The sequence below is a fragment of the Sinorhizobium sp. FG01 genome (genome assembly GCF_002531875.1).
GTDB lineage: Bacteria > Pseudomonadota > Alphaproteobacteria > Rhizobiales > Rhizobiaceae > Sinorhizobium > Sinorhizobium fredii_C.
This window is the reverse complement of sequence record NZ_NWTB01000018.1, coordinates 1-56419: the sequence shown is the minus strand read 5'-3', so window position 1 is coordinate 56419 and position 56419 is coordinate 1. Positions and strand designations below refer to the sequence as shown.

Annotated in this window: 54 protein-coding genes, 5 pseudogenes and 1 riboswitch (1 of these 60 cut by a window edge); of the genes and pseudogenes, 20 read left to right on the top strand and 39 right to left on the bottom strand. The window is 62.6% G+C overall.

The window, feature by feature from the left end:
* From CO656_RS24830 to CO656_RS24815, 4 genes are all read right to left on the bottom strand, one after another.
* A protein-coding gene (locus CO656_RS24830; protein WP_097527508.1) for a DHA2 family efflux MFS transporter permease subunit crosses the window boundary here: on the bottom strand, positions 1-122 show its beginning. 1486 nt of this gene lie to the left of the window's left edge; 122 of the gene's 1608 nt are visible here — the first part of the coding sequence; the start codon lies at positions 120-122; its stop codon lies off the left edge, out of view.
* Complete coding sequence (locus CO656_RS24825; RefSeq protein WP_097527507.1) at positions 119-1216, bottom strand: HlyD family secretion protein; 1098 nt, start codon at positions 1214-1216, stop codon at positions 119-121. Before CO656_RS24825 ends, CO656_RS24830 begins: the two co-directional genes overlap by 4 nt.
* An 88-nt stretch (positions 1217-1304) precedes the next feature.
* Positions 1305-1718 (bottom strand): cupin domain-containing protein, encoded by a 414-nt coding sequence (locus CO656_RS24820; protein WP_097527506.1) that lies wholly within the window; start codon positions 1716-1718, stop codon positions 1305-1307.
* Between the two features lie 73 nt (positions 1719-1791).
* On the bottom strand, positions 1792-2544 hold the full coding sequence (locus CO656_RS24815) for an SDR family oxidoreductase (protein WP_097527505.1): 753 nt from the start codon (positions 2542-2544) through the stop codon (positions 1792-1794).
* Between the two features lie 250 nt (positions 2545-2794).
* Between CO656_RS24815 and CO656_RS24810 the strand changes: the two genes are divergently transcribed.
* Positions 2795-4390, top strand: a complete 1596-nt coding sequence (locus CO656_RS24810) for a winged helix-turn-helix domain-containing tetratricopeptide repeat protein (RefSeq protein WP_037424701.1) — start codon at positions 2795-2797, stop codon at positions 4388-4390.
* Between the two features lie 43 nt (positions 4391-4433).
* On the opposite strand, the gene ribB is transcribed toward CO656_RS24810, so the two are convergent.
* From ribB to CO656_RS24785, 5 genes are all read right to left on the bottom strand, one after another.
* The gene (gene ribB, locus CO656_RS24805; protein WP_097527504.1) at positions 4434-5063 is read right to left on the bottom strand and encodes a 3,4-dihydroxy-2-butanone-4-phosphate synthase; all 630 of its coding nucleotides are present in this window, start codon (positions 5061-5063) and stop codon (positions 4434-4436) included.
* A gap of 111 nt (positions 5064-5174) precedes the next feature.
* A riboswitch (FMN riboswitch) is annotated at positions 5175-5321 on the bottom strand.
* A 60-nt stretch (positions 5322-5381) separates the two neighbouring features.
* A complete protein-coding gene (locus CO656_RS24800; RefSeq protein ID WP_097527503.1) occupies positions 5382-6170 on the bottom strand; it encodes an SDR family oxidoreductase in 789 nt (262 codons plus the stop codon).
* A 15-nt stretch (positions 6171-6185) separates the two neighbouring features.
* Positions 6186-7673, bottom strand: coding sequence for a sugar ABC transporter ATP-binding protein (locus CO656_RS24795; protein ID WP_097527502.1), 1488 nt, complete (start codon positions 7671-7673; stop codon positions 6186-6188).
* 28 nt (positions 7674-7701) lie between these two features.
* The gene (locus CO656_RS24790; protein WP_097527501.1) at positions 7702-8640 is read right to left on the bottom strand and encodes a substrate-binding domain-containing protein; all 939 of its coding nucleotides are present in this window, start codon (positions 8638-8640) and stop codon (positions 7702-7704) included.
* A gap of 130 nt (positions 8641-8770) precedes the next feature.
* The gene (locus CO656_RS24785; protein ID WP_097527500.1) at positions 8771-9745 is read right to left on the bottom strand and encodes an ABC transporter permease; all 975 of its coding nucleotides are present in this window, start codon (positions 9743-9745) and stop codon (positions 8771-8773) included.
* 199 nt (positions 9746-9944) lie between these two features.
* On the opposite strand from CO656_RS24785, the gene CO656_RS24780 reads away from it, so the two are divergent.
* The 5 genes from CO656_RS24780 (at position 9945) to CO656_RS24760 (ending at position 15082) form a co-directional block, all read left to right on the top strand.
* Positions 9945-10754 carry a transketolase gene (locus CO656_RS24780; RefSeq protein ID WP_097527499.1) on the top strand — a complete coding sequence of 270 codons (810 nt, stop codon included), beginning with the start codon at positions 9945-9947 and terminating at the stop codon, positions 10752-10754.
* Positions 10754-11722 (top strand): transketolase family protein, encoded by a 969-nt coding sequence (locus CO656_RS24775; protein WP_097527498.1) that lies wholly within the window; start codon positions 10754-10756, stop codon positions 11720-11722. Before CO656_RS24780 ends, CO656_RS24775 begins: the two co-directional genes overlap by 1 nt.
* 81 nt (positions 11723-11803) lie before the next feature.
* Entirely contained in the window at positions 11804-13273 is a 1470-nt protein-coding gene (locus tag CO656_RS24770) for an FGGY-family carbohydrate kinase (RefSeq protein WP_097527532.1), read from the top strand.
* A 22-nt stretch (positions 13274-13295) separates the two neighbouring features.
* Positions 13296-14246, top strand: a complete 951-nt coding sequence (locus CO656_RS24765; protein ID WP_018236870.1) for a sugar-binding transcriptional regulator — start codon at positions 13296-13298, stop codon at positions 14244-14246.
* A gap of 50 nt (positions 14247-14296) precedes the next feature.
* A complete protein-coding gene (locus CO656_RS24760; RefSeq protein ID WP_097527497.1) occupies positions 14297-15082 on the top strand; it encodes an SDR family oxidoreductase in 786 nt (261 codons plus the stop codon).
* Positions 15083-15202: 120 nt separating this feature from the next.
* Here CO656_RS24760 and CO656_RS24755 read toward each other — a convergent pair.
* From CO656_RS24755 to CO656_RS24705, 11 genes and pseudogenes are all read right to left on the bottom strand, one after another.
* Positions 15203-15959: pseudogene (locus tag CO656_RS24755) on the bottom strand (SDR family NAD(P)-dependent oxidoreductase).
* 17 nt (positions 15960-15976) lie between these two features.
* Positions 15977-16738: pseudogene (locus CO656_RS24750) on the bottom strand (SDR family oxidoreductase).
* A gap of 10 nt (positions 16739-16748) precedes the next feature.
* Positions 16749-17783: a proline racemase family protein gene (locus tag CO656_RS24745; RefSeq protein ID WP_097527531.1), complete on the bottom strand. Its 1035-nt coding sequence runs from the start codon at positions 17781-17783 to the stop codon at positions 16749-16751.
* On the bottom strand, positions 17783-19258 hold the full coding sequence (locus CO656_RS24740; RefSeq protein ID WP_179864838.1) for an aldehyde dehydrogenase family protein: 1476 nt from the start codon (positions 19256-19258) through the stop codon (positions 17783-17785). The genes CO656_RS24745 and CO656_RS24740 overlap by 1 nt, the downstream gene beginning before the upstream one ends.
* Before the next feature lie 30 nt (positions 19259-19288).
* Complete coding sequence (locus CO656_RS24735; RefSeq protein WP_097527495.1) at positions 19289-20536, bottom strand: FAD-binding oxidoreductase; 1248 nt, start codon at positions 20534-20536, stop codon at positions 19289-19291.
* A 30-nt stretch (positions 20537-20566) separates the two neighbouring features.
* Positions 20567-21601 (bottom strand): proline racemase family protein, encoded by a 1035-nt coding sequence (locus CO656_RS24730; protein ID WP_097527494.1) that lies wholly within the window; start codon positions 21599-21601, stop codon positions 20567-20569.
* 87 nt (positions 21602-21688) lie between these two features.
* Complete coding sequence (locus tag CO656_RS24725; RefSeq protein WP_097527493.1) at positions 21689-22567, bottom strand: dihydrodipicolinate synthase family protein; 879 nt, start codon at positions 22565-22567, stop codon at positions 21689-21691.
* A gap of 28 nt (positions 22568-22595) precedes the next feature.
* Positions 22596-23261, bottom strand: coding sequence for an amino acid ABC transporter permease (locus CO656_RS24720; protein WP_097527492.1), 666 nt, complete (start codon positions 23259-23261; stop codon positions 22596-22598).
* Positions 23262-23272: 11 nt separating this feature from the next.
* A complete protein-coding gene (locus CO656_RS24715) occupies positions 23273-23935 on the bottom strand; it encodes an amino acid ABC transporter permease (RefSeq protein ID WP_097527491.1) in 663 nt (220 codons plus the stop codon).
* A gap of 9 nt (positions 23936-23944) precedes the next feature.
* The gene (locus CO656_RS24710) at positions 23945-24724 is read right to left on the bottom strand and encodes an amino acid ABC transporter ATP-binding protein (RefSeq protein WP_097527490.1); all 780 of its coding nucleotides are present in this window, start codon (positions 24722-24724) and stop codon (positions 23945-23947) included.
* A gap of 78 nt (positions 24725-24802) precedes the next feature.
* On the bottom strand, positions 24803-25636 hold the full coding sequence (locus tag CO656_RS24705) for a transporter substrate-binding domain-containing protein (protein ID WP_097527530.1): 834 nt from the start codon (positions 25634-25636) through the stop codon (positions 24803-24805).
* Between the two features lie 197 nt (positions 25637-25833).
* Between CO656_RS24705 and CO656_RS24700 the strand changes: the two genes are divergently transcribed.
* The 5 genes from CO656_RS24700 to CO656_RS24680 all read left to right on the top strand — a co-directional run bounded on the left by CO656_RS24700 (position 25834) and on the right by CO656_RS24680 (position 30110).
* Positions 25834-26553 (top strand): GntR family transcriptional regulator, encoded by a 720-nt coding sequence (locus tag CO656_RS24700; RefSeq protein WP_097527489.1) that lies wholly within the window; start codon positions 25834-25836, stop codon positions 26551-26553.
* Complete coding sequence (locus CO656_RS24695; protein ID WP_097527488.1) at positions 26554-27321, top strand: pyrroline-5-carboxylate reductase; 768 nt, start codon at positions 26554-26556, stop codon at positions 27319-27321.
* A 153-nt stretch (positions 27322-27474) separates the two neighbouring features.
* Positions 27475-28023 (top strand): Spy/CpxP family protein refolding chaperone, encoded by a 549-nt coding sequence (locus tag CO656_RS24690; protein WP_097527487.1) that lies wholly within the window; start codon positions 27475-27477, stop codon positions 28021-28023.
* Between the two features lie 31 nt (positions 28024-28054).
* Positions 28055-28753 (top strand): response regulator transcription factor, encoded by a 699-nt coding sequence (locus CO656_RS24685; protein ID WP_097527486.1) that lies wholly within the window; start codon positions 28055-28057, stop codon positions 28751-28753.
* 67 nt (positions 28754-28820) lie between these two features.
* Entirely contained in the window at positions 28821-30110 is a 1290-nt protein-coding gene (locus tag CO656_RS24680) for a HAMP domain-containing sensor histidine kinase (RefSeq protein ID WP_097527485.1), read from the top strand.
* 6 nt (positions 30111-30116) lie between these two features.
* Here CO656_RS24680 and CO656_RS24675 read toward each other — a convergent pair whose 3' ends face one another.
* The 8 genes from CO656_RS24675 to CO656_RS24640 all read right to left on the bottom strand — a co-directional run bounded on the left by CO656_RS24675 (position 30117) and on the right by CO656_RS24640 (position 38343).
* The gene (locus CO656_RS24675) at positions 30117-31058 is read right to left on the bottom strand and encodes a sugar phosphate isomerase/epimerase (protein WP_037424579.1); all 942 of its coding nucleotides are present in this window, start codon (positions 31056-31058) and stop codon (positions 30117-30119) included.
* 54 nt (positions 31059-31112) lie between these two features.
* Positions 31113-32285 carry a Gfo/Idh/MocA family oxidoreductase gene (locus CO656_RS24670; protein ID WP_097527484.1) on the bottom strand — a complete coding sequence of 391 codons (1173 nt, stop codon included), beginning with the start codon at positions 32283-32285 and terminating at the stop codon, positions 31113-31115.
* A 57-nt stretch (positions 32286-32342) separates the two neighbouring features.
* Entirely contained in the window at positions 32343-33365 is a 1023-nt protein-coding gene (locus tag CO656_RS24665) for a Gfo/Idh/MocA family oxidoreductase (RefSeq protein WP_097527483.1), read from the bottom strand.
* Entirely contained in the window at positions 33362-34267 is a 906-nt protein-coding gene (locus CO656_RS24660; protein WP_097527482.1) for a sugar phosphate isomerase/epimerase, read from the bottom strand. Before CO656_RS24660 ends, CO656_RS24665 begins: the two co-directional genes overlap by 4 nt.
* 108 nt (positions 34268-34375) lie before the next feature.
* A complete protein-coding gene (locus tag CO656_RS24655) occupies positions 34376-35200 on the bottom strand; it encodes an ATP-binding cassette domain-containing protein (RefSeq protein WP_037424571.1) in 825 nt (274 codons plus the stop codon).
* Positions 35201-35210: 10 nt separating this feature from the next.
* Positions 35211-36209: an ABC transporter permease gene (locus CO656_RS24650; protein WP_037424569.1), complete on the bottom strand. Its 999-nt coding sequence runs from the start codon at positions 36207-36209 to the stop codon at positions 35211-35213.
* A gap of 10 nt (positions 36210-36219) precedes the next feature.
* On the bottom strand, positions 36220-37269 hold the full coding sequence (locus tag CO656_RS24645; protein WP_097527481.1) for an ABC transporter permease: 1050 nt from the start codon (positions 37267-37269) through the stop codon (positions 36220-36222).
* 99 nt (positions 37270-37368) lie between these two features.
* The gene (locus CO656_RS24640) at positions 37369-38343 is read right to left on the bottom strand and encodes a sugar ABC transporter substrate-binding protein (RefSeq protein ID WP_179864837.1); all 975 of its coding nucleotides are present in this window, start codon (positions 38341-38343) and stop codon (positions 37369-37371) included.
* Between the two features lie 166 nt (positions 38344-38509).
* On the opposite strand from CO656_RS24640, the gene CO656_RS24635 reads away from it, so the two are divergent.
* Positions 38510-39547 (top strand): LacI family DNA-binding transcriptional regulator, encoded by a 1038-nt coding sequence (locus CO656_RS24635; RefSeq protein WP_097527479.1) that lies wholly within the window; start codon positions 38510-38512, stop codon positions 39545-39547.
* A gap of 69 nt (positions 39548-39616) precedes the next feature.
* Here the strand turns inward: CO656_RS24635 and CO656_RS24630 are convergent, their stop codons facing one another.
* Positions 39617-40411, bottom strand: a complete 795-nt coding sequence (locus CO656_RS24630; protein ID WP_097527478.1) for a TIM barrel protein — start codon at positions 40409-40411, stop codon at positions 39617-39619.
* Positions 40412-40767: 356 nt separating this feature from the next.
* Here CO656_RS24630 and CO656_RS24620 point away from each other — a divergent pair, with 356 nt between their 5' ends.
* Positions 40768-41751: a L,D-transpeptidase gene (locus tag CO656_RS24620; protein ID WP_037424561.1), complete on the top strand. Its 984-nt coding sequence runs from the start codon at positions 40768-40770 to the stop codon at positions 41749-41751.
* Positions 41752-42223: 472 nt separating this feature from the next.
* Here the strand turns inward: CO656_RS24620 and CO656_RS24610 are convergent.
* The 3 genes and pseudogenes from CO656_RS24610 to CO656_RS24605 form a co-directional block, all read right to left on the bottom strand.
* A pseudogene (locus CO656_RS24610) lies at positions 42224-43132 on the bottom strand (nucleotidyltransferase and HEPN domain-containing protein).
* 425 nt (positions 43133-43557) lie between these two features.
* Positions 43558-43993: pseudogene (locus CO656_RS30370) on the bottom strand (NAD(P)/FAD-dependent oxidoreductase); the annotation flags it as partial.
* A 4-nt stretch (positions 43994-43997) separates the two neighbouring features.
* On the bottom strand, positions 43998-45095 hold the full coding sequence (locus tag CO656_RS24605; protein WP_104840911.1) for a putative zinc-binding metallopeptidase: 1098 nt from the start codon (positions 45093-45095) through the stop codon (positions 43998-44000).
* A 654-nt stretch (positions 45096-45749) separates the two neighbouring features.
* Between CO656_RS24605 and CO656_RS31460 the strand changes: the two genes are divergently transcribed.
* The 5 genes and pseudogenes from CO656_RS31460 (at position 45750) to CO656_RS24585 (ending at position 48177) form a co-directional block, all read left to right on the top strand.
* Positions 45750-45974 (top strand): hypothetical protein, encoded by a 225-nt coding sequence (locus tag CO656_RS31460; protein WP_348627682.1) that lies wholly within the window; start codon positions 45750-45752, stop codon positions 45972-45974.
* A 52-nt stretch (positions 45975-46026) separates the two neighbouring features.
* Positions 46027-46488, top strand: a pseudogene (locus tag CO656_RS31455) (ATP-binding protein).
* A 240-nt stretch (positions 46489-46728) separates the two neighbouring features.
* Positions 46729-46986 (top strand): hypothetical protein, encoded by a 258-nt coding sequence (locus tag CO656_RS30575; protein WP_202859980.1) that lies wholly within the window; start codon positions 46729-46731, stop codon positions 46984-46986.
* 133 nt (positions 46987-47119) lie between these two features.
* The gene (locus tag CO656_RS30570; RefSeq protein ID WP_202862274.1) at positions 47120-47557 is read left to right on the top strand and encodes a hypothetical protein; all 438 of its coding nucleotides are present in this window, start codon (positions 47120-47122) and stop codon (positions 47555-47557) included.
* A 302-nt stretch (positions 47558-47859) separates the two neighbouring features.
* A complete protein-coding gene (locus CO656_RS24585) occupies positions 47860-48177 on the top strand; it encodes a DUF1476 domain-containing protein (protein ID WP_037424553.1) in 318 nt (105 codons plus the stop codon).
* 737 nt (positions 48178-48914) lie between these two features.
* On the opposite strand, the gene CO656_RS24580 is transcribed toward CO656_RS24585, so the two are convergent.
* Positions 48915-49445 carry a cytochrome c gene (locus CO656_RS24580; protein ID WP_037424549.1) on the bottom strand — a complete coding sequence of 177 codons (531 nt, stop codon included), beginning with the start codon at positions 49443-49445 and terminating at the stop codon, positions 48915-48917.
* Between the two features lie 1120 nt (positions 49446-50565).
* The gene (locus CO656_RS24565; protein WP_097527529.1) at positions 50566-50769 is read right to left on the bottom strand and encodes a DUF3606 domain-containing protein; all 204 of its coding nucleotides are present in this window, start codon (positions 50767-50769) and stop codon (positions 50566-50568) included.
* Between the two features lie 472 nt (positions 50770-51241).
* Between CO656_RS24565 and CO656_RS24560 the strand changes: the two genes are divergently transcribed.
* Positions 51242-51616 carry a substrate-binding domain-containing protein gene (locus CO656_RS24560; RefSeq protein WP_234819596.1) on the top strand — a complete coding sequence of 125 codons (375 nt, stop codon included), beginning with the start codon at positions 51242-51244 and terminating at the stop codon, positions 51614-51616.
* Between the two features lie 83 nt (positions 51617-51699).
* Here the strand turns inward: CO656_RS24560 and CO656_RS24555 are convergent, their stop codons facing one another.
* From CO656_RS24555 to CO656_RS24540, 4 genes are all read right to left on the bottom strand, one after another.
* The gene (locus CO656_RS24555; protein WP_179864839.1) at positions 51700-52311 is read right to left on the bottom strand and encodes a hypothetical protein; all 612 of its coding nucleotides are present in this window, start codon (positions 52309-52311) and stop codon (positions 51700-51702) included.
* A gap of 250 nt (positions 52312-52561) precedes the next feature.
* Entirely contained in the window at positions 52562-53023 is a 462-nt protein-coding gene (locus tag CO656_RS24550; protein WP_097527473.1) for a transposase, read from the bottom strand.
* 353 nt (positions 53024-53376) lie between these two features.
* Positions 53377-53979 carry a hypothetical protein gene (locus CO656_RS24545; protein ID WP_097527472.1) on the bottom strand — a complete coding sequence of 201 codons (603 nt, stop codon included), beginning with the start codon at positions 53977-53979 and terminating at the stop codon, positions 53377-53379.
* A gap of 108 nt (positions 53980-54087) precedes the next feature.
* Positions 54088-55065, bottom strand: a complete 978-nt coding sequence (locus CO656_RS24540) for a 3'-5' exonuclease (protein ID WP_097527471.1) — start codon at positions 55063-55065, stop codon at positions 54088-54090.
* A gap of 235 nt (positions 55066-55300) precedes the next feature.
* On the opposite strand from CO656_RS24540, the gene CO656_RS24535 reads away from it, so the two are divergent.
* Positions 55301-55840 carry a MucR family transcriptional regulator gene (locus tag CO656_RS24535; RefSeq protein ID WP_097527527.1) on the top strand — a complete coding sequence of 180 codons (540 nt, stop codon included), beginning with the start codon at positions 55301-55303 and terminating at the stop codon, positions 55838-55840.
* 339 nt (positions 55841-56179) lie between these two features.
* Here the strand turns inward: CO656_RS24535 and CO656_RS30565 are convergent.
* The coding region (locus CO656_RS30565) for a hypothetical protein (RefSeq protein ID WP_210202575.1) at positions 56180-56419 on the bottom strand (240 nt) is incomplete at its 5' end.

Below are 56419 nucleotides of genomic sequence, written 5' to 3'. Positions count from 1 at the left end.
CCGAGCGACAGCACGGTGCTGGCGACCGCCTCGGTGAGGGTGGCAAGCACGATGCCGGCAATTAGAAGGGTTCCGGCCGCGGATCTGTCGCGGCTCTCTGTGGCCGTGAAAACTGTGGTCATGAGCCGCCTCCCTGCGCGATTTCGACGCGCGCGGAGAGGCCGGGCACGATGCGTCCGGGGGACGGATTTTTGGCAAGCCGGATCTTCACCGGAACGCGTTGGACGACGCGAACGAAGTTGCCTGTCGCATTGTCAGCGGGGAGCAGGCTGAAGGCGGACCCGCTGCCGGGCGCAAAGCTGTCAACCACGCCGTCAAGCACCCCGTTCGGGTAGCCGTCGATGGTGATGCGGGCGCGCTGGCCGGGCCGGATATGTTCGAGCTGGGTTTCCTTGAAATTGGCCACAACCCACACGTAATTGACCGGAACGATGTCGAGCAAGGAGGCGCCGGGCGCGACAAGCCGACCGACGCGGACCTGGCGGTTGCCGATGACGCCCGCGACCGGCGCGCGTACGATGGTGCTGTCGAGATCGATTTGGGCGAGGTCGCGCGCCGCCTCCGCCTGCGCCACGGCAGCAACGGCCGCTTCGCGCTGAGCGGCAAGGACGGCGATGCGGTGCTGCTGCGCCTCTACCGTTGCGGCGGCGGCTGACACGTTCGCCTCGGCTCTCGTGCGTGCCGCATCGCTTTCGTCGACATGGGCCTGGCTGATCGTGTTGCTGCGGATTAGTTCGCGGCGGCGATCATAGGCCTTGATCGCAAAATTGAGCTCCGCCACGGCCGACCGGCTCTGGGCTTCGGCCTGGCGGATGAGGGCATGCTGAAGCTCGGTCTCCGCATCGACGTTGATGAGCCGAGCCTGGGCGGCTTCGACATTGGCGACGGCCTGTTGAAGCCGTGCACGGTAGTCGCGATCGTCGATGCGGAACAGGACGTCACCCGCTCGGACCGTCTGGTTGTCCTGAACCGCAACGGCCGTGACATAGCCCGCAACCTTCGGCGCGAGCGAAGTCACGTCGCCGCGGACATAGGCATTGTCGGTCGACGCCCCGCCGCCCGAACGGGCCCAGGCCCAGCCGCCGGCCATGACGGCGACGGCGCCGACGCACAGAGCCAAGCCGGCGATCTTTTTCTTTTTGGACTTCGCCGCGACGACACCTTTCGCGGGGCTCCTGCCGGTGACGATGGCGATCTTGTCCTCGAGCGTATCCATTTTCTCAGTTCCTGTTGAAATGCCGATGGCCCGGTAAGCAGCCCTTGCGGCGGTTGCCTCCCAGGGCTGCGGGCATCGAACGACGTGGTTATTGTCCGATGGGCGTGGTCAGTTCCGTTTCGTCGGTGTCGACGACAAACACCGCCAGCAGTCGGGCAGGTTCCGTGTCGCTGGCATTCGCGCTCACCTGATGATGGGAGCCCGGCTCCTCGTAGAAGTTCTCGCCGGCCCTGTAGACCTTTTCCGGCGAACCGTTGACGCTGCTGCGGATCGCGCCCTCGAGCACCGTCGCATAGATAAAGGCGGACTTCGGATGAGTGTGGGCCGGCGACCCGCCGCCCGGCCCGTACTCGACGAGCACGCCCTTCATGCTCTTGCCAGGGACGTTGGGAAGCGCGTGGTCGAAGACGACGGTCACCTTGCCCGCCGGCCTGTCATCGGCGGAAGCTGCAGTGATCGAAAGCGCTGCCAGGGCAGCAGCCGAGAGAAATCGTGCAAGCATGGCATTTCTCCTTCGAGGGTAGCTGTCGTAAAGATGTGCGGGGCCGCGTTCATCTTGGCGGCTCGCCGGAGACTCAGTGGGCGGCTTGCCGGGCGAGCCAATCCTCGAACCGGATTGCACCGATGCGTGCATTGCTGCCTGGGGTCAGCGATTGATCGTCGAGGACGGAGCCGAAGTAGCGGGCGTGAACGTCCGGTACGACCTTGCGCGTGTCCTTGGTTGCCTTGAGGAAGCGCCTGACCAACTCGTCGAGCGGCATCGCCTCCGGACCGGCGACTTCGACCGTGCCGTTTGCAGGCGGCGCGAGCGCGACATCGGTGAGCGCCGCCGCAACGTCGTCGGAGGCCATGGGCTGGAAAAGCGCCGGCGACAGGCGAATTTCCTCGCCGACCGTCCCCGCCTGGGCAATGCCGTTGACGAACTCGAAGAACTGCGTGGCGCGCAGGATGGTATAGGGAATGCCGGACGCCTTGATAAGGTTTTCCTGCGCGACCTTCGCCCGGAAGTAGCCGTTGTCGGGAAGCCGTTCGCTGCCGACGATCGAGAGGGCCACGTGGTGGCGGACGCCGGCGGCAGCTTCCGCGGCCAACAGGTTGCGGCCCGACGTTTCGAAAAATTCGAGGACTGCCTTGTCTTCCCAAACCGGCGCGTTGGCGACGTCGACGACGATCTCCGCCCCGTCCAGCGCTTCGGCCAGGCCCTCGCGGGTGATGGTGTTGACGCCGGTGTTCGGGGCAGCGGCGAGGGCCTCATGGCCGCGCTCCCTGAGGTTCTTCACGACTTTCGATCCGATGAGGCCGGTGCCTCCAATGACGACGATCTTCATGGCTCTCTCCGTTTCTGCCGACCGCACCATTGCCGTCGATCCGGGTGGAGAGTGCCTGCAAGCTTGCCGGAAGTCCTTGCCGCGGGCTTGAATTGACCTTGAGGGAAGCTTGGTTATTCGTCCAAGGCGGCTGCCGATCATCCTTGCGGCCGAGGTGCGCGCGCGTTACGGCGAGCCGTGCTATCAATGGACAGAAGTGTCGCCGCTGCTCCGGCTGGCAAGCCGAGCCGCTCGGTCGAGGGATGCCGACGTGCAATTCGTGTTTGGAGACTATGTGCTCGACCCCGAGCGTCGAGAGCTGACCCTGCGCTCGGAAGTGGTGACCGTCGGACCGCAGGTCTTCGACCTGCTGCTGCATCTCGTCACGAACCGCGACCGCGTCGTCAGCAAGGACGATTTGTTGCAGGCGGTATGGAGCGGCCGGATCGTCTCGGAATCGACGATCACCAGCCACATCAACGCGGTTCGCAAGGCGATCGGCGACAACGGCGAGGAGCAGCGCCTGGTCCGGACGGTCGCCCGCAAGGGCTTCCGCTTCATAGGCGCGATCGAGACCGGCGAGGCCGCGAAGCCGAGCGAGCCCGACGGGCAAAGCATCGTCGGTCACTCCGCCGGCGAAGCGCGGGAGCCTCCTTCCAAGCTCGTCCTTCCGGACAAGCCCTCGATCACCGTCCTGCCCTTCCAGAATCTCAGCGGCGACCCGGAGCAGGACTATTTCGCCGACGGCGTGGTGGAGGACATCATAGCCGCACTGTCGCGCATCCGATGGCTGTTCGTCATCGCCCGCAATTCGAGTTTTGCCTACAAGGGCCGGACGGTGGATGTGAAGGACGTCGGCCAAGAGCTCGGCGTGCGCTACGTGCTGGAGGGCAGCGTGCGCAAGGCGGCAAACAAGGTGCGCATCACCGGGCAGCTCATCGATGCCACGAGCGGGACGCATCTCTGGGCGGAGCGCTTCGAAGGCACGCTCGACGACATCTTCGAGCTGCAAGACCAGATGGCCGAAACCGTCGTCGGCGCGATCTCACCTCAGCTCGAACGCGCCGAGATCGAGCGCGCCAAGCGCAAGCCGACGGAGAGCCTGGACGCCTACGACTACTATCTTCGCGGTATGGCGAAGCTGCACAACGGAACCCGCGAAGCAATCGAGGCGGCGCTGCGCTTGTTTTACAGGGCGATCGAGCTCGACCCCGAATTTGCCTCGGCCTATGCCGCGGCGGCCTGGTGCCATTTTTGGCGCAAGTTAAACGGCTGGATGACCGAGCGGGACCGCGAGATCGCCGAAGGCGTGCGGTTGGCGCGGCTGGCAGTGGAACACGGCCGGGACGACGCGGTCGCCCTGACGAGAGGCGGGCATGCGTTCGCCCATCTCGCCGGCGACCTCGACGGCGGCATCGCCTTGCTCGACAGGGCCGTGCTGCTCAACCCCAATCTCGCCACCGCCTGGTTCCTCGGCGGTGCGCTCCGCGCGCTTCGCGGTGAGACAGACGCCGCAATGGAGCACCTCGCCCATGCCGTTCGGCTGAGCCCGCTGGATCCGGAAATGTTCCGCATGCAGGTCGGGATGGCGCTGGCAAATTTCTTCGCCGGGCGCTTTGATCCCGCCTCGGCCTGGGCGGAAAAGGCATTGGGGAACCTGCCCAGCCTGCTGGTCGCGGTCGCTTTGCTGGCGGCAAGCCATGCGCTTGCCGGGCGCCTTGACGAGGCGGGCCACGCAATGCAGCGCCTGCGTGCGCTTGATCCGTCCTTACGCGTCTCCAATCTTAAGGCTTGGCTGCCGATCCACCGGCCGGAAGACCTGGCGCGGTTCGCCGATGGATTGCGGCTGGCGGGCTTGCCCGAGTGAGCCCGACGAGAGGCAGCGCGTGGCGGCGTGCCTCACTCGGCAGTTAGGCAGCCTGTGTCGCGTTGGCCGGCTGCTCGACGAATGCGATCAGATCTCTGATGGTGATCAGCGGAAGCCGGTGCGTTTCTGCGAACACCACGAGCTCCGGAAGCCGGGCCATCGTTCCGTCGTCGTTGGCAACTTCGCAGATGACGCCCGATGGGGACTTGCCGGCGAGGCGTGCCAGCTCAACTGCCGCCTCGGTGTGCCCCGGCCGGCCGCGTACGCCGTTCGTATGCGCCCGCAGCGGAAAAATATGCCCCGGCCGGGCGAAGTCCGCCGGACGCACGCCGGGATCCATCAGCGCCTGGATGGTCGCGGCCCGGTCGGCTGCGGAAATGCCGGTGGTGGTTGCGGGTAGGTAATCGACGGAGACCGTGAATGCGGTTTTGTGGAGCTCGGTGTTCTGCGGGACCATGAGCGGGATGTCGAGGGCATCGAGACGCTCTCCTTCCATCGCGACGCAGATCAGCCCGCGGGCGTGCTTCATCATGAACGCGATCGTTTCGGGCGTCACCGCGTCCGAGGCGACGATGATGTCGCCTTCATTCTCCCGGTCCTCGTCGTCGACGACCACGACCATGCCGCCCAGCGCCAGGGCCGCGATTGCGTCTTCAATTTTCGAGATTGCCATTCCATTGCCTTTCAAGGGTAGCCAGCATTGGCGTCAAACCGCGGCGTTTCGGCCGCTATTCATCCCTTGGGCGAACAAGTCCGCGCCGCCCGACAACGAGCGGTTTGCTGACATTGTCCTCTTCCATCCGGACTGTAACCGTCGGCCCCGGCCTCTCACCGGGTCTGCTGACCTTCCGCATCGGCGGGAGCGCTCGCGGGCTCCCGGATTGCTCCGAATACCGCCGGTGGGGATTTTCACCCCGCCCTGAGAACAAGCGTAGATAAGGAATTTCACCGGCAAAAAGCAAGAGGCCCGCTCAGGCTGGCCCCGTGATATTTACCAGCAGCAGAAGCCGCCATCGACCAGGAGGTCGACGCCGGTCACGAAGCTTGCCGCATTCGAAAGAAGGAAGACGGCAGGCCCGACCATCTCGTCCACCGTCGCCATGCGCTGCATCGGGGTCTGCTCCTCGAACAGCTTGGTCTGATGCACCATTTCCGGCCGGGTGTTCATCGGTGTGGCCGTGTAGCCGGGACTGATCGTGTTGACGCGGACGCCGCGGCCCACCCATTCCATCGCCATCGACTTCGTCATATGAATGACGCCGGCCTTCGAGGCATTGTAGTGGCACTGGCTGAGGCCGCGGTTGACGATCACGCCGGACATCGAGGCGATGTTGACGATCGAGCCGCGGCCGTTCTTCAGCATGGCGCGGGCTTCCGCCTGGCAGGACAGGAAAACGCCCTTCAGGTTGATGTCCATCATCGTCTGGAATTGGCTTTCCTCCATCTCCTCGGCCGGATTGGCATTGGCGATGCCGGCCGCGTTCACGGCAAGGGCAAGCGGGCCGAGTTCCGCTTCGGTGCGGGCGACCGCCTCGTTGAGCGCCCCGCCATTGGTCACGTCAGCGGCGATCCGGATGCTGCGGCGCCCCGTGCCGGCGATGAATTCCGCGGTCTTCGACAGTCCGTCGTCCGTGCGGCGATCGAGCAGCGCAACGTCGGCGCCGCACTGCGCCAGCCCCATGGCGATGCGTTGCCCGATGCCGCTGCCCGCCCCCGTGACGAAGGCGACGTTGCCGGAGAGATCGAACAATCTCGGCGCATTGAGCGTGATTTCAGACATGAATTTCTTCCTTGTTCAAATCGTCGCGAGTTCCATGACCGACACGTCGTTTGCGTCCTCGCGGTCAAGAATGCCGGTCTGTCTGCCCTGGGCCATGACCATGATCCGGTTGGAGACGCCAAGCACTTCTTCGAGATCGGAACTGACCACGATGACCGCGACCCCCTGGTGGGCGAGATCCATGATGAGGTCGTAGATCGACGAGCGGGCGCCGACATCGATGCCGCGCGTCGGTTCGTCGAGCACGACGACCTGCGGCTTGCGCGCCAGCCATTTGGCGAGCACCACCTTCTGCTGGTTGCCGCCGGAAAGCTCGCCGGCGTTCTGGTGCCCGCGGCCCTTCACGCCGAATTTCCTGATGCACTCGTCGGTAAACTGTTGCAGACGGCGGGAGGCAACCCAGCCGTTGCGGGCAATTGCGCCGAGATTGGCATAGCCGATGTTCTCCGCGATCGAATGATCGAGCACGACGCCCTGGAGCTTGCGGTCCTCCGGCACGAGAACCATCCCGCTGCGAATCGCCTCGATTGGCGAGCGGGGCGTGACGGCTTTGCCATTCAAGAGAATCTCGCCACCCGAAATCGGATCGGCGCCGGTGATGGCGCGCACGAGTTCGGTTCGGCCGGCGCCCATCAGGCCGGCGATGCCGAACACCTCGCCCTTTCGGACTGAAAAGCTGATATTGCGGAATGCATTCGTCGGCGAGGTGAGATCGCGGACCTCAAGCGTCACCTCTTCCCGAGGCGCTGGCAGGGCCGGGAACATGCGCTCGAGCGAGCGCCCGACCATGGCCTCGACGATGGTGCGGATCGGCACGTCGCCGCTGTCGAATTCCTTGACCTTGGCGCCATCGCGCATGACGACGACGCGGTCGGCGATCTGGCGGATTTCCTCGAGACGGTGCGAGATGTAGATGATGCCCACCCCGTCCGCCTTCAGCCGTTCGATCTGCTGGAAGAGGAGTTGGGTTTCCTCGCCGCCGAGCGCCGCGGTCGGCTCGTCCAGGATCAGCAGGCGGGCATTGAGCGTCAGCGCCTTGGCGATTTCGATGAGCTGCTGCTTGCCGGTCGAGAGCCCTTCGACGAGGCGGTCGGGCGATATGTCTAGACCCAGCCGCTTGAGGCCGCTGCGCGCCCGTTCCTCCATCGCCCTGCGGTCGACCCGGCCCGCCTTCATCGGATAGCGACCGACAAAGACATTCTCGGCGATCGAGAGCTTCGGGAGCAGTTTCAGCTCCTGATGGATCATGCCGACCCCCTCGTCCATCGCGGCACGGGGATTGGCGGGCGCATAGACTGCCCCAAGCCAGGTCATTTCCCCGGCGGACGGCTGCACGGTGCCGGAAATGATGTTCGACAGGGTCGATTTCCCGGCACCGTTTTCGCCAAGCAGCGCCACGACCTCACCCGGATAGATGTCGAGGTCGACACCGTGCAGGACCCTGATCGGGCCGTAGGACTTCTGGATCCCACGGAGCGAGAGGATGGGAGACTGGGTGGTCATGGCGCTGCCTTTCGGGCATCAACACAGTTTATGGATGGCTCTTCACGAACTCCGGAGCATTCTCGCAGGTCGTCAACACGGCGTTCGGCGTCTGGCGCTCTTCGACCTTCTGGCCGGCGGCCACGGCAAGCGCCGATTCGACCGCGAGGACGCCCATCTTCTGGGTGCTCTGCGTCGCCGTGGCGATGAACGGACCCTTGCACTTGGCGAGATATTCGAGCGCCGAAACGTCGCCGTCATAGCCGCCAATGATCACCTTGTCGGAGAGGTTGGCAACGTCCACGGCTTTGGCCGCGCCCATCGCCAGGCCGTCCGCCTGGCCGAAGATGATCTTGATGTCGGGGTTTGCCTGCAGCATGTTCTGGGCGATCGAGAAGCCTTCGTCCGCCGACCACATGTTGCTCCACTGCTGGGCGACGAGTTCCACGCCCGGAGCCTCGTCGATGGCGCGCTTGCAGCCGGTGAAGCGATCGACTTCCGGCGTCGTGCCCTTCTGGCCGTGGATGATCGCCATCTTGCCCGAGCCGCCGGCCTTTTCGATGATGTGCTTGCACACGGCATAGGCGGATTCGACGCTTTCGCCGGCGATGAAGGTATCGCCCGGCGCGCCCTCCGGAACACGGTCGACATTGATCACCGGAATGCCGGCTTCGCGGGCAAGGCGGGTCGGCACGGCGGCCGCGGCAGCACCCGCCGGAATGTAGATGAACGCGTTGATGTCCTGCGTCATCAGGTCCTGAACCTGGTTGACCTGGGTGGCGGTGTCGTTCTTCGCGTCGACCACGACGACCTCGATGCCCTTCTCCTTCGCATATTTCTCGACGCCGAGCTTGATCTGGTTGAAGAAGTCCGCCTGAAGGTTCGGCACGGCGAGGCCGATCTTCTTGACTTCCGTCGCCGATGCACCGAGCGGGGACATCAGGACCGCAGCGGTGGTTGCCGCCAGCAGCAGGTTGGACAGTTTCATGGGGTTCTCCTCCGAGTTGCTCTGTGGATTTCCTGACTTCACAGGATTCCACCTCCCTTTTGCCGGCCCGCACCATTGCTGACCGTTTTCGCTTCCCCGCAGGCATTTCCGCAAGCGGGGTGAACAGTGGCTATTTCCGCTTGCGATAAGTCTCGGCGGTGACGGCCAGCACGATGACGCCGCCGATGATCACCTGCTGCATGAACGGCGATACGCTCAGCAGGTTGAGGCCGTTGCGCAGGATTCCGATGATCAGCACGCCGATTATGGTGCCGCCGATGCCGCCCGTTCCGCCGGAGAGCGACGTGCCGCCGATGACGACTGCCGCAATGGCGTCGAGCTCGTAGGAGACACCGGACGAGGGCTGGACCGAGTCGAGCCGCGCCGCCAGCACCATGCCCGACAATCCCGCCAGGAAGCTGCAGACCACATAGACAAGCACGGTCGCCCGCTGGACGTTGATGCCGGCAAGCCGCGCCACCTCTGCGTTGCCGCCGATGGCGTAGAGGACGCGCCCGCCATGGCGATAGCGCTGGTAAAGGAGGCCGACGACGAAGACCACCAGCATGACCGCGACCGTCAATGTCAGGAAGCCGCCGAAGCGCACGATGGCCATGATGTTGAACCAAGTCGGAAAACCGATGATCTGCTGGCCGTCGGTGATCATGTTGGCCAGGCCGCGGGCGATCGACATCATGGCAAGCGTCGCGATGAATGCCGGCACGTTGAAGCGCGTTATGAGAAGCCCGGCGATCAGGCCGTTCAGCGAGGCGACCAGCAGGGCGAGCGGAATGGCGATCCACATCGGCACGCCGGCAACGACGTTCAGATAGCCAAGCACCATCATTGCCAGCGCCATGACAGAACCGACGGCGAGGTCGATGCCGCCGATCAGGATGACCATCGTCATGCCGACGGCCATGATGCCGAGCACCGTGATCTGATCGAGCACGTTCAGGAAGTTCCTGATCGAAAGGAACTTGTCGCTGGCGAAGGTGAGAAACAGGCACAGGACGATGAGGCCGATCAGCGGACCTGTGGCCCCTCGCATCGACGCAAAAATCCCGCCCGCGAACCCTTGCCGCTCCGTCGCTGTCGCAAGCATGGCGCCCTCCTCTCGCTACCCCGGCTTCCTCACCAGTAGCTTGGCATAATTATTCATAACTGTGTGTAAATTCGTATATGATTGATCCGCGTCCTGTCAACCTCGTTCTGCCTGGGCATTTCTCCCTCCTGTATCTTGACATGCGGCCGCAGCGTGCAATTATATAGAGAATTGTATATTTATTCAGTAAGAGGGATTCATGCAGCCGAACGATCTCGACCGCATCGCTCGACAGATCCGACTTCGCGATCTGCAGGCGGTTTTCGAAGCCGGCGCCGGCCACATCGGCGGGGAAATGTCCGCCATCGACATTCTGACGGCGCTCTATTTCCGCGTGCTGCGCGTCTGGCCCGATCAGCCGAAGCATCCGGACCGCGACCGTTTCGTGCTGTCGAAAGGCCATGTCGCGCTGGCGCTCTATGTGACGCTCGCCAAGCGCGGCTTCCTGCCCGAGGAAGAGGTCGGCACGTTCCTAAAGCCGCATTCGCGGCTGAACGGTCACCCGAACTGCACCAAGATCCCGGGCGTCGAGACCAATACCGGGCCGCTCGGCCACGGCCTGCCGGTCGCGGTCGGCATGGCGAAGGCGGCCAAGCTGACCGGCGCCGAGTATCACACCTATGTGCTCACCGGTGACGGCGAGATGCAGGAAGGGTCGAACTGGGAGGCGATCGCCGCCGCGGCGCAGTTCGGCCTGGATAATCTGACGCTGATCATCGACCACAACCGCTTCCAGCAGGGCGCCACCCTGAAAGACACCAACAATCTTGCCCCCTTCCCGGCCAAGCTCGAAGCTTTCGGCTGGGATGCCACCGAGATCAACGGCAACGCCATGGACGAAATCGTTCCGGCACTGGAGCGCCGCGGCAACCGGCCGCACGCAATCGTCGCCCATACCAACAAGGGCCACGGCATTTCCTTCATGCAGGACAAGGTCGACTGGCATCACAAGGTGCCGAATGCCGAACAGTATCAGATCGCCCTGGCCGAGCTTTCGGAGCCCCTGTGATGAAAGACGTGATCACCTCTCCCAAGCTGCACGACTGCCGCGACGCCTTCGTCGCAGTGCTGGAACGTCTTGGCGCGGACAATCCCAAGATCGTGGCAGTCTGCAACGACTCCGTCGGCTCGTCGAAGCTCAACGGGTTCAAGTCCAAATGGCCAGAACGGCTGGTCAATGTCGGCATTGCCGAGCAGGCCATGGTGGGCGTGGGCGCCGGTCTTGCTAATGGCGGTCTGCTGCCCTTCGTCTGCAGCGCCTCCTGCTTCCTGACCGGCCGGTCGCTGGAACAGATCAAGGCCGACATCGCCTATTCCAACGCCAATGTGAAGCTGATCGGCATTTCCTCCGGCATGGCCTATGGCGAGCTTGGGCCCACGCACCATTCGATCGAGGACTTCGCCTGGACGCGGGTGCTGCCCAACTTGCCGGTGATTGCGCCCTGTGACTCGATCGAAACCGCCGCGGCGGTGGAATGGGCGGCCCATTACAAGGGGCCGGTGTTCCTTCGCCTGTCGCGCGTCGGGGTTCCGGACCTGCTGCCGGCCGGACACAGATTTGAGCTTGGAAAGGCCAACCTGCTGCGTGACGGCGACGCCATCACGCTGATCGCCAACGGCACGCTGACCCACCGCATGCTGAAGGCGGCCGACCTCCTCGCCGAACGGGGGATCGAGGCCCGGGTGCTGAACATGGCGACGGTCCGCCCGATCGACGTCGAGGCCGTGGTGGCCGCCGCCCGCGAAACCGGGGCGATCCTGACCGCGGAAGAGCATTCCACCTTCGGGGGCCTCGGCTCGGCCATCGCCGAAGTCGTCGTGGCCGAAGCTCCCGTGCCGATGAGGATCCTCGGCGTTCCGGGCATCTTCGCCCCGACCGGCTCGGCCGAGTTCCTGCTCGACGAATTCGGCATGTCGCCTGCCGCCATCACTGAGGCGGCCATCGCTTTGATTGCACGGAAGTCTCCCCGCGCTTGATACTGCGCGTCTAGAGTCCGTGCCGGGCGCGGCAAACCCTCCCTATAGCCGCGCCCCCAATTCATGCCTGCCGGAGTTGCCATGACGAACGCCATTCTCGCCATCGACCAGGGCACCACGAATTCAAAGGCCGTTCTTGTCTCCACGGCCGGCGAAATCCTGTCTCGCGGCTCGTCTCTGGTCGGCATCGAACATCCGCAGCCCGGCTGGGTGGAGCAGAGCCCAATGCGCATCTGGGAATCGGTCAAGGAGGCGATTGCCGCCTGCCTGCAGGCCGGTCCTGACGTCGACATCCTCGGTATCGCGATTTCCAACCAGCGCGAGTCCGTCACCATCTGGGATGCAGCAACGGGCAGGCCGCTCGGGCCGGTGGTGAGCTGGCAGTGCCGCCGCAGCGCACCGGCCTGCGCCGAATTGGTCGCAGCCGGCCACGCGCCCCGCGTGCAGGCGCTCACCGGCCTGCCCATCGACCCGATGTTCCCCGGCCCGAAGATGAAGTGGCTGCTGGACCGCGTGTCTGCAGGACACGAAGTGCGGCTCGGGACGATCGACGCCTGGCTGATCCATTGCTTCACCGATGGCGCGGTCCATGCCTGCGACGATTCGAATGCCGCCCGCAGTCAGCTTTACGACCTCAACCGGCAGGCCTGGAGCGACGAGCTCTGCGAACTGTTCGGCGTGCCGAAATCCGCCTTGCCCGAAGTGCGAGACAGCGCGTCGCGCTTCGGCGTGACCCGAAACGTGCCGGGCCTCAGGGACGGCATTCCGATCGCCGCGGCGATCGGCGACAGCCATGCGGCGCTCTTCGGGCATGGCGCCTTCAAAGCAGGCGACGGCAAGGTGACCTTCGGAACCGGCTCGTCCGTGATGACGACGCTGCCCCGCTTCATCGCGCCCGAGCAGGGCATCACGACGACGATCGCCTGGTCGATCGACGGCCTGCCGACCTATGCCTTCGAGGGCAATATCCTCGTCTCGGCCGCAGCACTCCCATGGATGGCCGAGATGCTGGGTCTGCCCGACGTGCAGGCCTTGACCGATCTTGCCGCGACGGCCGAGCCCGGCGGGCCTGGCTTCGTACCGGCATTCGTCGGCCTCGGCGCGCCCTATTGGCAGTCCGATGCGCGGGCGCTGTTTTCCGGCATCACCTTCAACACCACCCGCGCCCAGCTGGCTCGCGCGGTGACCGATTCGATGGCCTTCCAGGTCCATGACGTCTTCAAGGTCATGTCGGCGCAATCGCCGACGCCGCTCGGCCGCCTCTATGCGGATGGTGGGCCGAGCAGGAACACCTTCCTGATGCAATGCGTGGCCGACACGCTGAACCACGCCGTCACCCAGTGCGACGCGCCGGAGGCCTCCGCCCTTGGCGCCGCCTATCTGGCGGGGCTTTCGCTGGGCGTCTGGCCCGATCTAGCCGCCATTGCCGCCCTGCCCCGCACCGGCAATCCCATCGCGCCGCGTGTTTCCGACGCCACAGATCGCCTCCGGGTTTGGCAGGACGCAATCTACCGCTCGACCGTTCCGGGCCCTTCCACTATGAGTGAATAAAAATTCACGCCTGGAGGATTCCATGGGACGGCTCAACGAGCTGCGACTGATCGCCCGAGTTGCTCAGATGTATCATATCGAAGGCAAGCGGCAGGCAGAGATCGCCGAGGTCATGCGCATGTCGCAGGCGACCGTGTCGCGTATGCTGAAGCGGGCCGAGCAGGAAGACATCGTCCGGACCACGGTTATTCCGCCGCCGGGCACCTTCGCCGATCTCGAAACCGCGCTGCGCGACCGCTACGGCCTGACGGAGGCGATCGTCATCGACTGTTCCGAGGACAGGGACGGCGCGATCATGGCACGCATCGGCGAGGCGGCCGCCCATTTCTTCGAGGTCACCCTGCAGCAGGACGAGATCATCGGCGTCTCGAGCTGGAGCCAGACGATCCTGCGCATGGTGGACAACATCCACCCGCTGAAGACCGCCAAGGCCAAATACATCGTGCAGATCCTCGGCGGCATGGGGGACGCCTCGGTCCAGACCCACGCCACGCAGCTGACGGCGCGTCTTGCCAGGCTCACCGGCGGCGAGCCGCGGCTGCTTCTCGTCCAGGGCATCACCTCCTCGCGCGAGGCGAAACTCGTGATGCTGGCCGACCCGGTCGTGCGCGAAACGATGGACCTCTTCGGCCGGCTCAGCCTGGCGATCGTCGGCATCGGTGCGGTGGAGCCGTCCGAGCTCCTCGCCCGCTCCGGCAATACGTTCTCCCGCCAGGAAATGGCGATGCTGCACGAGGCCGGCGCCGTCGGCGAGATTTCCTACCGCTTCTACGACAGGGACGGAAAGCCCGTCGAAACGCCGCTCAACGACCGTGTCATCGGCATTTCGCTTGAAGACCTCAGGAAAGCCGACCGTGTGATGGCGCTGGCAGGCGGAGAATCGAAAACCGAAGCCATTGCGGGCGCCCTGAAACTCGGCGTCATTGATGTGCTTGTCACCGACAAGTTCACTGCGGCTCGGCTCACGGCCTGATCTTGCCCGAGATCAGCCTAAGGCAGCTCGCGCATTATGGAGGAAAGACCATGAGACGTTTTGCGGGCCAGACGGTTTTCGTCACCGGGGGCAACAAGGGGATCGGCCGCGGCATCGCCAAGCGCTTTGCCGATGAGGGGGCCAAGGTCGCCATCGCGGCAATCGAGAAGGACACGCCGGCAGCCGCCGAGGCGCTCGCCACTGAGACCGGCGCCGAGGTGATCGGCATCGTGCTGGACGTGACCGACGCCCGGGCCGTGCAGGACGCCTACGGCGCGGCCGAAGCGAAGCTCGGCGCGGTCTCCGTATCGGTGCAGAATGCCGGGGTCATCACCATCGCCAAGGTGGAGGACCTGACCGAACGCGAATGGGACCTGAACCTCGACGTCAACACCAAGGGCGTGTTCCTGTGCTGCCAGGAGGCGATCCGCCGCTTCCGCGCCAGCGGCACGAAGGGCCGGCTGATCAACACCGCCTCCGGGCAGGCTCGCCAAGGCTTCATCTATACCCCGCACTACGCCGCTTCGAAATTCGGCGTCGTCGGCCTGACGCAAAGCCTTGCCAAGGAACTCGCCCGCGAAGGCATTACCGTGAACGCCATCTGCCCCGGCATCATCCACACCGAGATGTGGGACTACAATGACAGGGTCTGGGGCCAGATGCTCGGCGATTACGGCCCGGGCGAACTGATGGCCGAATGGGTCGAGGGCATACCGATGGGCCGCGCCGGAACGCCTGCCGAAGTCGGCGCCCTCGTCGCCTTTCTGGCCTCGGCGGATGCGGCTTACATCACCGGACAGACGATCAACGTCGATGGCGGATTGATCATGTCGTGAGGGTTGGCTTGGAGAAGCCCATTTGGCATCAGCGGCCGCCGCGTGATCTCGCTCGGCGACCCCTCTACCTGTCCGTTTTACCGAATGTTGTGTCGGGTGACTCCACCTAAATGCACAATGCTAAGCGACCGCCTGTGCACCGGTGATCTCGACGAGCGAACCGCACATGAAGGCGGCTTCGTCGGAGGCAAGGAAGGCGACGAGGGCGGCGACCTCCTCCGGCTTTCCGATCCGGCCGAAGGGAACAAGCCTTGTCGAGATCGGCGATCGTCCGTCCCGACCGCTTCACCCCCGCCTCCAGCATCGGCGTATGGATTTCGCCGGGGCAGACGGCGTTGACGCGTATCTTGTGCGGCGCGTAGTCGCGGGCGAGGTTCTGGGTGAAGGCGGCGACCGCGGCCTTGGAGGTGTTATAGGCGATGTGGTTCGGCGCCGGATGGAGACCCCATTGCGAGGCGGTGTTGACGATGACGCCGCCGCCCGCCTCGATCATGTGCGGGATCGCAGCGCGGCAAAGATAGAACATTGAATCGAGATTGACCGCGAAGCTCGCGTGCCATTCGTCGTCGCTCAGCGACAGGAGGTTGCCCCGCCGGTTGCTTCCTGCATTGTTGACGAGAATGTCGATGCGCTTCTTCTGGTCAAATGCTTCGGCAATCAGAGCGCAGCACGGTTCCCGCTGAGAAATGTCGGCGGCGATCGCAATGGCAGAACCCCCGGCTGTCACGATCTCGGCCGCAACGGCGCCTGCCGCGTCGCCGTTCACGTCTGAGATGACGACCAGCGCCCCCTCCTCCGCGAGCCGCCGCGCTATGCCCGAACCGATGCCGCCGCCTCCGCCGGTAACGACCGCAACCTGGCCTTCGAATCTTTGCATCTCTCGCTCCTCAAGTCCTATCGAATGTAACTGCCGCCATTGACGTCGAGCGTCGCGCCGTTCAGCGACCGCTGCGACGGCCTGAGCGCGAAGGCGACGAGTTCGGCGATTTCGGCGGCCTCAGCCATCTCGCCGATCGGTATGTCGGCGACGGCGGCCTGCTTGCCAAACTTCGCGATGAAGTCCTCGGCCATCTCCGTCCGCACCCAGCCGGGCGCGATCGCCAGCGCCACGACGCCGTCGGCACCGAAGCTGCGGGCGATCGATTTCGTGAGATTGACGAGCGCCGCCTTCGGTGCGCCCTAGGGCATGGCATCGGCCGCATAGCCGCGCTGGCCGGCGCGGCTCGCCATGTTGACGATCCGGCCGCCGCCCTGCGCCTTGAAATGCGTAAGCGCCTGCCTGCAGAGATCGGCGGCGGCGAAGAAGTTCACCTGAAACTCCTTCTGCCAGGCTTGCCGCCACGCGTCGGGCTCGGCGTCGATCGTAATCTCGGTGCGGATCCCGGCATTGTTGACGAGCGCATGGATACGGCCCGCCGCTTCTTCTGCCCGGCGCCAGAGGTCGAATGCCCCCTCGGCCGCCGAAAGGTCCGCCTGAACGATCCACCCCTCGCCGGAAATACGCGCCAGCAGCGCTTCCGCTCCCGCTCGGTCGCGGCCGTAGTGGATGATCGGACGGACGCCCTCTTCCGCCAGGCGCTCGACGATGGCCGCGCCGATGCCGCCGGAAGCGCCGGTGACGAGGACGGTCTGGCCCGATAGGGACTGGATGGACATTGTAGCCTCCTCAACCGAGCTGATCGACCTGCGGACCCCAGCTGTCGGAGAGCGCAAAGCCGCTCCTGAATGGATCCTCGTCCGAAATGCGGAGCTGTTCGCGGCCGTAGATCCAGCCGCGTCCGGTGATCCGCGGCAGCACGGCGGGACGTCCGCCGACCTCGGTGATCCCGATTGCTTCCGCCACGAACTCGCCGCCGATGATGGACCGTGAAGTCCGCCGCTCCCCCACCGCGACCTCGCCGCGCGCGTAAAGTGTCGCAAGGTTCGCCGAACTGCCGGTGCCGCAGGGGGAGCGATCGACGCGGCCCGGCTTCAGCGTCGTGCAGGTGCGCACCGCACCGTCCGGCTCGCGCCCGCGAAACATCACATAGGCAATCTCGTCGACGCCGGTGAGCGTCGGATGCTTCACCGCCACCTGCTCGGAGATCAGCGATTTCAGCTCGATCCCCGCTTCGGCGAGATAGCGCGCATTGGCCGGCGCAATCGCGCTTCCGACCTCATCGACATCGATGATCGCGTAATAGACGCCGCCGAAAGCGATATCGACCTTGATGCGGCCCCAGCGCGGCGTCTCGATCTCCCGATCCAGCGCCTCGGCGAAACTCGGCACGTTATCAAGGCTGACCGACAGGCAGCGGCCTTCGCGGCAGGTGGCGCGGGCGACGATCAGCCCGGCGGGCGTGTCGAGGCGGACGATCGTTTCCGGCTCCCGGATCGCGACCTGCCCGCTTTCAAGCAGGGCGGTGACGACGCAGATGCAGTTGCTGCCGGACATCGGATGGGCGCGGTCGGCCTGCAGCACGATGAAGCCCGCATCCGCATCAGGCCGCGTCGGTGTGACGAGCAGGTTGACCGACATGGCGACGCTGGCGCGCGGCTCGAAGGTGACGAAGCGGCGGAGGCTGTCGTCGACCCGGTTGATGTGGTTCATCTTGTCGAGCAAGGTCGCGCCGGGAATTTCCGGCGCGCCGCCGACAATCACCTTGCCGATCTCGCCCTGGCAATGGACCTCGAGCAAATCAAGCGAGCGATCCCAGGCCATCATTTGATGTACCAGCCCCACTTCTCGCCGGCGGCAAAGCGGGTGATCTGCTTCGTCTCAAGATAGTTTTCAAGACCCCAGCGGCCGAGTTCGCGACCGATGCCCGACTCCTTGTAGCCGCCCCAGGGCGCCTCGGTGAAGGTCGGTTGCGAGCAGTTGATCCAGACGATGCCGGCACGGAAGGCGCTCGCGACGCGCTCGGCACGGACGTCATCCTTCGACATCACCGCCGCGGCGAGACCGAAGCGGGAATCATTGGCAAGCTCGATCGCTTCCTCTTCGGTCGCGAACGGCTTAATGCAGACGACCGGGCCAAAAATCTCCTCACGCCAGGCGTCGCTCTCCAGCGGCACGTCGGTCAGCACCGTCGGCTCGAGATAATAGCCCGTGTCGCAACCTTCCGGCCGCTTGCCGCCGCAGGCGACCATCGCACCGGCGGCCTTCGCCGCCTCGATCGCCGCGACGACCTGCTCGTGCTGGCGCTTGTAGACCAGCGGCCCGAGCAGCACGCCGTCTTCGAGACCGTCGCCGATCCTGATCTTCTGCGTTTCCTCGACAAGCCGCGCCAGCAGCTGATCGTAAATGCCCTCCTGCACGAGGACGCGCGACGTCGCGGAGCAGACCTGCCCTTGGTTCCAGAAGATGCCGAACATGATCCATTCGACCGCCTCGTCGATATCGGCATCGTCGAAGACCACGAAGGGCGACTTGCCGCCGAGTTCGAGGCTGACGCGCTTGATGTCGCGGGCCGCGGCCGCCATGATCTTCGAACCGACCGGGCCGGAGCCGGTAAAGGCGAGCTTGTCGACTTGCTTGTGGTCGATGATCGCCTGGCCGGCGACCGATCCGGAGCCGGTGACGATGTTGAGGACGCCCGGCGGCAGCCCGACTTCGTCGGCGATCGCGGCCAGTTCGAGCGCCGTCAGTGAGGTGACCTCCGCCGGCTTCAGCACCACCGTGCAGCCGGCGGCAAGCGCTGGCGCGACCTTCCAGGCGGCCATCAGCAGCGGATAATTCCAGGGAATGATCGCGCCGGTGACGCCGATCGGCTCCTTGACCGCCTTGGAGGTGAACCGGGCGTCGGGAAGCGCGATCGGCTCCCCGGGATTGTTGTCGAGCTGCTCGGCAAGGCCCGCATAGAAGTCGAAGCAGCCGGCCGCGTCGGCGATATCCCAATCGGCTTCGGGAAACGGCTTGCCGTTGTCGATCACCTCGAGACGGGCGATCTCCGCCTGCCGGGCACGGATGCCCTCGGCAATGGCGCGCAGGTATTTTGCTCTCTGTGCGCCCGAAAGCTTCGGCCAGCCGTCCTTGTCGAAGGCGCGGCGTGCCGCCTTCACGGCGAGATCGACGTCTTCCGCCGTTGCCGCCGCGATCTTGTGGATCACTTCTTCCGTCGCCGGATTGACGACGTCGAACGTCCTGCCGTTCGCGGCCGGCGTCCATTTTCCATCGATATAGAGTTCGCTGCGCATTGTTCGCTCCATTGTTTCCCGCGCTCGCCGTCAGAACCGGTCGACGCGGTATGGTTTGAGATCGATCGGGGGCTCAGCGCCCGTCACGAGGTCGGCGATCAGCCGTCCGGTCGTCGCCGCATAGGTAAGGCCCAGATGCCCATGGCCGGTGGCGTAGAAGATGCCGCGGTGTTTCGCGGAAGGGCCGATGATCGGCACCGTATCGGGAAGCGCCGGCCGGTGCCCCATCCACTCCGTCGCCTTCTCGGCCCGCAGATCCGGCAGCGCCTCGCGCGCGCGCTTGACCAGCACTTTCGCCCTCCGGTAGTCGGGCGCCGCCTCGAGACCGGCCATCTCAACCGTGCCGCCGACGCGAATGCCGCCGGCCGTCGGGGTCACCATGAAGGCGCGCGCCGGCCAGATGATCGAGTGGCGCATCGAGAATCCCGGCGCCATGATCTGGGTGTGGTAGCCACGCTCGGTCTCGAGCGGGACCGGTTCGCCGAGAAGCCGCGCCAGCTTGCCGGTATAGGCGCCGGCTGCGAGCACGACTCGAGAGGCAGAAACCGAACGGCCATCCTTCAGGCGGACGGCTTTGACGCGATCACCACTATCGAAGCCGACGACCTCGCCCTGCTCGATCCTGCCTCCGAGAGCGAGAAACTTTTCGCGCAGTTTCAGGAGGAGCTTGTAGGGGTCGCGGATCGAGCGGTTGTCGGGAAAGAGTACCGCCTTTGCGATCTTCGAGGTCAGCGCCGGTTCGAGATCGCGGATGGCATTGCCGCCGAGGACGTCGTGGCGGAAGCCGAAGCGCTCGAGCACCGCGATATGCTCGCGGTCAGCCCTGAACTCGGCCTCGTCCGCATAGAGGCTCAGGCAGCCCTCCTCGGTCAGCATGTCCGTCAGTTCCGCCGCCTGCAGCAGCGGCATCAGGTCTTCGTAGACGCGACGGCAAAGCACGGCGCCTGCCGCCTCCAGCTCTTTCACCCGCGACGGGCGGCTTGCTTCGAGAAACCGGAGGAACCACGGCGTGAGCTTCGGCAGATAGGAGGGGCGGATACGCACCGGCCCTTCAGGATCGACCAGCCATTTCGGCATCTGCGCCCAGACCGAAGGCCGCGAGGCCGGCATGAATTCGGTGACGGCGATCGATGCCATGTTGCCGTAGGAGGCGCCCTTGCAGTCCGGATCCCTCTCGACGAGCACGGCGCCCTTCCCGCGTCGTTGCAGCTCGTAGGCGATGGTGGTGCCGATAATGCCGGCGCCGACGACAACGACAGGACCTTCGTTATTGCTCATCTTTTATCTTTTCTCGATGTGCTGCTGCATTCAAACCGTGGTCATCCAGGTGTCGGCCACCGTGAAGCCCTCCGGATAGGGATCGGTCGGGTCCATGCCCATCTGGTAGAGACCGGTGATCCAGGCCTGGCCGGCAATCGCCGGTATCACCGCGTCGTACGTCCCGACTTTCGTCAGTCCGTCGATGGTGCAGGTGAAGCGGCTGCCGGTGATCGACTCGTGAATGAGCGTTTCGCCGGGTTGGATAAGGCCTTTCTTATGCAGCAGCGCCAGCCGCGCCGACGAGCCGGTGCCGCAGGGCGAGCGGTCGCAGCGCCCCGGCGAGACGACGACGCAGTTCCTGGCGATAAGCTGGCCATTCTCCCGCCGCAGCGGTCCCATGAACTCCGTGTTGGTGATCCCCGGAATGGCCGGGTTCTCGGGATGTTCGACGGCCAATTGCTCGACGGCCGCGAATTTGAGCTTCTGGCCGATTTCGCAGAGCTCGCGCGCTTCCGAGGGATCAATCGAGAAGCCGAGGTCGGCGGCGTTGACCATGGTGTAGGTCATGCCGCCATAGACGATATCGACCCGAACGCTCCCGAAACCTGCGACTTCGATCTTGGCGTCGACATGGTAGCAAAAGGCCGGCTGGTTCACGAGGCGGACGCTCGTCACCTTGCCGTCCCTGCATTCGCAGCGCACCCTGATCAGGCCCGCTGGAGACTCGAGCGTCAATTGAGTGACCGGCTCCTGCATCGGCAGGATCCCGGCCTCGAGCAGTACCGTCGCCACGCACATCGTGTTCGAGCCCGACATCGCCGGATACTCGGTCGTCTCCAGGATCACATAGCCCATGTCGGCTTCGGGGTGATTGGAGGGAAGCACGATATTGGCATTGTGCCAGACCGCCCCGCGCGGCTCGAACAGCACCATCTTGCGGATGTCGTCCCTGTGGGTTTCGAGATGAACCCGCTTGTCGAACATGGTCTCGCCGGGAACCTGGCCGACGCCCCCGACGATCACCTTGCCGCTTTCGCCTTCGGCATGGCAGTCGACCACCGAAAGGACCTTGCTGAAGCGCATCTCTCTAGCTCCAAAGCCGCGGAAGAATTGTCGAGGCGACGCTTCCCTGATTGTCGAACGGCCGGGAAGCGGCGCTTCGACTGGCGATTACCAATTCAGAATCGGCTCCATGGCGGCGCGGAATTCGGCCTTTTCATCGTTTGTAAGCCGCCCGAGTGGCGCGCGGCACTCGCCCACCGGCAAGCCCTGAAGCTCGCAGCCATACTTGATCTTCTGCACGAACTTGCCGCTTTCGAGGATGTTCATCGCCCGATAGAGGGTTTTCATCTGCGCGCGCGCCTTGTCGAGATCGCCGGAACGGAAGGTGCGGTCCAGGTCGCAGCAGGCTTTGGCCATGCAGTTCGACGGCCCGCAGATCCAGGAATCGGCACCCCAGAACATGAAGTCGAGGGCGATGTCGTCCGAACCGGAAACCAGTTGAATGCGCCCCTCATAGCGGCTCGCGATGTCGACCGCGCGCTGCAATACGCCCGAGCTTTCCTTGATCCCGATCACGCGCGGATTATCGGCGAAATGGTCCATCAGCTCGAAGCTGATGTCCGAACCATCCTTGGCCGGATAGGAATAGAGGACGAGGTTCACATTCACCGCGCCGAGTACGGTTTCATAGTGCCGGATCAGTTCGGCCTGCGTCGGCCGGGTATAGAAGGGCGGAGCGAGCAGCACAGTGTCATAGCCGATCTCCTTGGCGATCGACGTCTGCTCAATGACTTCGCGGGTCGCGGGCGCATTGGTGCCGGCGATCAGGATTTCGCCCGGCTTGGCGAAATCCTTGACGAATTGAAGCACGTCGCGACGCTCCTCCGTGGACTGACTGAAATACTCGCCGGTCGAGCCGTTCGGAACCCAGCCGGTGACGCCGGCTTCGCGCAGATGGGCCAGCAGCTTTTCAAAGGCCTTGAAGTCGACCCTGTTGTTCGCGTCGAACGGGGTGACGAGGGCGGGCATGACGCCAGAGAGTTTCATGGAGGTTCTCCTTTCGAAAGAATTCGGTTCAGATCGCGAGCTTGGTGAGCACGCGCCGCTCGACCAGCGTGACGGCACGGGTGAGCGGGAACGCGATGAGGAAGTAGATGAGGGCGACCACCGTCAGCACCTCGATTGGCCGCGCCGTGTTGTTAGAAATGTTCTGGCCGACGAACATCCGGTCGGCCATGCCGACGGCCGAAACGAGCGCGCTTTCCTTGAACAGGCTGACGCAGTTCGAAAGCAGTGTCGGGACGGCGCGCAGCACCGCCTGCGGCAGGATGACGTTCGTCACCTGGACCCGGCGCGGCAGGGCGAGTGCGACGCAGGCGTCGAGCTGTTCCGGACCGATGGATTTCAACGATGCGCGGAAGGTCTCGCTGGTGATCGCGCCCATGTAGAGTGTGAGCGCGATCACGCCCGAAGTGAGGTTGGAGAGCTCGACGCCGAGGATCAGCGGCAGGCAAAAGAAGATCCAGAAGAGCTGGACGAGCACCGGCGTGCCGCGGAAGAACTCGACATAGACGCTGGAGACAGTCCGCAGCAGAGCGCTGCGCGATGTGCGGGCTAGGCCGATGAAGAAGCCAAGGCTGCAGCCGAGCACGATGCAGATCAGCGTCAGCTTGATGGTCATCCAGAGGCCGAGAAGCAGCGCTTCCTGGAAACGAAGGATGATGGAGAAATCGAGAGCCATGGGTCTTCTCCTCAGCTCATCATCAGTTGGCGGCGGCGTTCGAGATAGCCGACGATCTGCGAGACGGGGAACGAGACGGCGAAGTATACCAGAGCGACGATGGTGAAGGTCTCGATCGGCCTGTACGTCTCCGTCGCCAGCGTCTTCGCCTGGTACATGAGGTCCTGCACGGCGACGATCGCGACCAGCGCAGTCTGCTGAAAGATACCAATGCCGTTGGTCAGCAGGACCGGGATCGACGCCCGCACCGCGGTCGGCAGCACGATATAGAGGGTGCGCTGCAGCGGGTTGAGGCCGAGCGCGATGCCGGCATCGAACTGCTCGCGCGGAACTGCCTGGATCGCGGCGCGATAGGCCTCGGCATTGAAGGCCATCAGGTTGAGGCCGAGCGCCAGGATGCCCATCGTCACCGAGCCGAGGAAGACGTTGAACAGCATCGGCACGCAGTAGAAGAACCAGACGATCTGGACGATCGCCGGGGTGCAGCGGAAGAATTCGACGAAGAGCATCGCCGGCAGCCGCACCGGCGCGAAGCGGCTCATGATGAGGAGCGCCAGCGGAAAGCCCAGCACGACCCCGATGATATTGGCGGCGACCGTCAGCTCAAGCGTGACGATCAGCCCTTCCCAGAGCGGCCCGAGGGAGACGGACTGGAAATCGAAGGAGTAACCCATCTCGCCCTCCTAGTGCCGGATATGGAAGACGCGATCGATGAAGTCGCGTGTGCGCTCTTCCTTGGGCGCGCCGAGCACCTGCTCCGGCGGGCCGTCCTCGACGACCACGCCGCCGGCGCAGAAGATGACGCGCGAGGCGATGTTCTTCGCAAACCACATGTCGTGAGTGACGATAATCATCGGCATGTCCTGGGCGGCAAGCTGCAGGATGACCTGCTCGACTTCGGCGACGAGCTCGGGATCGAGCGCCGAGGTCACCTCGTCGAACAGCATCAGCCTCGGATCGAGCATCAGGGCGCGGGCGATTGCGACGCGCTGCTTCTGTCCGCCGGACAGCTGCGCCGGATAGGCATTGGCCTTGGCGCCGAGGCCGAAGCGCTCGAGCAGCGCCTGGGCCCGCTTGATGGCGCTCGCCTTGGCTTCACCCCGGACCTTGCAGGGCGCGAGGGTCAGATTCTGGATGACGGAGAGATGCGGGAACAGCGTGTAGTGCTGGAACACCATGCCTATCGAGCGCCGCACCTCGGTGTCGATCTCAGTTTTCTTCTCGGCGCTCTCGGAGGAGATATAAGGCTTGCCGCCGAAGCTGATCGAGCCGCTGTCGATCTTCTCGAGCCCCATCATGACGCGCAGCAGCGTGCTCTTGCCGCCGCCGCTCGGGCCGATGACGACGACCCGTTCGCCGGGCATCATCTCGATGTCGAGGCCCTTGAGCACCTGAATATGCGGGCCATAACTCTTGTGGAGGGACTGGATTTTGACAAGGGGAGCACTGAAGGACATGGTCATCGCCGACCTCGCTGGTCAAAAGAAGGGATGAGAGTGCCCGGGCTGGCACGTGGCCGCGCCCGGCCCCCTACAGTTTCGTTACTGCGCGCTCTTCAGCACCTCGTCGACGGCCTTGCGGATCAGTTCGTCTACGTGACCGGTCGCGATTTTTTCCTCGAGGAAGATGTTCACCACCTCGACGTCGGCAGCCGACAGCTGATGCGGCAGGCCGAAGGCGACGCCCTGTTTCGCCAGCGCCGGCGTCGGATTCAGCGCGACCGCCCAACCGGGGTTCGACTGGGTGAAGAGCTGGTTGGTGTCCGAGGCATCGACGAGGATGTCGGCGCGGCGCGAGACGACGGCGAGGCGCGTTTCATCGTTACCCGGCAGGCGCAGGATCGTCGCGTTCTTAACCGCGGCGGTGATCGCCTTGTCCTGGGCGGTGCCCGACATGACCGCGAGCGTCACGTCCTTCTTGTCGATATCGGCAACCGAAGCCACGCTGGCGGGGATCTTCGGGTTCTCGTTGTTGTAGGCGAGCGAGATCTGGTACTCCATCGCGGGAACGGAGAACTGCACGGCCATGGCACGCGCCGGCGTCCTGTTCAGCGCCAGCGAAAGGTCCCATTTCCCCGCCTGCAGGCCAGCGACGATATTGTCCCAGGTGGTGTCGACGAATTCCGGCTTGACCTTCAGCGTCTCGGCGAATTCGCGGCAGAGATCGGCGAAGAAGCCGGAATATTCGCCGCTCGCCGGATCGCGCATGACATAGGGCGGAGCAACGGCCGCGCCGCAACGAAGGACGCCCGCCTTCTGCACGTCCTGCCAATAGCCTTCGGCGGTCTCAGCGGATGCGGCGGTGGTTGAGAGTCCAGCGATCAGGGCAAGCGCAGGCATCGCCCGCATTGCGGACGCAAGCATCTTCGAAAGCATCTTCAATTTCCTCTGTTTGATGTGCGCGGTGCGCGGTTCCACCCGTCGGCTATTGCCGATCTTGTTCTTCGTCTGTCGTCTACGTGTCGACACGATATTTATGTCGGCAACGTGTCGACATTGTCAAGCGGAGAATTTACATTGTCTCGGCGGGGCTCTTCTGGCCTTATGCGTCCGAACGACGGAAAGGGACGTAAGTGTCTGACGAAACTGAAACCAAGCGCGCCAGGGGCACCGGCTGGAAAAATGTCTACGAGACGCTCCGAAACGAGATCCTGGCGCTGACGCTCGCTCCCGGCCAACTTCTCGACGAGAGCACGCTTGCCGAACGGTTCGACATGTCCCGCTCGCCGGTCCGCGAGGCGCTGATCCGCCTCGCCGGCGAGGATCTGGTCGTCACGCTTGCGAACCGCAGCACCATTGTGGCGCCGATCGAGGTCGCGACCTTCCCGAAATATGTCGAGGCGCTCGATATCGCCCAGCGCATGAACACGCGGCTTGCCGCGGAACTGCGGACGGAGATGGACCTCAAGACGATCGCCAGGCGGCAGAAGGAATTCGAAGCGGCGGTCAAGACCGGCAATCACCTCGAGATGTCCGAGGCCAACAAGCAGTTCCACATGTCGATTGCCTACGCCGGGCGGAATCCCTATCTGGCGTCCTTCTACGAGCGGCTGCTCAACCAGGGCCAGCGCATGCTGCATCTCCACTTCGAGTATCTGGAGCGCACGCACGAAGGCTATCTGCTGACCGACGAGCACAACCAGATGCTCGAAGCGATCCGGGAGAAGAATGTCGATCTCGCCGACGAGCTGGCGCACGCCCATACGCGCCAGTTCCAGCAGAACTTCATCAATTTCATGCGCGAGAACTACACGACGGACGTCTCGCTCGGACGGCGCAAGGCTGCGGAATAGATGCGGATCGGCTTCGTCGGCACAGGCACCATTACCGAGGCGATGGTGACGGGCATCGTCGCCTCCCCGCTCGACGTGGCGGAGATCATCGTCTCGCCACGCAACCGGGAGATCGCCGCCCGGCTCGCGGGCCGGTTTCCCAGCGTGCGGATCGCCAAGGATAACCAGGCGGTGGTCGATGTGGCCGAAATCCTGTTCCTGGCAATCCGGCCGCAGATCGCAGAGGAAGTGATTGCCGAACTCACCTTCCGGAAAGGCCAGGCGGTCGTCAGCGTCATCGCGGCGACGGACCGCCCGAGGCTCTTGAGCTGGATCACCGGAGAGGTGGACCTCACCCAGGCGGTTCCCCTGCCCTTTGTCGCCGAACGCGACGGCGTCACCGCGATCTATCCGCCGAACCCGAGCGTTGCCGCTCTATTCGCCGCCCTTGGCACCGCAGTCGAATGCGAGACGAAGGAGGATTACGACCTCCTCGCCGCCGCCAGCGCCCTGATGGGCACCTATTTCGGCATTCTCGATCGAACGACCGGCTGGCTTGCCGAGAAAGGCATGGAGCGCGAGAAGGCCCGCGCCTATCTGACCCCGCTCTTCGCCAGCCTGGCGCAGACGGCGGTCAGGGCCGAGGCGACGCCCCTCGACACGCTGAGGCGCGAGTTCTCGACGCCCGGCGGCTTGAACGAGCAGGTGTTCGACGATTTCGAAGGCGGCGGCGGAAGCCGTGCCTTGACCGAGGCGCTCGAAGCGGTGCTGCGCCGTATAAGACGATAACGGGTCAGCCGATCCCCGCTTGACGCTGCGACGGCGAGCCACGGCCGCCGCTTCGGCTTTACATTTCTTTACATTCGCCCGGAAGGCTCGAAACGTTGCCCTGTTAGCTTTCCTCCATTGCAGCAGGTGCTGCGGAGTGAAAGGAGACTGACTATGGAAAACGAGGACAAGAACCTGTCGAGCCCGACCGCCGGAGCGCCCGCTTCGAAGGGCTGGGGTCGGCGCGCCGCGATCGGCGGGCTCGCCGCCGTCGGCGTTGTCGGCGCGGTCGGATTTGCTGCCGCGCGCAGCGACGATTTCGGCTTCGGCATGGGCCGGTTCGGCATGGGCGGCCATATCATGCACGCGCATATGGGAGGCGGCTTTATGGAACAGCGGATCGGCTCCATGCTCGACGAACTCGACACGACGCCCGAGCAGGAAGACAAGCTCTGGGACATCATCGACAATGCCCGGACCGAGATCAGGCCGACTTTCCGGGACTTCCGCGAGACGCGCGAGCAGGTTATCGAACTCCTCGGTGCGGCGACCGTCGACCGCGCCGCCGCCGAGAAACTGCGCAGCGAGCGCATTGCCGCGATCGACGCGGCTTCGCGCAAAATGACGACTGCGCTCCTCGAAGCCGCCGAAGTGCTGACGCCGGAGCAGCGCGCCAAGCTTGCTGCGCATTTGAAGGAGCGCAGGGGCCGCGGCCCGTGGTAAGACCAACGAGCGATTGAACGGAACGGAAGCGATGGCGGAACGGGTCTTGATTGTTGACGACGACACGCGCCTCTCCGCCATGCTTGCCGACTATCTCTCCGGAAACGGCTACACCGTCCACACCGCTGCGACGGCCACGGCGGGACTGACCGACCTTGGCCGCCGTGCGCCGGACGCAGTAATCCTCGACGTCATGCTGCCGGACTTTGACGGCTTCGAAACCTGCCGGCGCATGCGCGCGGTTTCCGACGTCCCCATCCTGATGCTGACGGCCAAGGGCGAAGAGACGGATCGTATCGTCGGCCTGGAGCTCGGAGCCGACGACTATCTGCCCAAGCCCTTCAATCCGCGCGAGCTGCTCGCCCGGTTGAAGGCCATCCTGCGCCGCCGCAACGGCAGCGCGCCGGTTTCGCGGACCTTGCGCTTCGGGCGGCTGGAGATCGATCCGGGCTCCCGCTCGGTCCGGATCGACGGCCGCGAATGCGGCCTCACCAGCTACCAGTTCGACCTGCTTGTGGCGCTTGCCGAAAATGCCGGCCGCACGCTGTCGCGCGAGCAACTGATGGACGCCGTGAAAGGCGAGGAGCTGGAAGCCTTCGACCGTTCCATCGACGTCCATGTCTCACGCATCAGGGCGGCCATCGAGAGCGATCCCAAGCATCCGCGACGCATCGTCACCGTGCGCGGCGCCGGCTATGTCTTCGCCCGCTTCCAGGACGACGAGAGATAAAGCATGTCGCCCAAAAATGTGCCGCGGTTCGGGATAACGACATGCGTCCAGACAGAGACCTAGAGCGATGCGCAGCCGGCTGTTCCTGAAAATTTACCTGACGTTGCTGGCGAGCCTTGCGGCGGTCGCCGTCGCCAGCGCCGCCTTCGTGTGGCTCGGACAGGGCGAAGAGGATGTGAGCTGGCAGAGCCAGCGCGCGCGCTTCGTTGCAGCACTCATCCCGTCGGACATGGACCGGCAGTCGGTCGAGGCGACGTTGAAGCGGTTTTCCCGGGCTTTCGACGCCGACCTTGCGGTCTATGATCGAAACGGCAGGCTGATCGCCGGCGCCGGCCGGCCGCTCCCGCGCGACATTCTCGAGCGGCGCTGGCGCCACGACAGAGGCGACGTTCACACCATGGTGACCGAGTTGCCCGACGGTCGCACCGTGGCCGCGCGCATGGCACGGCCTTTCCGGCCGGCCGGCCGCAATCCGCTCGCCTATCTGGCGCTGATCGCTGGCGTCATCGGCCTTGCCGCCTATCCGGTGGTGCGTCACCTGACGCGACGGCTTGAGCGGCTGCGCGAAGGCGTCGATGCCTGGGGGCGGGGCGATTTTGTCGCCCGCGTGCCGGCGAATGGCCGCGACGAAGTGGCGGCGGTGGCGAAGAGCTTCAATAAAGCCGCCGATCACGTCGAACGGCTGATCAAGTCGCACCGCGCTCTTCTCGCCAATGCCAGCCACGAATTGCGGTCGCCGCTTGCCCGGCTGCGCGTGGCGATCGACCTCTACGAGCAGGCACCGGACGACAACCGCAAGGAGGAGATCGTCCGCAACCTTGCCGAGCTGGACACGCTGGTCGAGGAGATCCTGCTGGCGAGCAGGCTCGACCATGTCGAGCGACTCGATGCGCCCGAGCCCGTCGACCTCCTGGCCCTAGTCTCGGAAGAAGGGGCGCGCAACGGCGTCGATGTCTCCGGCACGCCCGCGACCGTCACAGGCGATGCGCGCCTGCTCGGCAGGTTGGTGCGCAATCTCATGCAGAACGCGCTCCGCCACGGCGGCCCGCCAGTCTCGGCCACCGTCGCCCAAGCCGACAGAAAGGTGGAGCTCAGGGTCCGCGACCACGGCCCGGGCATACCGGATAGCGAGGGCGCCCGCGTTTTCGAGCCGTTCTACCGCCCCTCGGGACGCAGTGAGGCCGCGGGCGGCTGGGGCCTGGGGCTGGCGCTTGTGCGCCAGATCGCCGAGCGCCACGGCGGCGCCGTCCGCTATGATTCCCCGGCGGGCGGCGGCGCCTGCTTCATCGTAACGCTTCCCGCGTATCGGGACGCCCGGGCCCTAAGTGCTTCGCGCGCCGGACGCGCCGCGCCGTAGAGGCTCTCAGCGGCTGATCGTTGCCTGGAGCGCGTCGATGGAGGACCGGATGCCTGCCTCCGTGGACATGGTGAAATCCTCCATCTCGAGGCTTACCCAGCCGTTGTAGCCGCACATGCGGACGACCGAGAAGAACTCCTTCCACCATTGCAGATCACGGCCGGCGCCGACGGCGACGTAGTTCCAGCTGCGGTTGGCGACGTCGGTGACCTCCTTCAATTCCAGAAGGCCGTTCACATCGGCAAGCCCCCGCTCGATACGGGTGTCCTTGCCGTGGCAATGGTGAATGGCGTTGCCGAGTGCGCGGGCCGATGCGATCGGATCGGCGCCCATCCACATCAGATGCGACGGGTCGAGGTTCATGCCGACCGTCGGGCCGACCTCGTTGCGCAGGCGGAAGAGAGTCTCGGGATTCCAGACCAGCATGGCCGAGAAGTTTTCGAGGGCGTATTTCTCGACGCCGGTCTCCTTGGCGAGCTTCACCAGATCGTGCCAGAGCGGGAAAGCGCGCTCTTCCCACTGGTAGCGATCGCGCTCCGGCATCTCGTCGGGCCAGCTCTTGGTGTAGACGAGCCAGTTCGGCACCACGTCGCCGGGCGCCGCTTCCGGCAGGCCGGACATGGTCACGACGGTCTCGACGCCGATCTCGCCTGCGAGGCGGATCGTCTGCTCCATCTCCTTGCGGTGGCGCTTGCCCATGGCACCCGGATCGAGCGGGTTGGCCGAGCAGTTGAGGGCCGCGATTTTGAGGCCGCGCGCCTCGATCTCCTTGAGCTTCGTCCTCAAGAGCGCCTTGTCGGCCAGGAGTTCGTCGGCCCGGAAATGCGGCGCGCGGGACCAACCGCCGCCGGTCATCTCGATGCCTTCGACACCGAGTTTGACGCATTTGTCGAGCATATCGGTGAAGGAGAGCTCTCCCATCACATCGGTGCAGATCGAAAGTTTCATTTTGTCTCTATCCAAAAAAAGGGGGGCGCCCGAAAGCGCCCCAGGTGGTGGAGCTCAGTGAAAGTCAATCCAGGCCGAACCTGCATCCGCCGAACGGACGCAGTTCTCCAGCCAGCGGACACCTTCGGTGCCGGCCTTGATGCCCGGATAGTGGTGCGTCTTCAGGAAGGCTTCGTCGCCGCGCTTCTTCGCGTCGATCGCTTGCGCGATCCACAGGTAGATGTTCGACCAGCTGTCGCCGAGGCCTTCGGAATGCAGCGCCCCCATGCGGTCGACCGCAAGGCTTTCTTCCTCGAGATAAGGCATGCCGTGATGGAGCGTGCGGTTCGGCTCGCCCTGGACTTCGTAGATCAGCTGATCGGGGTGGCTGTCGCTCCATTCGACGGAGGCCTTGGAGCCGACGAAACGGTAGCGCTGCGACCCCATGTTGCCGGCGTTGACCGACGAAACCCAGAGATGGCCGCGAGCGCCATTGTCATAGTGCATGAGAACGGTCGCGTGGTCTTCGAGCGGCGCACGGGTCGGGATGAACGCCTTGCGGTCGCAGAGCAGCTTGTCGATCTTCAGATGCGGCAGGACGATCTCGGAGAGGTAATAGAGATGCGTGCCGATGTCACCGAGAACGAAGGTGGGGCCGGCGGTCTTCGGGTTCGTGCGCCACTTCACGGCCTCGCCGGCGCCGACGTCGTCGCCCGAGTTGAAGCCGTGGGTATATTGCATATCGACGATGCGGATATCGCCGAGCATGCCCTTCTTGACCATGGCGGCCATCTGGTGAACCAGCGGGTGGCCGGTGAAGCCGTAGGTCACACCGACGATCAGGCCCTTTTCCGCGGCAAGCCTTTCGACCTCCTCGCATTCGGCCACGGTGAAGAACAACGGCTTTTCGCAGATGACGTGAAGGCCGGCCTCGAGGCAGGCCTTGGTGATCTCGTAATGGGTGAAATTCGGCGTGGCGATCGAGACGACCTCGACGCCGTCTTCGCGTGCCGTCTCCCTGACGATCAGTTCCTTGTAGTCGGCATAGCAGCGGTCCGCCTCGACGCCGAGTCTCACGCCGAAATCACGGCCGCGTTCGGCGTCGAGATCGAAGGCGCCGGCGACCAGCCGATAGGTGCCGTCACGCAGCGCCCCGGTGCGATGCTTGTAGCCCACCTGGCCGGTGCGGCCGCCACCGACCATACCCCAGCGGAGCGGCCGTTCGATAAGTCTTTCGCCATTCAGCATTTTCGAACCTTTCAGGAATGTTGTCTTCTTGACCGTCGGGCGTGACCGGAACGTCGGTTACCGGGGCGCCTCCAATGTCGTGCGATAGAGGGAATGGCGGTCGCGCATGCGGACCGGCTCGAGTGCGCCGCTCTCCACTGCCTTCAGCGCCGCATCGGCGACCACCGTCGCGGCATAGCCGTCCCAGGTGGAGGGCCCGGTCGCCGTCCCCCGCGCCGCAGCGGCAACCCACTCGCGGAACTCCTGGTCATAGGCTTCGATGAACCGCTCGCGCCAATCGGCGGATACCAACTGGCGCACGCCATGGATGTCGCGGATGACGGTCGCCGGACGGAGCGGCAGGCTTGCGGTGCCCTCCTCGCAGCTAACCTCGCCGCGGATGTCATAGCCGTAGGCGATGTTGACCGAGATCTCGACATCGACCAGCACACCGGAGCCCATGTGCAGAAGCACCACCACCGGATCGCGCAGGTCCCTGCCACGGCGCGAGCGGCGCGGCACGCGAACCTCGACCCCCGTCACCTCGTCGTTCAGAAGCCAGCGCGAAATGTCGGCGTCATGGACGAGCGTGTCGTTAAGCGGCATGTCCGAGGTATAGAGCCCCTCGGGAACCGCGGCATTGCGGTGGGTCGAATGGAAGATCAGCGGCGCGCCGAGAATGCCGGAATCCAGCGTCGCCTTGAGGCGGCGATAGTCGGCGTCGAAGCGGCGCATGAATCCCACCTGCACCAGGCGTCGGCCGAACGCCACCTCGGCCTCCATGACCCTCAGCGCTGCGGCCACGGTCGTGACCAGCGGCTTTTCGCAGAAGACGGGCTTGCCGGCGGCGATGCAGTCGAGAAGCTGCTCCTCGTGGGCGGGGCCCCAGGAGCAGATGACCACCGCCTCGACCGTCTCGGAGCGGATGAGGTCGCCCGCCATGGCAAAGACCGCCACCCCCTCCGGCGCGACAGCGGCAGCGCGAGCCCCGTCGATATCGCTCACCGCGACGACTTCGACGGCCGAGAGGACCCGGGTCAGGCGGCGGATGTGGTCCTGACCGATCATGCCCGTGCCGATGACACCGACTTTGAGGGTCATTTCGCCCCCCAGTACTTATCGATGTAGCGCTGCATTTCGGCGCGCATGAATGTGCCGGAATGATCCGCCTTGTCTTCCCAGGCAAAGACGCAGGCGGTCATGATGCCGTCGAAGCCCACTTCGGCGAGGGTGGCGAAGAAATCGTCCCAGGGAACCTCGCCCTGGCCGATGTTCAAGTGCTGATGGACGCGGGCCTGCGTGCCCGGAGGGTTGAGAATGTAGCGCAGGCCCGAAGAGGCCTTGTGGTTGAACGTGTCGCCGACGTGGACGTGCGCGAGCACGTCTCTAGCCTCGCGCAGCATCGTCTTGGTGTCGTCGCCGAAGTAAAAGGTGTGCGGTGCGCAGTAGAGAAATTTGACGTTCTTCGAATTGACCGTGCGAATGATGTCGAGAGCGGGCTGCAGCGTCTCGCACCAGTCTTCCGGATGGGGCTCGACATGAAGCATGATGCCCTCGCGCTCGAAGACCGGGACGAGCTCTTCCATCGATCGCCACCAGGCGTCTTCGCAGGCTTCGATCATCGAGCCGGTGTGGCAGCAGTAGCACGAGCCCTTGTCGGGATGCGGGCCTCGGCCGAATTCCGAGTTCATCGTGTCCACGCCGAGTTCGACGGCGATCTCGATGGCCCGCTTCCAATGCTTCACCGCCGCCTGACGCTCGGTCTCGTCATTGGAGGCCCAGCGATACATGGGCAGCAGCGAGGCAATGCCGACATCGGCGTCGGAGAGCGCCTTCTTGAACGACTTCAAACGGTCAGGGAAGACGCGCGGCGCCTTGAACCATTCGAGGAAATCGCCGCGCGGCGAAAGCTCGATCCAATCGTAACCGAGTTCCTTGACCTTGCTGGGCAACTCCTCAAGCGAGAGATGGCGATGCATAAAGGGGTCGATTGCTATCTTCATTTTGACCTCCAGATTTCGGACGCAAGTCTCCCTCCTTCGACTGCGGTCCGTTCAGGCGCTGTCGAAGCTGCGGGTATTGCGCAAGTTTGTTTGTGGTGCCGTCAGCGATTACTGGGCTGGCGGCGGTTGATGTCCCTCATGACTTGCCATGTAGGTTTCGATTTGAGCCTCGAGGTCCGCCATCGTTTCCCCGCCTGCCATCAGGTCGGTAATCTCCTCACGGGTCTTCTCGCCCCTGCGGAAATCGGCGGCGATTGCCCCGCGGATGAGCACGGCGAAATGATCGCCCACCGCCATCGCATGCATGACTTGGTGGGTGATAAAAACCACTGCCAGGCCCCGCCGCTTCGCCTCGTTGACGATCCTGAGCACATGAGCCGCCTGTTTCACGCCGAGAGCGGCTGTCGGTTCGTCGAGGATCAGCACGCGGGCGCCGAAATGCACGGCACGGGCAATTGCAAGCGACTGGCGTTCGCCGCCTGAAAGCCCCCCGACAAGACGATCGCCATCGTCGATGCGGGTGATCCCGAAGTCCTGCACGGCCTTGACGGCAATCTCGTTCGCCGTCTTGCGGTCATAGACCTTGAACGGCCCCCAGCCCTTAGTCGGTTCGACACCGACGAAGAAGGAACGGCCGATCGACATCAGCGGAAAGGTGCCGCCGAATTGATGTACGGTCGAGATGCCCTTTTCCTGCGCATCGCGCGGCCCGCTGAACTCGACCGGGTTGCCGTCCATCAGGATCGTGCCGCGCGTCGGTTTGTGCACCCCCGCAAGCGTCTTGATGAGCGTCGACTTGCCGGCGCCATTGTCGCCGAGCAGGCAGAGCACCTCGCCCGCACGGACCCTGAGCGAGATGTTGTGAAGCACGTCGATAGGACCAAAGCTCTTGTCGACATTTTGAAGTTCAAGGATCGGAGTATTGTCTGACATGGTTGGACGCTCACTTCTTTTTCTTCGGCACGAAGCTGAGTGCCATTCGCCGGAACGTGTTGTTCATCAGAACCGCGGCCATCAGCATCACGCCGATGATGAGGTTTGACCAGTTGCGGTCGATGTCGGTGAAATAGATGCCCTGGTTGACGACAGCGAAGGTCAGCGCGCCGAGGAAGATGCCGGCGACCGAACCGAAGCCGCCGGTGAGCAGCACGCCACCCACCACGATAGAGACAATCGTGTTGAAGATATAGTTCATGCCGCCCGAGACCTGCGCGGAGTTGAACAGGATCGCCCCGCACATGCCGACGAAGGAAGCCGCCGTGCTCGACAGAACAAAGAGAGCAATCTTCAGCCGCTTGGTCGGGATCCCGGCATTGCGGGCGCTGACTTCGTCTCCTCCCATCGCGAAGATCCAGTTGCCGTAGCGCGTCGCGTGCACCACGAAGCCGAAGATCACCGTGACGACAAGCCACCACAGGATGATGACCTGGAACTTGCCGAGGATGAGCTGGCCGAAGACCATCTTGGCCCAGGCCGGCGCATCGAGCGGAACCGAGGCGGCCCCGGTCAGGATGACCGATCCCGCCAGGACGAGACCCTGCACCGCGACCAGCGTGCCCAGTGTGATGATCAGCGAGGGCACGCTCGTGCGCACCGCCAGGAAACCGTTCGCCAGTCCGACCAGCACGCCGAAGGCGAGCGCACCGAGCATGCCGATTACGATCGGCAGGTCGTAATAGCCCGACAGAATGGCGATCGACATCGACCCCGCCGGGATCATCGCGCCGATCGAGATGTCAAGCTCCCCAGCGATCATCAGAAGGCCGACCGGCAAGGCGACGATGCCGAGATTGGCCGCGAAATTGACCCAGCTTGCAGCGCCGAAGAGCGATCCCAGGCTGACGCCACCGAAAGCCACATAGAAGGCGATCACCGCGACGAAGCTCAACACGGCCCCGAACTCCGGGCGGCGTACGAATTGTCCTATGGAAAAGGCGTTCATCTCCCGGCCCTCATTTCTTCTTCTTCGCTGCGTAGGACATCGCCATCAGCCGGAACCTGTCGTTCATCATCACAGCGAGCAGCAGCAGCGCGCCGATGATGACGCTGCCGAGGTTCGGGTCGATCCCGGTGAAATAGACGCCCTGGTTCACGATCGCGAAGGTGAGCGTACCGAAGACAATGCCCACCACCGACCCGGCGCCTCCGGTCAGAAGCACGCCGCCAATGACCACGCACATGATCGAATTGAAGATGAACGACTGCCCCGCGAGCACCTGCGCACTTTGATAGACGAACACCTGGCTGACGCCGACGAAGGCGGCACAGAAGCCCGACAGCATGTAGAGCGCGATCGTCAGTCTGGCCGTCGGAATGCCGGCATTGCGGGCCGAGACCTTGTCGCCACCCAAGGCGAAGATCCAGTTGCCGACGGGCGAGATGTGCAGAAGGTAGAAAAACCCCGCCACGAACAGGATCCACCAGAAGATCGTCACCTGAAACATGCCGCCGATGAACTCGCCGAGGACCGCCTTGGCGGTCGGGCTCGGCACGAGCGACACGCCGGTGCTGCCGGCGATGAGCACGGTGAAGCCCAGCGTCAGGCCCATGACGCCGAACATGGAGCCGATGGTGACAATCAAGGATGGCACCCCGGTGCGATTGACGATGAAGCCGTTGAAAAAGCCGACCATGACCCCGACGCCCAGACCGGCAGAAATCCCGACACTCTCCGGAAGGCCGTAGTGGCCGGAAATGATGGCGACCGTCAGAGATGCCGCCGGAATAATCGCGCCGATCGAGAAGTCCATTTCCCCCGCGATCATCAACAGGCCTACCGGCAGCGCGACGAGACCTATCTCGGCGGCAATGTTGAGCCAGCTTGCATAGCCCGCAGAGGACAGGAAGACACTGCCGCCGATCATGGCGAAGAAGACGAACACCGCCACCAAGCCCAGGAGCGACCCCGCTTCGGGCCGACGGGAGAGCTGGCCGATCGTTGCCTTGATATTCTCGCCACCGGAAGGAACGGAGGCGACGGGGAGACTATTTGTCGTGTTCATTTGACACCACCAATGAAGCCGAAGACCGGTAACGATCGCCACTATTGGACTGGAAGCCGCCTGCCTCAAGCGGCGGCTTCGCGACGTGCCGCCCGAGGCTTAGCGGGCGCCTGCCTTCACACCCGCCAAGGTGGCGTCGACATTCGCCTTGTCGATGACGCCGGGACCGGTCAGGATCTCCCGGGTCGGCACCGTGAGGCCATAATTGACCTTGCCGTTCAGGATCGAGACCGCCAGGTAGCCCTGCAGGTAACCCTGCTGGTCGATCGCGCAAAGCTGGGTACCGCTCTTGATGTTGTTCAGGATCGTTTCGTCCATGTTCATGCCGCAGACCTGCACCTGACCCTGCTTGCCGGCCTGCGCCACGCCGTTGACCGCCGAGTTCGTGTCGACGTTGCCGATAGCGAATACGGCCTTGATGTCCGGGTTTTGCAGCAGATGCGCCTTAAGGGCCTGCGCCACGGCCGTCGCCGAACCGAAGGAGGTCGCGGGTAGCGGCAGTGCCGAGCCGACGCCGCCACCCTCGGTAACCCCATCGATCATGCCCTTGCAGAAGGCTTCGATGTTCGCCGCACCCGGTAGCGTGTTGAGGCAGACCGCGTTCTTCAGGTGATGCGTGGCGAAATAGGTGCCCGCAGCCTTGCCCGACAGGTAATCGTTGGAACCGACATAGTTCATCGCGCCGAGGCGGTCGGCAGCCTCGATGCCGCCGGCGTTATAGATGACCAGCGGAATGCCGGCATCGGTGACCGCCTTGAATGCGGGATCCATCGCCTCCGGCACCCAGTCCGGGCCGACGATCGCATCGGCGCCCTGGTCGATGGCCTGGCGAATAAGTTCCGCCGCGTCGACACCAAGGTTGTCATAGTTCTGCGGCCCGAGCCAGGTTACCGACCCGCCCTGCGCCTCCACGACCTTGCCTGCATCCTCGGCGCCCTTCTTCACGATCGACCAGAACGGATCATCCGGCTTGCCGCCGACGACAAAGATGTTGGCAGCCATAACGGCCGTTGCAGTGCAAGTAATGATCGCTGCAGCCGACACGGTTGCCGCGAGACGGCGAAATCTACTCATCTGATTCTCCTCCCTAGAGCTTGCGATCGCGACGACGCCTCCCAAGACGCCCCCCGTTGTCGCTGGAATGTTTGTACCAAACGGCTCACCGTTGTGGAATAGTTGTTGCAACTCGTGGAGATTTTTGTATCATTTAGTCTCATTCCGATTTGGTGTGAAATATATCATGAAAAAGCGCCCTACCATTGCCGATCTTGCCGGGGCATCCGGCGTCAGCGTGTCGACAATCAACCGGATCCTTGGCGGCTCCGGCTCGGTGCGCGCGGATACGATCGAAAGAGTGCAGAACGCCGCGGAAGAGATCGGATTTTACGGGATAGGCGTCATCGAGGACCGCAAGAGGCGGGCGCTTCCGAGCTACCGCTTCGGTTTCCTCCTGCAGCAATCGAGCCGTGAACTATATCGGCTGTTCGGCGCCAAGATCGTCGAGGCGGCAGCGAGGCGACAGCATGAGAAGATCGAGCCCCTGGTCGATTTCGTCGATCTTCTCGAGCCCCAGAACATCGCCGATCGCCTGGAAGTGCTCGGCAGGCGCTGCAATGCGGTCGCCATCATCGCCGGCGACCATCCCCTGATCAGCCAGACGATCCATTCACTGAAATCCCGCGGCAAACCCGTGATTGCCTATGTCACGGATCAATCCGCGCCGGACCGGGCAGGCTATGTGGGCACCGACAATTGGAAGCTCGGCCGGACCGCAGCATGGTTCCTCGCACAGACGACCTGCACCCCCGGCCGCGTTGCGGTGTTTATCGGCAACCACCGCTATCAATGCCAGGACATTTCAGATGCAAGTTTCCGGTCCTATATGCGGGAGCACGCGCCGCATCTGAGGGTGGACGACAGCCGGCCGACACATGAGGAGCCGCAGGAAGCCTACCGGATCGTGACCGAGTTGCTCTCGGGGCTCGACGATCTCAGAGGCATCTATATCGCAGGGGGCGGCATTTCGGGCGTTCTGCGCGCGCTGCGCGAAGCCCCGGAGGAAAAGCGAAGCAAGGTCAGGATTGTCTGCCGCGACATCGGCCCCGAGACCCGCAAGGGATTGACCGAGGGTCTCATCACCGCCGCTCTCTGCCATCCGCTTGAGCGGACCTCGGACGAATTGATTGCGACCATGGTCGACTCGCTGGAACAGCGCAACAGCACGACGATCCTGCAGCGCGTCGTTCCGTTCGAGATTATCACGCCGGAGAGCGTATAGCCTGAACTCGATCCGGAACCGCCCCTGTCAGCGGACGATGAGCCTCTTCGCCGCCAGGGTAATAAACAGTCAGATCGTGAATGCGGCGCGAAATGCGTCCAGCGCGGCTTCGGGATCGCCAGCGGCCCAGGCTTCCATGCCAATCGGGCCGGAATAGCCCATGGCATTCAGCGCCTTGGCGATACCGTTCCAGTTGACCTCACCGGTGCCGGGTTCGCAGCGGCCGGGGACATCAGCCACCTGGATCTCGCCGATCCAAGGCAGACACTTGCGGCAGAGTTCGATTAGGTTCCCTTCGCCAATCTGGGCATGGTAGAGATCGAGATTGAGGCGGAGCCGCGGATGATTGACGCTTGAGACCAGCGCCAGCGTCTCTTCGGCGCGGCCGAAGGGCACGCCCGGATGGTCGACCGGCAGGTTGAGGTTCTCGAGCGTGAAGATGGCCCCCTCTTCTTCCGCCATATCCACGATATGGCAGAGCGTGTCACGGGCCCTCAGCCACATCGCGCCGGTGACGACTTCGATCGGCTGGACAGGCAGGCCTCCGTCTCCCAAACCTGTACCATGCAGGTTGAGCCGCTGAACGCCAAGCCGCTTTCCAACCTGCGCGGTCTCGCGCGCCGTTCTGAGGAGTTCTGCTGCACCGTCGTCGTCCGTCAGACGGCCCGTCAGATAGCCGTTCATGATCGTGAAGGTCGCGCCGGTCGCTTCCAGCTTATTGAGATCGTGCTCCGGCCAGTTCCAGAGGCCAACGCCGAAACCCATTTCTTTCAGGCGCGAGGCGCGCCACTCGATCGGCTTGTCGCGCCAGAGCATTTCCGCGCAGGCCGCCAGCGGGAAGGGAGAGGTCTTGGATGCACTCATTGGTCGTATCCGTTGACGATGATGGCAGTCCGGAAGAGTGGCTATGACGCCGACTTGTGCAAGCCAGCAGAACGGTCCGAGAAAGCCTCTCAGGCGATGTTATCCGCGACCGCGGTCAAAGCAAATATTTATTCCGTCAAATTTGAAATGGAACGCTCGTTCCATATCCTATGTGCCCCGCCGCTCAAGCACCCGCGGCTCATCCTGGAGGCACGCTGCCGTAGGCCGGGAAGCAAGAGGAGCCGGGCCGAAGGGCATGGCGCGGAGTTCGAGTGGGGGTGCGGTCACCTCGCTCTGCCTCTTTCACCAAATCTGCGGAAGCAGCCGCCGGAACAAGTTCGGTGGTCGTACATTTGATGGTCATGAAAAAAATCGCCTTGTTCGCAGCATCCCTCACATTGGCGCTCTGCGCCTCCGCCAGCGCCCAGGAACTCCAGCCCGACGCCATCAACAAGGCGTCGATCGACTCCATTCCGCCGGAGCGACCGCCCGAAGCCCCGCCTCGACCGCAACCGGCCATCATTCGTCTCCAGGTCCTTCTGGATCGCGCCGGTTCGTCGCCTGGAGTGGTCGACGGCTATTACGGCGAGAACGTCGCAAAAGCGATTGCCGGATTCGAGGCCCTGCAAGGTCTTCCCGTCGACGGAAAGCTGGACCCTAGGGTCATCGAAAAGCTTCCGACCGATAAGCCGGTCATCGAGCCCTATGTCATCTCCGATGACGATGCCAAGGACCTCGTTGAGAGCATTCCCGAAGACTATGCCGAGCAGGCCAGGATGGAGCACCTCGGCTATACGAGCGTCGCGGAAAGGCTGTCCGAACGCTTTCACATGGATATCGACCTCCTGAAGGCGCTCAATCCGGGCACCGCGTTTGCCGCAGGCGAAACGGTGTCGGTGGCCATTCCCGGTGCCGCGATGGAAGGCAAGGTCAAACGCATCGAGGCGCGCCGGCAAGCGGGGCAAGTCCTGGCATTCGCCGAGGACGGCTCGCTGCTGGCCGTATACCCCGCCACCATCGGCAGCGAAGAATCGCCTTCGCCCTCCGGCACCCACAAGGTCAAGGGGGTCGCTCGCATGCCCCCCTACGAATACAACCCCAAGATCAATTTCCAGCAGGGCAACAACAATAAGGCTCTGACGCTGCCCAAAGGCCCGAATGGCCCCGTCGGAAGCGTCTGGATCGACCTGACGGAGCCGACCTACGGGATCCACGGCACGCCGGAACCATCGCTGATCGACAAGGCGGGGTCGCACGGATGCATCCGCCTGACGAACTGGGACGCCGAGGAATTGGCGGAGATGGTCAAGCCGGGGGTCATCGTCGAGTTCACCGACTGAACTCTCAAATGCTTCCAGACAGTCTCTGACATGCATTTCGATCCCTTCGCCAGCGACCAGGTCTTGCAAATGGAAAATGCACCTATGTCTGACATTTGGATGTGCCGGGGTGGAACGCCCCGCTCTGACAAAGACAAGTGCTGAACCGTCGTCATTGCTCGAACGCCACAAAGAAGGCACCGTTTTCCCATCATTGGCCTGAACTAAGCTAAACACTTTTCCACGCTCACGACACCCTTTGAAAGCTTGCCCCTGTTCAATCGGAAATTGCGAAGCAAGTTGCTGCGCTACAATGACCAGCAGCGGCGTCCATGTCTATCTGGCATGGAGGCAAGCGGCGGCGCCCACTGCTGGGCACGCGAGATCGCGATGCTCAAACATGAGGTGCGCCTCATGCAGCCGAACAGCCGTCCTCGAAGCGGACTTCTGCTTTTGGCTACCCTGAGGCACGTGAGTTTCGGACCGCGACGGCTCAGCCGGCGCGGGCTGCCTCAGCCAACTCGGTCAGCCGCTCTTGGCAGATGATCTCCACGAGGCCATGGAGATATTCCGTCCGCTCGAGAAGCCAGCCGAGCGCCTCCTCGCTGATCTCGAAGTGCTTTGAGTAGCGCGCCTTGACGTAAGCCTCGTTAAGAATGTTGTACCAGGCGGTAAAGCGGTGCTGGTCGCGCGGCCATGCATCGACAAGCCGACGATCTCTATCTTCAGCAATGCCACGGAGGAATTTGAGGTTGTGCGACGGCGGGCTGTAGTTCGTTAGCGTCAAGAGTAGGCAGGAATAGGTAGTCTCGACCGCTTGATGGAGCAGAAACGCGGCAAGAGGCAGATTGGCTCTAGCGACGTAAAAGCGGCTGCCTTCGATGAAATCCTTCGCATTCGCAATATGCCTCTCGCAATGCTCACTCGCCAATCTCCAAGCATCGGCGGAAGCCAGGCGCTTCGGCTCCGCCAGCGACCGGTCGTCGAGTTCGTAGAGGATAATTCCCTCACGAAGGATGTCGACGAAGAAATAGTGCCCGTCGGCGAGGAAGTTATTTACCTCGCGGGCGCCATGGACGATCGGGCTGACCGGCGTCGAGATCCCCTTGTCCCACATCAGCGGGTCGGTCGCCTTGTCCCAGTACTCCGGTTCGGCAAGCTTCTTTGAGTTGACGATGACGAGAATGTCGTAGTCGGAACGGTAGCCCTTCATCGTGTGCGGCTCATCGACGAAGGTGCCTCGGGCAAGAGCCGAACAGGATGATCTTCAGAATCCTTCCGCGCTTTTGAAGGCAGCCGAGCTGCCCTCGAGCGCGTCAGAGAACTCCTCACGGATGATCTCGACGACACGGGCAAGCTCGCGTTGCTTCTTCTCCGGCAGATGTTCGAGGGACGATTTCATGCACAACCGATACGGCAAACATGACTCGCCGTCTACCGCGGGATTTTATGAGGAAGGCCCGCCTGCGATCAGTGCCGCTGAGCTCGTGTTCCTTATCTTCAAATGCAGCGACCATGAAATCGCAGAGAAGATTGTAACCGAGCATGATTTGCCCAAGCTCCAGAGGAAGGCGATCGTCGAGGTGGTGTTCGCCGACGCTGGAGGGGGCCAAGCTTTCATCGTAGTGACGATGGGGTCCGGTTTCGCCGTAGTGCGAGCCATGAGGACAGAGGCCGATGGACCCAACACACTTGTTCGAGCTGGTGATCGTGATATTCGTCATCGCGCTGCATTATGCCGCCCACAGGCTTGGACTGCCGCCTTCGGTGGCGCTGCTCTCCGGGGGCGCGCTGCTTACATTCCTGCCAGGCCTGCCGGTGATCACGGTGACGCTCCTGCAAACCGCCCTCGGCGCGGGCCTTAGTTGCAGCGAGAGATATGCGAATAGTGACGCAACTGGTGCAGGTTGCCGCCATGGAACCAGAGCGCCTCCTGCTGCGTCGGTTTCTACATGTTTCGTTGCTCGCCCTCCCAGGCGCCGGGGTCCTTCGGCCTGTCGGAACCGAGACCCCAGACCTTGCCGACCGAGGCGGCGACCTCCTCGGAGATGAGGTCGGCGCAGCCGTTCATCGATCCATAGTCGGTCGCATAAGCGACGAGATCGGCTGGAAGCACCATGCCGTCCTTCAGCACGACCGCATCCTCGGTGAGGTGGCTGACATCGGATCCGGATTTCAGTTTGATGCCCACCGTCGACTACGATATCGCAGGCCCGGAGCCGCGACGCAGATATTTCATGAACAGGCTGGAGGCGTCGGCCCCATTTTCATCCAGCTAGCGACGTCCGACGAAGACTGCCTTGCCGTGCCGCTTTGATCAGCCTGTTTATGAAATCCAGCTTCTCAATCACGGGCGGCGCCAGGACAAAGGGATAGATGTCGCGTTGTCCCATCGAGCGCTGAAACGTGTTCAACGCCAAGCTGATCGGAACCCAGGCTTCGACCAACTGCTGGGCGCTCTCGGCGCGGTATGGGTCGAACTTTACCTCGGCGTCGAGATCGCGATGCCGGAAGGGCTCGACCGAAAGACCGAAAGCGCGTGCCGATTCCAGCGTATCGACGATATGGAAGAAGTGCGCCCAGCATTCCGCAAAATCCTCGGCCGGATGGCAGCTCGCGTAAGCCGAGATGAAGCGCTGCCGCCAATCGACAAAGCTTCCTTCGCCGTGGTGCTTCTGAAGGGCGGAGTCGTAGTCTTCCCGTTCGTCGCCAAACAGCTGCCGCGCTTCGGCAAGCATGTCGGTGCCTGCGACAAGCTGCTGAAAGAAGAAGTGACCGATCTCATGCCTGAAGTGGCCGAGCAGTGTGCGGTAAGGCTCTCCCATCGACACGCGAACCGTCTCCCGCACCGCATCGTCCGCCTCAGCGGCGCGAATGCTGATGAGGCCATCCTCGTGTCCGGTCATGGCCGGGACCGAATGACCAAGATCGTCGATCGCGTCTTCCAGGAAGTCGAAGACAAGACCCCCGTGGGGGTCGCTGCCCCGATCGGGACAGGGAATGTCAAAACGCAGGATGGAGTAAAAGAGATGACGTTGGGCGGCTCCGATCTTGTGGAATCGCTCGCGGCCTTGCGCCGTGCCCGTGCTGGGGATGATGCGGTTGTAGCGGGCGGGGATAGCCAGCGGGTTTGGATCATCAGCATTTACAAGCCAGTTGCTACCGTCAATCGGCGCGTTGGCGCAAAACTTCCAAAGCCGGTCTGGGCGCGACGGGATCCGCCAAAGACCTTCGCCAGCGTTGGTGAGGGTATGCAGCGTCAGGGTGTCCGCTACGAATCCAACGGGTGCGTTGTTCGCGCCGACGCTGAAATGGTTGTCGAAATAAAGCGGCAATCCGCTCACATCGCATTGATAAAGACGCATGCAAACCCCCGTTGGTGCAGCGAAACGCGCGAGGCAGGGAAAAGATGCTTCGGCTGCTTTGCCATGAACGCATTTCTGGCATTCAAAGAATGTGGCCGGCCTGCGTCGAGGTCGTAAGAGCGGGGGTGGCCTGCCAGCCTACTGGCGAAGTCGCTCCAGTGGTTACATTATGCGATCTTCTGAGCACAGAATGAGAATTCCCAATACAAAAGCTCATAAAAGTACCGCCGCTGTCAACCCCAAGGCCGACCTTGGCCCGCTGGGCCATGAGTGGAGGCCCTCGCCGCAGCCGCCCTTCCGAACCTCGCGCCGGTTACCCAACTGAGACGATTGGGAGGCGGCAACAAGCCGTCCAGTTCCGGGAGGTCGACTCCTATCCCTCGCCTTGAGGAGAATCGAACCGCGGACCCCATGATGCTCGCTCTGAAATCACTGCAGCCTTAATGTTTGAAGCAGTTTTCGCGGTGCCATCGGAGGAGTGCGGCTTTCGAATGCCCGATGCGGTGATCACCGTCGAAGCATAGCCTCCCAGCGTTCACGGCCGCCGTCCACTGACAGCAGCGTCGTTCTTCAGGGCGCTGGCGACAGAGTCTCTCATCGATCGCTGGCCTTCTATGACGCCGTCGGCAAAGCCATGGCACGGGAGAATCGCTCATGAGTGCCGCCCTCGATACCGCATCCTCAATGATCGATCGCATTCTCCACGATCTCGTCGGCCTCAAGATGCCCCGCGCGCTCGAGGCTCTCGATCATATTGTTCACCGCCTCGAACTCTCCGCATCTGAAGCGATCGACATCCTGCTCTCCGAGGAGCTGACCTTGCGCGAGAATAGCCGTTATCAAGACCGCGCTGCGGATGGGACGGCTTGCGACGATTAAGACGCTGGCCGGCTTCGACTTCTCCTTCTAGCCCTCGCTCGACAAGGATCGGATCTTCACCCTCGCACAGCTCGGCTTCATCGAGCGGTGTGAGGCTGTCCATTTCCTCGGCCCACCGGGAACGGGCAAAAGCCACTTGGCTACCGCTCTCGACGGCGAGGCGGTCAAGGCCAGAAAGAGCGTCTACTTCACGACGCTTGCCGATCTGGTCGCCACGCTCTCACTAGCCGAACGAAAAGATAGACTGCAGGAGCGCATCCGCTTCCCCTGCAGGCCAAGCCTGCTGATCGTCGACGAAATCGGCTATCTGCCAGTCATCGCCGCGGCGCAATGATCCTCACCTCATATCACGGCTTTGCCGAATGCGGCGATGTCTTCGGTGACCCCGTCGTCACCACTGCGCTGCTCGACAGGCTTCTGCACCATGCCGTCGTCGTGCAAATCGAGGGTTCAAGCTATCGATTGCGTCAGCACGCCGAGCTCATGCCGGAGCATTTCCGCTCGAAGGCGCTGATCACGCCGCAAGCCTTCAGTCCGCCGCCGAAACCAAGGGCATCCGCCGAAAAATGGCCATCTCTCCATGACGACCCCGTCGGTATAAATGGCGAATTTTACTTCCGCACTTTTTGGGGAAATCTGCGGCGGCGTTGACACGAAGTGACTATTCCTCTGGGAAGAGTAGAATACAGCCCGACCGCATCGCCCTTGGGCAGCGCATCGGCGCTGCATACCTAACGAACCAAGGAGGCGCGATATGGGAACGACTGCACCGAGCATAGCCATCCGCGCGCTGGCCGAAACCGATCTGCCGGAAGCCGAAAGAATTTTCCTGCTGGCGTTTGGCACCTTCTTGGGAGCACCTGAACCTGCGTCGTTCTGGTCCGACCGCGACTACGTACGTGGCCGCTGGCAGGCGCCCCATGTCACTGCCTTCGCCGCTGAGGTGGAGGTGAACTGGTGGGCTCCAACTTCGCAACCTGCTGGGGCAACGTCGGCTTCTTCGGACCGTTGACGATCCGCCCCAACCTTTGGGACCGAGGCATCGGCCCGCGGCTCATCGAGGCCGTCACGGCGAGCTTCGATGCATCGGGCACGCGGCATGCAGGCCTGTTCACCTTCGCCGAGAGCGCCAAGCACGTGGGACTGTGTACCAAAAGTACGGCTACTGGGCGCGTTTCCTCACGGCCATCATGTCGGCGCCGGTCCGTCACAACCAAACCGAGCCGGTGCTCTGGTCGCGGTATTCCGATCTGACAGAGGAGCAGAGACTGGAATGCCTGAAGTCTTGCCGTGACCTGACCGGCGCCCTTTACGACGGGCTCGACCTGGGCGCGGAGATCCAGGCCGTAGAGGCGCAGGAGCTTGGGGAGACGGTCCTGGTCGGCGATATGGCGGGTACGGGCTTGGATGGTTTTGCCGTGTGCCACCATGGGCCACGCAGCGAAGCAGGCGACGGTGTTTACTTCATCAAGTTCGGCGCTGTGCGCCCAGGATCGGCGGCTGGGGAGACCTTCGATAGCTTGCTGCATGCCTGCGAGGCGCTTTCCGTAGCAGAGGGGATGCCCAAGCTGCTGGCGGGGTGAACATGGCCCGCCATGAGGCGTACCGGCACTTGGTCGGGAGTGGCTTTCGAACTGAAATCCAAGGGGTCACAATGCACAGGCCCAATGAGCCGGGTTACAGTCGCGCCGACGCCTTCGTGCTCGACGACTGGCGCTAGGACTTCGCTGTCGCCCCACCCGGATTGCCGTGAGCTTGCGTCCACCGGCTGACATAATCAGGACTTGCGAGCATCGTCCAACCGCGCCATGCTCGGTTTGGAGGAACCCGTGATCTGGCGGATATCGGGCACGTCGGAAATCATACCGGAACTGGAGGCTAAGCCGTGAGCATAAGAGATCGTCAGGAAGGTTTCGAAAAGAAGTTCGCGATGGACGAGGAAACCAAGTTCAAGGCCATGGCCCGTCGCAATAAGCTGCTCGGCCTCTGGGCCGCCGAAAAGCTTGGCAAGACCGGTACGGATGCTGGCGCCTATGCGCAGGACGTGGTTCAGGCAGACTTCGAAGAGGCCGGGGACGATGATGTGTTCCGAAAGGTGAGAACCGATTTCGATGCGGCCGGCGTAATCCTCTCAGATACTCAGATTCGCAGCATCATGGATGAGCTGCTAGCGGCTGCAGTCGAGCAGATCAAAAACAACTGAGCACCGCTTAACCGCTTAACCCGACAGAAATGCCCCTGGCCAAAGCAGCAGCGCAGTTCCGATCGATTCTTTATGCTTTCGCGATGATTCGAGCACAGAACGGGAACGTTTTACGTTACTGCCGCCGCAAGCCTTGGGGCGGTAGCGCCGCTCTCGACAACGCAAACCCTCAAAAGGCGGAGTCGTGGTTGGCCGCTTTGCCCCCATGCCAGGCATAGAGCTCGTAACCATAACGCCCATGTCGGTCTTACGCCGCGTTCCCGATCGCCTTTGCGGACTAAATGAACTCGACCATTTCCCGTCGGGCAGCCATGGCTGCATCCAAGTTCAATTTGTGACAGCGCTCGTAAAGTCAGTGTCTCTCCCGACATGGAAACAGGCAGCGGGACGAAGTCTTCGAGTTTGAGACCCGAGTATTCGGTCACTTCTTCGCTTGCTAGAGCCGGGGCCGACAGTTCGGCCACCATATACCGCAGTTTCTTAAAGTAGGCGAGGTTGCGTCCAACGACAGCAGTCGAAATTCTGAATGGTAACCGCGCGAACGATGTTGTGATCGATCTGCAGGTGGCGGCGGGTCGCGCCGGCGACCTTCCACCGGAGGAAATAAGGGCCCTATCGACGCGGCCGACGTCATCAGAACGTTGAGGGTTGCGCTTGATGGGAAGGACTAAAGGCGTTTACCTGCCGATGCCTGACAAAAAGAGGCATACCGCCTCGCGAATGGATCAAGAGCGAAGCTATTTTGGCGCTGCGGCTGCAGTTTCGCCAGGTGGCAAGATCCTGAACATAAAGGTTGACACCTTTTCCCCTGGCTTGAACGGTCCTGGCACCTGATGGCTCACCGGCTTTAAGCTTTGAAGGAACGCTGCAATTGCAGTGGCATCCTCTTCGGTTAAATGCGCAAATGCGTGCCACGGCATAATTGGCGCTAGAACGCGGCCATCGGGCCGTTGACCGGTTTGGATCGCAGTCACTATCTGCTCCCTAGTCCAACTGCCGATGCCGGTCTCCTTATCAGGCGTGATGTTGCGACCGATGAAGACGCCCTCGCCGGGGATTTCAAAACCTACGTCGGAACCGCCGAGAAAACGTGAGCTGTCCGGTTTTCCGAAGAAATAGCCCGGTGTGTGGCAGTCGTTGCAGCCGCCAATTGTCACGAGATATTCCCCCCGCGCAATCTCGGTGCCGTCGGCAGCAACTGCCGTGAACGGCTGTAGCCCCAAAGCACAGGTGGCGAAAAATGCGAATCCAATGCTTAACTGAAACATGCTTACCTCCCCTGAGGCTCGCTGCTGAAGTAAACTGAATACCATAACGGAGTTGCTGTATATATTAGCCACTTTGAATTATCGGAAACTGATCGATTCGCGACAGTTTCCGTCATGATCGGCCGCTAAGAGATACCGATCTCGCCGTTGACCACGGATAAACCGGCAATGGGCTGCAGGTGTTGCTGCTCTCAGCCATCGGAGGTTTGCTCTCCGGGATTGCGGTCCTCACGCCGATCGAGAAAGCAAACGAGGCGGTCATTCACGCTCTAAGTTCACTCGGTGTGGCTGACGAGCATGGTCATAGGCGTGTGGAAGCTCATCGGAATTATCCACCAGGCCGAGGAGTTGCAGACCGCGGTAGACCAGCTCGCCTCTTCTTCTTCCGCTCCGAGCAAAGGCACCCAGCCCAAAGATCCGTCATGACCTGCTCTCTCCGGCGCAACCACAACGTGGCGGAACAAAGAGGCAGCCTGATGATTTATAATGGTGCCGCACCCCTCAGCGGCACAGGTCCCCAACCTGTTAAGAGTGCCCGTCCTGTCCCCCGGTGCGGGCACTCGCTTGTTGCGGGTCTATTTTTTGCCGAGTTATTCCATCACCTTTTCCCGCCTAGGCCCGACGGCGCGGATCGCCTCCCGCGCCCTTTGTCGCGTCGAGAAAAAAGAGCCCGCGTGGACGGTGCGCGGCAGAGCATCAGCCGCTCAGCTGATCGACGTGACGCCGGCACTTATCTGCCTTCCGGAGGCGGTGGCAGAACAAGCGAGGCCCAAGCTTTTCGCAAGAGCCTCGCTCTAAATCGATTCTGAAACGATTAGGTGTTCGAACGCAAACGCACGATCTAGGACCATTTCTAGCTCGGTCGATAGCCCAAAAGTATTAGCCCGGTAGTTTCGAGGAGCCGCCCCTATCACCTGCAAGGGGGTTGGGACGCGCTCGATCAGATCCGCAAAGGTGACGTCGTCCGAGCGCTGGTCCCAGAACGCCGATTCATCATCGGATGAAACGCGCTTGCAACGCTGGCGCAAACGCCACGCGGTGACCAAAGAAAAGCGCCCGCTTGTTCGGCGGGCGACTGAGCACCGACTATTCATGAAGGAAAGCATGGCCAGCTTATCTCTCATTTGCCGCTTGAGCGAGTCACAAATGGGTCTTTAGAGAGATAGCCCATCACCATCTGGCGGAAGGGTCCCACTTCACGGATGGCCGTGAGCACTTCTTCCCGGGCCTTGTTCGTGGCCTTCATGAGATAGGCAATTTCGTGCTCTTGCGTTGAGACAAACTCGCTGTCTCGCCCCCTCTTCTTTAGATCGTCTGCCGTTATAGCGCCGAACCTGATCAATCGCTGGCTAGGCTCATTGGCTGCAAATGGTCAAGAGCGCTCGGGGACAAGTCCTAACAGAGACAGAGCTGCAGAGGGGCGACCACCTGCAGCTCCAATCGCGACGCTTCCAACTTTACCTGGCTCTCGCCCGTTCCATCCAAGGGAACCGCTTCGAACGTCGCTACGCCTTCTAAAATAATATTGTGCGGAAGCGCGATCAAGGCTTACTTCTGTTTTTGGAACCATGCGAGAGACAAGCCGTTATCCGCGGTCGCTTACACGCAACGACTTCTTCGCCAAGAATGTGGCGGCGCCTCGTCGCCTCCCAAGCGGCGCCGCCACCATTCCATGGCGATGTGCCTGTTCAGATCCGGCTGTTTTGCGTTTCTGGGGAAACGTTCAATGCCGCGATGGCTGCTGCTGCCCCGGGGGTCAATCGAAGCGTCGCTGGGGTTGAGGTCGAGGGCACTACGTGACCACCAGCGAGGTCGATCCCATCGCTCTCGCCCGCCAGATTGAGCAGGACGGCAGCGGGGCAGACGGCGCAGTGATCATCGCGCGCGAGCACCCGGCGATCAATCGAGCGATACGAAAGCTTCGGTCGATCGATATCCCTGTCGTTTGCCTGACGACGGATCTGCCCAGTTCCCGCCGCAGTGTCTATATCGGCAACGATCAATATGCCGCCGGCAGCGTCGCAGCGCTGCTGATCGGCAACGCCTTGCCGAAGGAGCGAAACAATATGTTGATCGTCATGAGCGTGCCCTTCCGCTGCCAACAAGAGCGTGAAATGGGTTTCCGCAGCTCCGTTCCGACTTTCCCTATCTCAAGATCGAGGAGCGCGTGATCTCGGACGATCGCCCGGAACCGTTATCGGCGAAAGTCGCGCCTCAGCGGATTTCTTCGCAAAGACCCTATGGTTCGACCGCGCTATTCGGCATCGAATCGCTCAAGCATCTTCATGAGCCGAAGGTTCTGTGCACGAAGCTGATCAGCCAGCAACCTCTTGAGCCGTTTGTTGTCTGCGTCAAGGGCGGCAAGCTCGTCGAGAGAGATCGGATTGTCAGCAGCCTCGGTCCGCGCCTTCAGATCCTGGTGCTCACCCGTCGAATTGCGTGCGATCGTCTGAGCGGGGGCACGCTTGACGCGTTCACGCGCGGTGCTCGGTGGCGCCGGACGAGTCTTCAAGACGGTATCACTTTTCTGAACATACGCGACAGCCTTGGCGGCCAGACGGTCGGCCTCAGACCGCTTCGGCGTTTCAAGCCCTGCACTGCCGGTCGATGGTGTCGCTGCTCGAGCAATTTCGACAGGGTCTGCGGTTTCTCCCGCAGACCCATTGATCGGATCAGAGCGCAGTGCTTCACCCGAGTCAGATGTTCCGGGTGCTTCATGGGCAGTGAACAAATGTGGGGCCTTCTGTTGAACTTCGCGGGCCAAAGCCTTTAAATCTGTATCTCCCCAGATCGAGTTCGTCCGCGCCGCTGGCTGTCGTCGCCCCGATTTAAATTCAACAACGAAGCTTCGTGGCGGCGTCTTCATCTACTTTCAATCCCAAGCAAATTGTGAGAGCAACGCCGATCGGCGCCATTGCATTCCTGCTGGCGCACCAATACAGCCCTTCCCCGCGCGCTTCAACTCATCGCCAACGCGAAGCTGGCGTGCATTCACCTGGAACGAGCGGGCGGACAGCAGGGACTTTAGTTGCCGCCTCAATCTCAACTGTGGGCAAACTCAAGCATCCGGCGTAACACGGCGGCGCAAAAAACGTCGCCCTGCTTCCCGGTCCCGGTTACTTCAGACCGAGCCTCTTGCGCAGCTCGGCATTTTCCGCTCGCAACTTTTCCGCCAGTCGTTTGCGGAGCCTCTGGTTTTCCTCTTCGAGCTGGACAAGATCTGCCAACTCATCGCCGGCCGGACCGGGCTTGGTGCCCTTCGTGAGCTTTTGCTCCGCGGGCTTGGCAGCACCTTTCCACTGATAGTAGGTCTGCTCCGATATGCCGGCGCTCTTGATAGCGTCCTTAAGCGTGCTGCCCCCGACGACTTGGGTCTCGATCAGCTTGAGCTTGTCGTTTCGCTCTTCTTCGCTATACCTCCTGCGTTTAGCAGCCGACGCCTTTGATGTAGCTTGCACCGGTTCGGCAGCCGCTCTCGGGCCTCGTGCCGTCCTCTGCTTCTTAGCCGTTGGTGCTTTCCCTTCTGCGTCCGTCGCTATAGTCGCAGCAACTTGTCCTGTGTTGCTCTCGTCAGCCATCAACAATTCCTCCTTTAGTCATTGCCTGTTTTCTGCTGAGTGCACGACAGAGTCAACACGACCATTAGCATCCTGCTTTACGGATAGTTGATGTCGAGCTTGCCTGAAGCGTGAAGATAGCCGGCGCGTGAAAGCGAAGGCGCCAAGAGTATTCGCCGCTGCGCCTCAGGACAGCCCAGCGACAATACTTCAGCCCAGATCGTCGCGAAGCCTTGCTTGATAAGCCATGATCAGCTTTGCGACGAGGTCGCGTGCTTAGCAGGCTCTCGAACTCATTCAATCGGATGGCGGCGAGCGTTTTGCCGTCGAGCAAGGATGCCGCAAGTGCGTACCTGTCGACAGCGTCGCCAAGCTCACGAACTTTCAAATCGCTCGAGCATCTTTTTAAGCTGAGCGTTTTGCAGATGAAGCCTTCGGGCGAGTTGGATTCTCAGCGTTTTGATTTCTTCGTCGAGTATTGCCACGTCACGGAAGAACAAATCCCGTGAAGACGGTGGTTGCACCCTTCGACGGTCCGTTTCGGCGGCAGCGCTCTGCACAGCCACGTGAGCTTTGGCTCTCTTCCCGCGTTCTCCACGCTTGTTTCGCGGTTTTCTTAGCGACTTTGTATTCCTGCTTTTCGGCAGCAACGATCTCGCTTCTGCACCGGAATTGTGAGCTTCAAGGCGCGCAGGTGTTTGAGCCTCTTCAGCATCGATCGGCGAGGTTAGTGCCGGCGCGACATCGTCATCGCCTTTCGCCTGATCCGATGCGACCGGCCCTTGATCAATAGAGACCTCCTCACCGTGAGCAGGTGGGCCGGCAGAAACCGTCGAATTGAGCGGAATTGCAGACGTATGATCCACTTCGCTCTCAATCGCTTTGGGATCGGTGTCATTCCCAATCGGACTCTGTTGCGCTTTCGCCGAGGGTCGCCGCGACATCAATTGGGCAAAAAATTTCCACGGTGCTTTCATAGTGTTCCAACCTCGAGCAAGCCGGACTGGGGTACGCCGCTGGCGTCATGATGAAGTTCGGCTTCAACAACAACCGGCGTCCGAGCCTGCGCGGCAAAGCCATCCCCATCAAGCCTTATATCGATCAAACGCCGTCAGTCTTTTGATCGGTGGGTCGGCCTCTTCCCACCGGTAGATCTCCGACCTCAGGAAAGCGAGCTCCGCGGCGAGCTCCTCCTCATTGATTTCGGTCCACCAGGATTTCGGACGGCCGTCACTGCCATCCGACCAGCGGTATCCCCGAGCCTTCAGATGATTTTTCATGTCGAAGGGGCTGTGCTCGGCGAAGATGCGCACGCGCGAGCGTTGGCTTGTCTCGAGCAGTTCCGTAAAAGCGCTTGGCTCCGTTACCCCGCCGGCGCCGGCGAGCACCTCGAACAGAGCAAAACAATCGTCGACGGCCCGATGACCGTCGTGGAAGTATCCGCTCTGCCCAATCAGATAGCCGAGCTTGGTACCCTCGAAACCGCGCGTCGCCCAATCGACTTCCTTGACGGAACAGGCCCATGCCTTGCCGGCGAATATGCTGGAGAATGCCTCGCAGAACGGCCGATCGAAGCCGGCATTGTGGGCGATCACGAGATCGGCCGGGTCGACCAGGGCTCCAAGCAGCCCGACATCGATCATCTGCCCTGCAACCATCTTTTCGGAAATCCCTGTGAGGCGGGTGATTTCAGGGGGAATCGGGACAGTCGGCTGCCGCAGGCCGCCGTAGACACCGGTGACGTCGCCGATATGGCCCTCGTCGTTAAAGGTGAAGGCAACTGCGCCTATTTCGATGATCTCGTCCTTGCTGTGGTCAAGACCCGTTGTCTCGGTGTCAATAATTACTCCATGGCGAGGAAATCCCGGTCGCGGCTTATCGGCGATCTGGCGGGCAACAAGTTTACGCAGCACGCGATAGCTGCCGCTCTTCTCAAGGTGCCGGGCCATGCTCTCGGCATCGAGGTGCCTCGGCTCGCGCAGCTTCAAGCGCGGCCGCAGCTTCACAACGACATCGTCGCCTGGCTCAAGCGGCGAGGGAAACATATCTAGCTGAGATGCCATCGGCTCCAGTGTCCTCGGGCTTAGGCGCACCAGTAAAGTGCAGATCATGCGTCAGGATAGAAACCGAGTTGGAGTCTGGCAATGCTAAGGAGGTCACTGAACGGGACACGCAAGCCAAAATGCCCCGAAATCTGCCGAAAAGCACCCCCACCCTCCGGCACCCCCTTCGTTCCGGCCGAAATACCTGCACGTTGAGCGAACCGGTCTGAGCGGCAGGAAAACAAAGGAGGCGATGTTGAGCGAATCACGTCCGAGCAACGAGGAGCGGAAGCTGGAGCTGACAAGCCGGATCGTCGCGGCCTATCTCAGTCGCAATGTCGTTCCTGCCGGCGATCTTACCTATCTTACCCAGCAGACGTATTCCTCGCTGAGCGGCACGTCTCCGCGACGTCAGACAGAGCCGGCCGTTGAGCAGCGCCCTGCCGTGGCGATCAAGAAGTCGGTGACAGCCGATTTCATCATCTGCCTTGAGGATGGCGAAAAGTTCAAATCTCTGACACGCCACCTGATGGCAAGGTACGGCCTCACTCCGGAGCAATATCGTGAGAAGTGGGGGCTCCCGGCCGACTACCCCATGATTGCTCCAATCTATGCTCGACAATGCTCCGAGCTTGCACGCGTGTACGCAGGCAACTTCGGCACCAGAGCGAGAGCGAGCACCTGCGGCTCGCCAGAAAATCGAACCGATGTCCCGACATCCTGGATCGCGATGAGAGATCGCCGGCTTCACCTACATTGCTCGCGACTCGATGGCCGCCGCGCTCGGGAAAAGTAGCCTCTCGCTCAGCGAAATGCAGCATCGGATCAAGAATCTTCTTGCTGTGGCGAGCGGCATAGTCCGTCAAGCGCCCGATCCGCGACCTCACCGTCCGATCTGACTGCTGCCGTGTGCGCTCAACTCAACCACTCGCCCGCGCCCGCGCACTGACCCTGGCGCGGCCGATAGCCGATACATCCTCCCATCGCGATGATTTTCCTAAGGCGGGGAAACGGCGGCCCGGAGAGATGAAACGCGAAATTACGGACCAATCCCATAAAAAAACCACTATACCTTTTCCGAATCGTCCGAAGTAGTGAGCGACCGTCAAGTCGGAGCGCTTCGACCTCACGCAATTTATTCAATAGCCGTTTCGTTGTTCTGGGCATTCGCCGATGTTGGCTGTTTTGACGCGATTAAACTGCAAGTTATCGCACGTGCCGTTTCGGTAAAGTAAAGGCGAGCGGTCAGCGCGAAGCTGCTCACCGGACGCTTACCCTTCAACCTGCAGCAAGGCAGGAGGAAAATGATGGCCGAGCCAGACAGCTCGCGCCACATGGCAAGAGCGCCGACTACGGCAGTCGGATCCTCGTCACG

What these genes read in the sequence shown, in the direction of transcription:
- CO656_RS24725 (WP_097527493.1), bottom strand. Translation starts at nt 22,567, where the DNA reads ATGAAACTCTCTGGCGTCATGCCCGCCCTCGTCACCCCGTTCGACGCG.
- CO656_RS24630 (WP_097527478.1), bottom strand. Translation starts at nt 40,411, where the DNA reads ATGAGTGCATCCAAGACCTCTCCCTTCCCGCTGGCGGCCTGCGCGGAA.
- CO656_RS24770 (WP_097527532.1), top strand. Translation starts at nt 11,804, where the DNA reads ATGACGAACGCCATTCTCGCCATCGACCAGGGCACCACGAATTCAAAG.
- CO656_RS24650 (WP_037424569.1), bottom strand. Translation starts at nt 36,209, where the DNA reads ATGAACGCCTTTTCCATAGGACAATTCGTACGCCGCCCGGAGTTCGGG.
- CO656_RS24640 (WP_179864837.1), bottom strand. Translation starts at nt 38,343, where the DNA reads ATGAGTAGATTTCGCCGTCTCGCGGCAACCGTGTCGGCTGCAGCGATC.
- CO656_RS24645 (WP_097527481.1), bottom strand. Translation starts at nt 37,269, where the DNA reads ATGAACACGACAAATAGTCTCCCCGTCGCCTCCGTTCCTTCCGGTGGC.
- CO656_RS24720 (WP_097527492.1), bottom strand. Translation starts at nt 23,261, where the DNA reads ATGGCTCTCGATTTCTCCATCATCCTTCGTTTCCAGGAAGCGCTGCTT.
- CO656_RS24800 (WP_097527503.1), bottom strand. Translation starts at nt 6,170, where the DNA reads ATGTCTGAAATCACGCTCAATGCGCCGAGATTGTTCGATCTCTCCGGC.
- CO656_RS24550 (WP_097527473.1), bottom strand. Translation starts at nt 53,023, where the DNA reads ATGGCTGACGAGAGCAACACAGGACAAGTTGCTGCGACTATAGCGACG.
- CO656_RS30575 (WP_202859980.1), top strand. Translation starts at nt 46,729, where the DNA reads ATGGGAACGACTGCACCGAGCATAGCCATCCGCGCGCTGGCCGAAACC.
- CO656_RS24790 (WP_097527501.1), bottom strand. Translation starts at nt 8,640, where the DNA reads ATGAAACTGTCCAACCTGCTGCTGGCGGCAACCACCGCTGCGGTCCTG.
- CO656_RS24670 (WP_097527484.1), bottom strand. Translation starts at nt 32,285, where the DNA reads ATGCTGAATGGCGAAAGACTTATCGAACGGCCGCTCCGCTGGGGTATG.
- CO656_RS24740 (WP_179864838.1), bottom strand. Translation starts at nt 19,258, where the DNA reads ATGCGCAGCGAACTCTATATCGATGGAAAATGGACGCCGGCCGCGAAC.
- CO656_RS24555 (WP_179864839.1), bottom strand. Translation starts at nt 52,311, where the DNA reads ATGAAGACGCCGCCACGAAGCTTCGTTGTTGAATTTAAATCGGGGCGA.
- CO656_RS24730 (WP_097527494.1), bottom strand. Translation starts at nt 21,601, where the DNA reads ATGCGCTTCAGCAAGGTCCTTTCGGTGGTCGACTGCCATGCCGAAGGC.
- CO656_RS24785 (WP_097527500.1), bottom strand. Translation starts at nt 9,745, where the DNA reads ATGCTTGCGACAGCGACGGAGCGGCAAGGGTTCGCGGGCGGGATTTTT.
- CO656_RS24665 (WP_097527483.1), bottom strand. Translation starts at nt 33,365, where the DNA reads ATGACCCTCAAAGTCGGTGTCATCGGCACGGGCATGATCGGTCAGGAC.
- CO656_RS24825 (WP_097527507.1), bottom strand. Translation starts at nt 1,216, where the DNA reads ATGGATACGCTCGAGGACAAGATCGCCATCGTCACCGGCAGGAGCCCC.
- CO656_RS24685 (WP_097527486.1), top strand. Translation starts at nt 28,055, where the DNA reads ATGGCGGAACGGGTCTTGATTGTTGACGACGACACGCGCCTCTCCGCC.
- CO656_RS24660 (WP_097527482.1), bottom strand. Translation starts at nt 34,267, where the DNA reads ATGAAGATAGCAATCGACCCCTTTATGCATCGCCATCTCTCGCTTGAG.
- ribB (WP_097527504.1), bottom strand. Translation starts at nt 5,063, where the DNA reads ATGGCAATCTCGAAAATTGAAGACGCAATCGCGGCCCTGGCGCTGGGC.
- CO656_RS24705 (WP_097527530.1), bottom strand. Translation starts at nt 25,636, where the DNA reads ATGCTTTCGAAGATGCTTGCGTCCGCAATGCGGGCGATGCCTGCGCTT.
- CO656_RS24545 (WP_097527472.1), bottom strand. Translation starts at nt 53,979, where the DNA reads ATGAAAGCACCGTGGAAATTTTTTGCCCAATTGATGTCGCGGCGACCC.
- CO656_RS24765 (WP_018236870.1), top strand. Translation starts at nt 13,296, where the DNA reads ATGGGACGGCTCAACGAGCTGCGACTGATCGCCCGAGTTGCTCAGATG.
- CO656_RS24690 (WP_097527487.1), top strand. Translation starts at nt 27,475, where the DNA reads ATGGAAAACGAGGACAAGAACCTGTCGAGCCCGACCGCCGGAGCGCCC.
- CO656_RS24580 (WP_037424549.1), bottom strand. Translation starts at nt 49,445, where the DNA reads ATGTTTCAGTTAAGCATTGGATTCGCATTTTTCGCCACCTGTGCTTTG.
- CO656_RS24635 (WP_097527479.1), top strand. Translation starts at nt 38,510, where the DNA reads ATGAAAAAGCGCCCTACCATTGCCGATCTTGCCGGGGCATCCGGCGTC.
- CO656_RS24795 (WP_097527502.1), bottom strand. Translation starts at nt 7,673, where the DNA reads ATGACCACCCAGTCTCCCATCCTCTCGCTCCGTGGGATCCAGAAGTCC.
- CO656_RS24710 (WP_097527490.1), bottom strand. Translation starts at nt 24,724, where the DNA reads ATGACCATGTCCTTCAGTGCTCCCCTTGTCAAAATCCAGTCCCTCCAC.
- CO656_RS24760 (WP_097527497.1), top strand. Translation starts at nt 14,297, where the DNA reads ATGAGACGTTTTGCGGGCCAGACGGTTTTCGTCACCGGGGGCAACAAG.
- CO656_RS24655 (WP_037424571.1), bottom strand. Translation starts at nt 35,200, where the DNA reads ATGTCAGACAATACTCCGATCCTTGAACTTCAAAATGTCGACAAGAGC.
- CO656_RS24775 (WP_097527498.1), top strand. Translation starts at nt 10,754, where the DNA reads ATGAAAGACGTGATCACCTCTCCCAAGCTGCACGACTGCCGCGACGCC.
- CO656_RS24735 (WP_097527495.1), bottom strand. Translation starts at nt 20,536, where the DNA reads ATGAGCAATAACGAAGGTCCTGTCGTTGTCGTCGGCGCCGGCATTATC.
- CO656_RS24620 (WP_037424561.1), top strand. Translation starts at nt 40,768, where the DNA reads ATGGTCATGAAAAAAATCGCCTTGTTCGCAGCATCCCTCACATTGGCG.
- CO656_RS24820 (WP_097527506.1), bottom strand. Translation starts at nt 1,718, where the DNA reads ATGCTTGCACGATTTCTCTCGGCTGCTGCCCTGGCAGCGCTTTCGATC.
- CO656_RS24540 (WP_097527471.1), bottom strand. Translation starts at nt 55,065, where the DNA reads ATGGCATCTCAGCTAGATATGTTTCCCTCGCCGCTTGAGCCAGGCGAC.
- CO656_RS24675 (WP_037424579.1), bottom strand. Translation starts at nt 31,058, where the DNA reads ATGAAACTTTCGATCTGCACCGATGTGATGGGAGAGCTCTCCTTCACC.
- CO656_RS24695 (WP_097527488.1), top strand. Translation starts at nt 26,554, where the DNA reads ATGCGGATCGGCTTCGTCGGCACAGGCACCATTACCGAGGCGATGGTG.
- CO656_RS24815 (WP_097527505.1), bottom strand. Translation starts at nt 2,544, where the DNA reads ATGAAGATCGTCGTCATTGGAGGCACCGGCCTCATCGGATCGAAAGTC.
- CO656_RS31460 (WP_348627682.1), top strand. Translation starts at nt 45,750, where the DNA reads ATGAGTGCCGCCCTCGATACCGCATCCTCAATGATCGATCGCATTCTC.
- CO656_RS24680 (WP_097527485.1), top strand. Translation starts at nt 28,821, where the DNA reads ATGCGCAGCCGGCTGTTCCTGAAAATTTACCTGACGTTGCTGGCGAGC.
- CO656_RS24780 (WP_097527499.1), top strand. Translation starts at nt 9,945, where the DNA reads ATGCAGCCGAACGATCTCGACCGCATCGCTCGACAGATCCGACTTCGC.
- CO656_RS24715 (WP_097527491.1), bottom strand. Translation starts at nt 23,935, where the DNA reads ATGGGTTACTCCTTCGATTTCCAGTCCGTCTCCCTCGGGCCGCTCTGG.
- CO656_RS24745 (WP_097527531.1), bottom strand. Translation starts at nt 17,783, where the DNA reads ATGGCCTGGGATCGCTCGCTTGATTTGCTCGAGGTCCATTGCCAGGGC.
- CO656_RS24605 (WP_104840911.1), bottom strand. Translation starts at nt 45,095, where the DNA reads ATGCGTCTTTATCAATGCGATGTGAGCGGATTGCCGCTTTATTTCGAC.